General features: G+C 56.1%; 44 protein-coding genes and 1 pseudogene (2 of these 45 cut by a window edge). 19 read left to right on the top strand and 26 right to left on the bottom strand.

Annotated features, from left to right (window positions below):
* Together NI000_RS27050 and NI000_RS27045 are read right to left on the bottom strand one after the other, a co-directional pair.
* Nucleotides 1–2,403, bottom strand: partial view of a polysaccharide lyase family 8 super-sandwich domain-containing protein gene (locus tag NI000_RS27050; protein WP_253414472.1) — the 5' portion only. 2,709 nt of this gene lie to the left of the window's left edge; only the first 2,403 of its 5,112 coding nucleotides appear in the window; the start codon lies at nucleotides 2,401–2,403; the stop codon falls past the left edge of the window.
* Nucleotides 2,404–2,661: 258 nt separating this feature from the next.
* Nucleotides 2,662–3,117, bottom strand: a complete 456-nt coding sequence (locus tag NI000_RS27045; protein WP_253414471.1) for a GNAT family N-acetyltransferase — start codon at nucleotides 3,115–3,117, stop codon at nucleotides 2,662–2,664.
* Nucleotides 3,118–3,303: 186 nt separating this feature from the next.
* Between NI000_RS27045 and NI000_RS36815 the strand changes: the two genes are divergently transcribed.
* The 9 genes from NI000_RS36815 (at nucleotide 3,304) to NI000_RS27005 (ending at nucleotide 10,750) form a co-directional block, all read left to right on the top strand.
* A complete protein-coding gene (locus NI000_RS36815) occupies nucleotides 3,304–3,426 on the top strand; it encodes a hypothetical protein (RefSeq protein ID WP_301292716.1) in 123 nt (40 codons plus the stop codon).
* A 126-nt stretch (nucleotides 3,427–3,552) separates the two neighbouring features.
* A complete protein-coding gene (gene pqqB / locus NI000_RS27040; RefSeq protein WP_253414470.1) occupies nucleotides 3,553–4,473 on the top strand; it encodes a pyrroloquinoline quinone biosynthesis protein PqqB in 921 nt (306 codons plus the stop codon).
* A gap of 2 nt (nucleotides 4,474–4,475) precedes the next feature.
* Complete coding sequence (gene pqqC, locus NI000_RS27035) at nucleotides 4,476–5,183, top strand: pyrroloquinoline-quinone synthase PqqC (protein WP_253414469.1); 708 nt, start codon at nucleotides 4,476–4,478, stop codon at nucleotides 5,181–5,183.
* Nucleotides 5,180–5,455 (top strand): pyrroloquinoline quinone biosynthesis peptide chaperone PqqD, encoded by a 276-nt coding sequence (gene pqqD / locus NI000_RS27030; RefSeq protein WP_253414468.1) that lies wholly within the window; start codon nucleotides 5,180–5,182, stop codon nucleotides 5,453–5,455. Before pqqC ends, pqqD begins: the two co-directional genes overlap by 4 nt.
* Nucleotides 5,446–6,594, top strand: coding sequence for a pyrroloquinoline quinone biosynthesis protein PqqE (pqqE, locus tag NI000_RS27025; protein WP_253414467.1), 1,149 nt, complete (start codon nucleotides 5,446–5,448; stop codon nucleotides 6,592–6,594). Before pqqD ends, pqqE begins: the two co-directional genes overlap by 10 nt.
* Nucleotides 6,595–6,693: 99 nt before the next feature.
* Nucleotides 6,694–8,286 (top strand): spore germination protein, encoded by a 1,593-nt coding sequence (locus NI000_RS27020; RefSeq protein ID WP_253414466.1) that lies wholly within the window; start codon nucleotides 6,694–6,696, stop codon nucleotides 8,284–8,286.
* Nucleotides 8,255–9,364 (top strand): GerAB/ArcD/ProY family transporter, encoded by a 1,110-nt coding sequence (locus NI000_RS27015; RefSeq protein ID WP_253414465.1) that lies wholly within the window; start codon nucleotides 8,255–8,257, stop codon nucleotides 9,362–9,364. The genes NI000_RS27020 and NI000_RS27015 overlap by 32 nt, the downstream gene beginning before the upstream one ends.
* On the top strand, nucleotides 9,361–10,518 hold the full coding sequence (locus NI000_RS27010; protein ID WP_253414464.1) for a Ger(x)C family spore germination protein: 1,158 nt from the start codon (nucleotides 9,361–9,363) through the stop codon (nucleotides 10,516–10,518). The genes NI000_RS27015 and NI000_RS27010 overlap by 4 nt, the downstream gene beginning before the upstream one ends.
* Before the next feature lie 4 nt (nucleotides 10,519–10,522).
* Nucleotides 10,523–10,750, top strand: a complete 228-nt coding sequence (locus NI000_RS27005) for a hypothetical protein (protein ID WP_253414463.1) — start codon at nucleotides 10,523–10,525, stop codon at nucleotides 10,748–10,750.
* Nucleotides 10,751–10,835: 85 nt separating this feature from the next.
* Here the strand turns inward: NI000_RS27005 and NI000_RS27000 are convergent, their stop codons facing one another.
* From NI000_RS27000 to NI000_RS26960, 9 genes are all read right to left on the bottom strand, one after another.
* Nucleotides 10,836–11,357, bottom strand: coding sequence for an RNA polymerase sigma factor (locus NI000_RS27000; RefSeq protein WP_253414462.1), 522 nt, complete (start codon nucleotides 11,355–11,357; stop codon nucleotides 10,836–10,838).
* A 141-nt stretch (nucleotides 11,358–11,498) separates the two neighbouring features.
* Nucleotides 11,499–14,234, bottom strand: coding sequence for an alpha-mannosidase (locus NI000_RS26995; RefSeq protein WP_253414461.1), 2,736 nt, complete (start codon nucleotides 14,232–14,234; stop codon nucleotides 11,499–11,501).
* 24 nt (nucleotides 14,235–14,258) lie between these two features.
* Nucleotides 14,259–17,372: an alpha-amylase family protein gene (locus tag NI000_RS26990; RefSeq protein WP_253414460.1), complete on the bottom strand. Its 3,114-nt coding sequence runs from the start codon at nucleotides 17,370–17,372 to the stop codon at nucleotides 14,259–14,261.
* A complete protein-coding gene (locus NI000_RS26985) occupies nucleotides 17,369–18,688 on the bottom strand; it encodes a glycoside hydrolase family 125 protein (RefSeq protein ID WP_253414459.1) in 1,320 nt (439 codons plus the stop codon). The genes NI000_RS26990 and NI000_RS26985 overlap by 4 nt, the downstream gene beginning before the upstream one ends.
* A 245-nt stretch (nucleotides 18,689–18,933) precedes the next feature.
* Entirely contained in the window at nucleotides 18,934–19,860 is a 927-nt protein-coding gene (locus tag NI000_RS26980; RefSeq protein ID WP_174806914.1) for a carbohydrate ABC transporter permease, read from the bottom strand.
* Nucleotides 19,861–19,881: 21 nt separating this feature from the next.
* A complete protein-coding gene (locus NI000_RS26975; RefSeq protein WP_253414523.1) occupies nucleotides 19,882–20,817 on the bottom strand; it encodes an ABC transporter permease in 936 nt (311 codons plus the stop codon).
* Between the two features lie 126 nt (nucleotides 20,818–20,943).
* On the bottom strand, nucleotides 20,944–22,419 hold the full coding sequence (locus tag NI000_RS26970; protein WP_253414458.1) for an ABC transporter substrate-binding protein: 1,476 nt from the start codon (nucleotides 22,417–22,419) through the stop codon (nucleotides 20,944–20,946).
* A 149-nt stretch (nucleotides 22,420–22,568) separates the two neighbouring features.
* Nucleotides 22,569–24,092, bottom strand: coding sequence for a response regulator transcription factor (locus NI000_RS26965; protein WP_253414457.1), 1,524 nt, complete (start codon nucleotides 24,090–24,092; stop codon nucleotides 22,569–22,571).
* Nucleotides 24,085–25,893 (bottom strand): sensor histidine kinase, encoded by a 1,809-nt coding sequence (locus NI000_RS26960; protein ID WP_253414456.1) that lies wholly within the window; start codon nucleotides 25,891–25,893, stop codon nucleotides 24,085–24,087. Before NI000_RS26960 ends, NI000_RS26965 begins: the two co-directional genes overlap by 8 nt.
* A 254-nt stretch (nucleotides 25,894–26,147) precedes the next feature.
* Here NI000_RS26960 and NI000_RS26955 point away from each other — a divergent pair, with 254 nt between their 5' ends.
* From NI000_RS26955 to cydC, 4 genes are read left to right on the top strand one after another with little or no spacing between them, the layout of a single operon-like run.
* The gene (locus tag NI000_RS26955; protein WP_253414455.1) at nucleotides 26,148–27,557 is read left to right on the top strand and encodes a cytochrome ubiquinol oxidase subunit I; all 1,410 of its coding nucleotides are present in this window, start codon (nucleotides 26,148–26,150) and stop codon (nucleotides 27,555–27,557) included.
* On the top strand, nucleotides 27,541–28,557 hold the full coding sequence (cydB, locus tag NI000_RS26950) for a cytochrome d ubiquinol oxidase subunit II (protein ID WP_253414454.1): 1,017 nt from the start codon (nucleotides 27,541–27,543) through the stop codon (nucleotides 28,555–28,557). The genes NI000_RS26955 and cydB overlap by 17 nt, the downstream gene beginning before the upstream one ends.
* A gap of 1 nt (nucleotide 28,558) precedes the next feature.
* Nucleotides 28,559–30,286, top strand: coding sequence for a thiol reductant ABC exporter subunit CydD (gene cydD / locus NI000_RS26945; RefSeq protein WP_253414453.1), 1,728 nt, complete (start codon nucleotides 28,559–28,561; stop codon nucleotides 30,284–30,286).
* Nucleotides 30,283–32,031, top strand: coding sequence for a thiol reductant ABC exporter subunit CydC (cydC, locus tag NI000_RS26940; protein ID WP_253414452.1), 1,749 nt, complete (start codon nucleotides 30,283–30,285; stop codon nucleotides 32,029–32,031). The genes cydD and cydC overlap by 4 nt, the downstream gene beginning before the upstream one ends.
* A 500-nt stretch (nucleotides 32,032–32,531) precedes the next feature.
* Here cydC and NI000_RS26935 read toward each other — a convergent pair whose 3' ends face one another.
* Both NI000_RS26935 and NI000_RS26930 read right to left on the bottom strand, forming a co-directional pair.
* On the bottom strand, nucleotides 32,532–32,762 hold the full coding sequence (locus tag NI000_RS26935; protein ID WP_090670294.1) for a cold-shock protein: 231 nt from the start codon (nucleotides 32,760–32,762) through the stop codon (nucleotides 32,532–32,534).
* An 86-nt stretch (nucleotides 32,763–32,848) separates the two neighbouring features.
* A complete protein-coding gene (locus NI000_RS26930) occupies nucleotides 32,849–33,049 on the bottom strand; it encodes a cold-shock protein (RefSeq protein WP_036686470.1) in 201 nt (66 codons plus the stop codon).
* A 336-nt stretch (nucleotides 33,050–33,385) separates the two neighbouring features.
* Here NI000_RS26930 and NI000_RS26925 point away from each other — a divergent pair, with 336 nt between their 5' ends.
* Together NI000_RS26925 and NI000_RS26920 are read left to right on the top strand one after the other, a co-directional pair.
* Nucleotides 33,386–34,336: a sugar-binding transcriptional regulator gene (locus NI000_RS26925; protein WP_253414451.1), complete on the top strand. Its 951-nt coding sequence runs from the start codon at nucleotides 33,386–33,388 to the stop codon at nucleotides 34,334–34,336.
* 43 nt (nucleotides 34,337–34,379) lie between these two features.
* Nucleotides 34,380–34,718, top strand: a complete 339-nt coding sequence (locus NI000_RS26920; protein WP_054974376.1) for a hypothetical protein — start codon at nucleotides 34,380–34,382, stop codon at nucleotides 34,716–34,718.
* 93 nt (nucleotides 34,719–34,811) lie between these two features.
* Here NI000_RS26920 and NI000_RS26915 read toward each other — a convergent pair whose 3' ends face one another.
* The 7 genes from NI000_RS26915 to NI000_RS26885 form a co-directional block, all read right to left on the bottom strand.
* Complete coding sequence (locus NI000_RS26915; RefSeq protein ID WP_253414522.1) at nucleotides 34,812–35,573, bottom strand: Cof-type HAD-IIB family hydrolase; 762 nt, start codon at nucleotides 35,571–35,573, stop codon at nucleotides 34,812–34,814.
* A gap of 43 nt (nucleotides 35,574–35,616) precedes the next feature.
* Nucleotides 35,617–36,663, bottom strand: a complete 1,047-nt coding sequence (locus NI000_RS26910; protein ID WP_253414450.1) for an ABC transporter ATP-binding protein — start codon at nucleotides 36,661–36,663, stop codon at nucleotides 35,617–35,619.
* On the bottom strand, nucleotides 36,660–38,417 hold the full coding sequence (locus NI000_RS26905) for an ABC transporter permease (RefSeq protein ID WP_253414449.1): 1,758 nt from the start codon (nucleotides 38,415–38,417) through the stop codon (nucleotides 36,660–36,662). The genes NI000_RS26910 and NI000_RS26905 overlap by 4 nt, the downstream gene beginning before the upstream one ends.
* 19 nt (nucleotides 38,418–38,436) lie before the next feature.
* The gene (locus NI000_RS26900) at nucleotides 38,437–39,501 is read right to left on the bottom strand and encodes an ABC transporter substrate-binding protein (protein WP_253414448.1); all 1,065 of its coding nucleotides are present in this window, start codon (nucleotides 39,499–39,501) and stop codon (nucleotides 38,437–38,439) included.
* A 117-nt stretch (nucleotides 39,502–39,618) separates the two neighbouring features.
* Entirely contained in the window at nucleotides 39,619–40,476 is an 858-nt protein-coding gene (locus NI000_RS26895; RefSeq protein ID WP_253414447.1) for a Cof-type HAD-IIB family hydrolase, read from the bottom strand.
* Nucleotides 40,477–40,502: 26 nt separating this feature from the next.
* Complete coding sequence (locus NI000_RS26890) at nucleotides 40,503–41,246, bottom strand: MBL fold metallo-hydrolase (protein ID WP_253414446.1); 744 nt, start codon at nucleotides 41,244–41,246, stop codon at nucleotides 40,503–40,505.
* A gap of 210 nt (nucleotides 41,247–41,456) precedes the next feature.
* Nucleotides 41,457–41,936 carry an NUDIX domain-containing protein gene (locus NI000_RS26885; protein WP_253414445.1) on the bottom strand — a complete coding sequence of 160 codons (480 nt, stop codon included), beginning with the start codon at nucleotides 41,934–41,936 and terminating at the stop codon, nucleotides 41,457–41,459.
* Nucleotides 41,937–42,051: 115 nt separating this feature from the next.
* Between NI000_RS26885 and NI000_RS26880 the strand changes: the two are divergent.
* The 4 genes and pseudogenes from NI000_RS26880 to NI000_RS26865 all read left to right on the top strand — a co-directional run.
* Nucleotides 42,052–42,497: pseudogene (locus NI000_RS26880) on the top strand (Rpn family recombination-promoting nuclease/putative transposase); the annotation flags it as partial.
* Nucleotides 42,498–42,661: 164 nt separating this feature from the next.
* Nucleotides 42,662–45,250: a YhgE/Pip domain-containing protein gene (locus NI000_RS26875; protein ID WP_301292715.1), complete on the top strand. Its 2,589-nt coding sequence runs from the start codon at nucleotides 42,662–42,664 to the stop codon at nucleotides 45,248–45,250.
* Nucleotides 45,251–45,459: 209 nt separating this feature from the next.
* A complete protein-coding gene (locus NI000_RS26870) occupies nucleotides 45,460–46,446 on the top strand; it encodes an alpha/beta fold hydrolase (protein WP_253414443.1) in 987 nt (328 codons plus the stop codon).
* 53 nt (nucleotides 46,447–46,499) lie between these two features.
* Entirely contained in the window at nucleotides 46,500–48,029 is a 1,530-nt protein-coding gene (locus NI000_RS26865) for a hypothetical protein (RefSeq protein ID WP_301292714.1), read from the top strand.
* A 78-nt stretch (nucleotides 48,030–48,107) separates the two neighbouring features.
* Here NI000_RS26865 and NI000_RS26860 read toward each other — a convergent pair whose 3' ends face one another.
* From NI000_RS26860 to icmF, 6 genes are all read right to left on the bottom strand, one after another.
* A complete protein-coding gene (locus NI000_RS26860; RefSeq protein ID WP_253414442.1) occupies nucleotides 48,108–50,018 on the bottom strand; it encodes a beta-N-acetylhexosaminidase in 1,911 nt (636 codons plus the stop codon).
* Between the two features lie 74 nt (nucleotides 50,019–50,092).
* Nucleotides 50,093–50,953, bottom strand: coding sequence for a 3-hydroxybutyryl-CoA dehydrogenase (locus NI000_RS26855; RefSeq protein ID WP_253414441.1), 861 nt, complete (start codon nucleotides 50,951–50,953; stop codon nucleotides 50,093–50,095).
* A gap of 65 nt (nucleotides 50,954–51,018) precedes the next feature.
* On the bottom strand, nucleotides 51,019–52,365 hold the full coding sequence (locus NI000_RS26850) for a dihydrolipoamide acetyltransferase family protein (protein ID WP_253414440.1): 1,347 nt from the start codon (nucleotides 52,363–52,365) through the stop codon (nucleotides 51,019–51,021).
* A 114-nt stretch (nucleotides 52,366–52,479) separates the two neighbouring features.
* A complete protein-coding gene (locus NI000_RS26845; protein ID WP_253414439.1) occupies nucleotides 52,480–53,460 on the bottom strand; it encodes an alpha-ketoacid dehydrogenase subunit beta in 981 nt (326 codons plus the stop codon).
* Between the two features lie 8 nt (nucleotides 53,461–53,468).
* Nucleotides 53,469–54,479, bottom strand: a complete 1,011-nt coding sequence (locus NI000_RS26840; RefSeq protein ID WP_253414520.1) for a thiamine pyrophosphate-dependent dehydrogenase E1 component subunit alpha — start codon at nucleotides 54,477–54,479, stop codon at nucleotides 53,469–53,471.
* A gap of 76 nt (nucleotides 54,480–54,555) precedes the next feature.
* Nucleotides 54,556–57,671, bottom strand: the 3' portion of a protein-coding gene (gene icmF / locus NI000_RS26835; RefSeq protein ID WP_253414438.1) for a fused isobutyryl-CoA mutase/GTPase IcmF. 142 nt of this gene lie beyond the right edge of the window; only the last 3,116 of its 3,258 coding nucleotides appear in the window; the start codon falls outside the window, past its right edge; the stop codon is at nucleotides 54,556–54,558.

The following is a 57,671-nucleotide window of genomic DNA, read 5'->3' as shown; positions in this document are numbered from 1 at the left end:
TTCATCGTCGAGCAAGAACCAAGATTTTTTACCCTGCAGGTCGCTGCCCGTGAGCTTCTTGAGCGTAAAGTCCATGCCGACCGCGCTGTACAGACCGTCCAGCGTAGAGCCGCCCACCCACGTTTGGGTGTTGGGATAGCTCGCCCAATCGGTCGCCGTCAGCGTTTTGCCGGAGCCGTCCGTCGTCGTGCCCGGCAGCCGGAACGAGTCCACCGTCGGCCAAAAATCGTTGCGGTACTGCGTCTGATCGTCATTGTACAAATACGTCATGCCTACGCCCGTAAACCAGCCCTTCAAGTTCTCGCCGTTGCCCTTCTCGAACGAGGAGATCCGGTCGGAGAAGAGGCTGACGCCGAACAGGTAACCGGGACGGAAATGAAACACTTTGTCCATACCCGCCATGATCTGGCTCTTCACCAGCTCGCCGCGCGGCTGTACACTGGGATCGTTCAACAATCCTTTCAGCAGCTTGATTTCATAAATCGACGAGGACGCCTGATAATAATTCGTCGTGATTCGATCCTTCGTAATCCATTCCTTGACCATGCTGCGGTAAGCGGCCGCTTTATCCGCCGGTGCGCCGTCGGACATGCGCAGGATGGTCATCATCAGCCCCCGTGCGGAACCCGCGGTTTGCCGGGAAATGCCCCGCCCGTTCGTCATATCGAGCGCAAGCCCGTTATAGATGATCGGCTCGAAGCTTTGACTCACCCAATCGTACACAGTGTTCGTCCGCGGGTCCGTAATCGGCCAAGGCGAGCCGTTCAGCATGTAGCCCATATCCGCAGCGCCCTTCAGCCACACCCCGCCGTACCCTGCGGTATAAGCGATGTTCGTGTGCTGCACCAGCGAGCCGTCGCGGTACACCCCGTCGCCGCTCGTCGTATAGACAAACTCGCTGCCGATTGCATCGCGGCCCTGTACGATTTTCGCGCCGTTCTTGCCGATCACGCCGCGAAGCGTAACGACCAGCGCTTTGTCCAACAGGTTCGCGCCGTTCTGCTTCTTCCCTTTCACTCCGAGAACGGAGGAATAGACCGGGTCCGGGCAAAATTTGTCGATCGCCCTGATGTACTGCTCCACCTGCGCCGGGCTCAGATCGTCATACAGCAGCACAAGAATATCGTTAATGGTTTGAGCCGCCCCGATCTCCCAGTCCCACCAGTTGTCATACGGCGCTTTGTTCTCGTTGTACCGGTTCGCGTACATCCAGTCCATGGCCTCGACAAGATCCTTCTTCAGCGCCGGATTGTTGTACAAAGCCGAGTAAGGCGTCTTATAAGCGACCGCCATCGTTCTTAAGCGGGAGAAATTCGATGTCATCTGCGCGGAGACCGTCGTGCTAGCCAGATCGCTCCACAGATACGTGCGTCCCGCCGCCGTGTTCAGCTTGTTCCAAAATCCGGTTTGCTCCGCATTGCTGACAGAGGAAGCCAGATTGTCCAGAAAATAAGCGTAGTCGGCATCCGCAGGGTCATAGCCGGTACCGCCCGTCAGCTTGTCCAGCCACTTCAGCCGGATCGTATCGTAAGCCTGCATCATTTGGGCGCTTTCCACGCTGACGATCGATTGCGCCGACAAACGGCCGTCATCGGTCCGCGCGGTAATGGTGGCGGAACCGACCTGGTTGCCCGTTACCAAGCCCGCGGCCGATACGGAAGCGACCGAAGCGTCGGACGACGACCAGAGCACCGTTACGCCGGATGCCGCGCTGCTCGGCGTAATGACCGGAGTCAGCTGCGCGGTTTTCCCCACTTCGACGGATACTGCGGTTGGCTCCAAAGCAATACCGGTCGCCCCGGTCCACTCCGTGAGCGTCACATCGTCCACCCAAGCGGTGCCGGAAGCAAAATCGAAGATCGGCTCCACCACGACTTTGTTCACGTTCGACGGAATCGTCAGATATAGATCGTACGGCTGCCAATCGCTGGTTCCTTTTAGTTTCGGCGTTAACGGGCCGTCGCTGATTTTCGTGTTCGTAGAGCCGTTATAATAAAGATACTGCGTCCGGACATACATGCCGCCGCTTCCGGCGTTCACGTTGTCCGTCTTCATCCACAAAGACAGCTTATAGCTTTTATTCGGTGTGACGAGCGGCGATTGCGTGACGGAAGCCCGGTCCGACGTCGCGCTTCCGGACAGCTTCAGGGACTTCGTCCCGCCGTGCACTTGTGTCGAGTCCACAGCGAAGGTGCCACCGCCGACCTTGAATCCGCCTGTCCAGTTGGACGGCGCTTTCCCTCCCGTCCACTTTCCGGAGCTGTCCGTGACAACGGTTTCAAAATCGCCGTTCAACACCAAACTACCCGTAGCGGCCATCCCGATTCCTCCTCCTATCGGGACAAACCAGCCGGGCATCACTAATGCCAGGATCGTCAAAATTTTCACCATGTTCATTTTCATTCCGGTCCCTCCCAGCGGCTTTCGGCCAAACGTCCCCCCAGTTCAAGCAGTACGCGCGGGACTCCGGCCGCTATTGCATCTCTATACTTACAGAAACGCCGTCCGCTCGGCAAGGCTCAATTCTTGTAAATCCGTCCGGGCAAAAAATGTTCCCGGCTTTTCCCCGCCGTAGACAGCCATTTTCAAACGAAAAAACCCGTCTTATGAAGCCCATAAGGACGGGTTAAGCATCATCATAATTTCCGGCCGCAAGCCGGATTAATTAACTTCTTTTTCCAATATGGTAATGAACACTTGGGGCGCGACTTCCACGTCTTTGGACTCCGCAAATCCGAATTGCTTGTATAACGAAATTGCGGAACCATTTTTGGCCCCTGTGCTCACTGCAAATTTGCGGATGCCCGGTTCGGATTCAAGCGCGTACTGAACCAAGCTTCTCCCGATGCCTCTGCGGAAATAATCCGGATGCACAACCAACCGGGTAATGTGCAGCACGTCCTCCTGCTTTTCGACCGCCACGACCCCCGCCAACGTCCCGTCCGCAGTATAGCCGTAAAACGTCTCCTCCGCTTGCATTATCGTCTGGACCGTATCCCGGAGCTGAGGGATGCCGTCGAAGCCGATCAGCTCCGCTTCGACACGGTAGGCCGGAAGCTGCACCCGAAGCACTTGCTCGGCCACGGCAGGCTGCGTCATGTCCAACTTATGTATCATCTCAACCATATCTCCTTCTCGTCTATGTTTGGTATCCCTTTATTGTAACGAAGAAGCGCGGGACCGACCAAGCTAAAAAACAGGTTTAGTCAAACAATCCAAGAGGATACTTTTGAACAAAACCCGAGTCGTTTTTCCATAAAAATACATATCACCACTGACGTTCGAATAGGATACATTGTGGACATGGCCCCCGGTCCGATGCGCCCGTTTTTCTGCCGTCCGCAGCAGCTTGCGGCCGGATTGAACTTTACCGGGAATTCGAGTGAGGAAGGAGGGAACGACGATGTGGGTCAAGCCAAAAGCTAAAATCATCGACGTCTGTGCCGAAGTGACCGGTTATGCCTGCCAGAAATAAACGGTTCTTTGAGCCGCAGCACACAACAATCGGGTTGCCGGAGAAATCCGGCATCCCTTCTATAAGGGGGACGACCGATGCTTCTCAAAATTATCGGGACGGCGGCCGGAGGAGGCTTTCCGCAGTGGAACTGCGCTTGCCCCAACTGCCGCTTGGCACGCGCCCGCGACGGACAGGCGCTTACCCGGATGCAAAGCAGCGTGGCCGTCAGCAGCGACGGAGCCGCGTGGTACTTGATCAACGCTACGCCGGATATCCGCCAGCAGATCGAATCGCAGCCCTCCCTTCGCCCCGGACCGGGACTCCGCAGCACGCCGATCGCGGGGGTCCTGCTGACCGATGCGGAGCTCGATCATACGATCGGGCTGCTTAGTTTAAGGGAGGGCGGGCAGTTGGACATTTTTGCGACCGGTCCGGTCATGCAAGCGCTGGCCGGGCCTTTTCCCGTCCGCCATATGCTGGAGCCGTACGCGGGCGCGCGCTGGCGGGAAATGACGCCCGGCGATCCTATTGCCCTGTTCGCCGGAAGGCTGGAGGTTACCCCATTCAGCCTCGGGTCCAAGGCGCCCCGCTACGCTTACGGATGCTTGGATGGGGACGAAGGGAACACAGCCCCTGCTTGGGTCGTCGGCTACCGGATAGAGGACCGGCTGACCGGCGGCAAAGCCGTCTACGCCCCGGGCGTGGAGGCCTGGTCGGACGAGCTGGAGCGGATGCTGACGGATGCGGACTGCATTTTGCTGGACGGCACCTTCTGGCAGGCCGATGAGCTGAAGGGGCTGGGCGTCTCGGAGCTGGCCGCTTGGGACATGGGACACGTCCCGATCGACGGAACGGACGGGAGCCTGCACCGGCTTGCCCGCCTGACCGCGGCACGTAAAATTTACGTGCACATCAACAACACCAATCCAATACTGAATCCCGCGTCGTCCGAATGCCATACGCTGCTTGCACTCGGCATCGAAATCGGATACGACGGCATGGAGCTGGAGGTATGACGATGAGCGAGTCATGGTCGAACGACGAATTTTTGATACGGCTGCGCCGGATCGGCGAGCAGCGGTATCACGACAAGCATCCTTATCACATCCGCATGCACGAGGGAAAGCTCAGCCCGGAGCAGCTTCGGGCCTGGGTCGCCAACCGGTTTTATTATCAAAAAAACATCCCGGTCAAAGACGCGCTCATCCTGGCCAAGCTGCCTACCCGGGAGGACCGGCGCCGCTGGCTCCAGCGCATCGTCGACCACGACGGCCGCGAGGGGGACGAAGGCGGCATCGAAGCGTGGATTCGCCTTGGGGAAGCCGTCCATATTTCCCGCGAGGACCTGCTCAGCGAGCGGCTCGTGCTGCCCGCCGTCCGCTTCGCGGTCGACGCGTACGTGAACTTCTGCCGGCTGCAGCCGTGGCCCGAGGCCGTCGCTTCCTCCCTGACGGAGCTGTTCGCGCCGACGCTCGTCTCCCGGCGCATCGTCGTCTTCGAGGATTTGTATCCGTGGATACGCCCGCAGGGGCTTGATTATTTCCGCACCCGGCTCCATCAGGCGCCGCGCGACGCCGATCACGGACTGGAGCTCGTGCTGCGCGAATGCCGCACCCGCCGCGAGCAGGAACGGGCGGTTGCCGCACTCTCGTTCAAGTGCGACGTGCTGTGGTCGCTCCTTGATGCGCTGCAGCTCGCTTACCCGGACGGGGAGAGCCGCGTATGAGCTGGGGGCTGCAGGAACGGCCGGCCATTCGTCCCCCCGCCCGCATGAAATACGACGCGCTGCGCAAGCAGGAGCTGCTGCTGCTCCCGGAGCGTGTCGTTCAATTGAATGAGACCGCCGGAGCGATTCTGCGGCTGTGCGACGGGCAGCGAACCGTCGGGGAACTGACGCGCGAGCTGGAGGAGAAGTACGGACAAACCGGCCTGCAGGACGACATTGCCGAGTTTTTAACGCAGGCCGCGGAGGAAGGCTGGGTGGAACGATGGATCTAAGCTTGCCGTACGCGCTGACCGCCGAGCTGACTCACCGCTGTCCCCTCCGCTGCCCGTATTGCTCCAATCCGCAGGAGCTGGAGCAGCGGGACAACGAGCTGCCCACTGACGTATGGCTGCGCGTCCTGGAGGAAGCCGCCGGGCTGGGCGTCGTCCAGCTGCACCTGACAGGCGGGGAGCCGCTGCTGCGGGCCGACGCCGAACTGCTTATTGAACGGGCGCGTTCGCTCGGCCTATTCGTGAATCTGATCACAAGCGGCGTCGGGCTGACCGAAGCGCGCCTCCGCCGGTTGGCGGAAGCCGGAGTCGACAGCCTGCAGCTCAGCCTTCAAGCGGCGACCCCAAGCCTATCCGACCATATTGCCGGCTTCCAGGCGTTCGACAGGAAGCGGCAAGCCGCCGCGCTCATCCAGGCCGCAGGCCTTCCTTTGAATATGAACGTCGTTCTGCACCGGCACAATATCGGGGAGCTGGAGGCAATCGTCGAGCTTTGCCTCTCCTGGGGTGCGTCGCGGCTGGAGCTGGCCAACACCCAGTATTACGGCTGGGCGCTCGTCAACCGAGAGACGCTCATGCCGACGAAGGAGCAGCTGAAGACGGCCGAAGCCTCGTTTGACGAGCTCAAGAAGCGGATCGGCAAGCAAATGGAGCTGATCTGGGTCGTCCCCGATTATTACGCCGAGCTCCCGAAGCCTTGTATGGGAGGCTGGGGCCGGATCTCGCTTACCGTGTCCCCGAGCGGCAAAGTGCTGCCTTGCCCTGCCGCTTCGAGCATCGAGGCGCTCACGTTCGATTCGGTCGTGGACCGGAGCCTCGCTTCGATCTGGTACGAATCCGCCGCGCTGAACGCCTTTCGCGGCACGGATTGGATGCCGGAGCCGTGCCGCAGCTGCGACCGCCGCTTCGAAGACTTCGGCGGCTGCCGCTGCCAAGCTTATCTGCTCACCGGCGATGCACGCCAGACGGACCCGGTATGCCGTCAGTCGCCTCACCGCAGCTTGATCTCGGACGCCGTTGCCGGGGCAAACGAAGCCCGACCAACAGCTTCGGGCTCCGCCGAAGCGCTGCCTTCCTACGTTTATCGGGGCTCTGCGGCAGACCGTCCCGTTCGACGGCAGCCGGGAGGAGCGGCGGTATGAACATGTTCGATGCCTATTGTCCTTTTTATCATTATGCATAAATTATCCTCTTTTGGATGAATACTAGCACCAGTTCGCGCATGAGGGGGGGCCGGCGGCTTGACATTTCGTTTTTTCAATAAACATCGGTCGTTCTCGAGACCAGCCGCGCCTGCTCAGCAACCGGTCGACTCCCGGGAAATTCCCTCTTCCATTGAAGAAGCGATTGGTGTAGTAAAAAGCACATTAGGCGAAAGCCCGGATGTGATTTTCCGATCCTTATCGATTGGGGATAGCGGAATTCGCGGTTCGATCGTATACATCGAAGGCCTTACAGAGAACTCCGTCATCAACCGTCAGCTCATGGAATCCATTCTTAGCACCCGTGTGGGAAAAGCCGAATCCGCCCCCTCGAACCTGCTGGATCTTCTCGCGGCTAACGTGATTCCAATCAGTCCGATCCTGCGAATCGGATCATTGTCGGCCCTGACCGATGCCCTGCTTCGCGGACACGCCGTTCTGCTGGTCGATGGCTATAGCGAAGCGCTTGGCATGAATGCAGCCGGTTGGCCTATGAGGGACGTCAAGGAGCCGACGAATGAGAATGAGATCAGGGGGCCGCGGGAATCGTTTATCGAGGATTTGAGCACCAATATAGCCCTCATCCGCCGAAAAATAAATGACGTACAGCTGCGTTTCGATCGTATGGAATTGGGCAAAGAAACGAAGACCCAACTATGTCTTGCCTATATGAAGGGAGTTGCGCCGGATTCGCTTATCGAGGAAGTCAAAAGCAGAATCGGCCAAATCCGCACCCGGGGCATTCTGGAAAGCAACTATATCGAAGAATGGATTCAGGATCATCCGAAGTCGTTATTCCCGCAGATCGACATAACGGAAAAACCGGACCGTGCGGCCGCCATGCTGCTTGAGGGGCGGGTTGCCATCCTCACGGACGGCACCCCATTCGTCCTCATGGCTCCGACGGTATTTTTGCAGTTGTTTACGACCTCGGGAGACTACTATTTAAACTTTTGGTTCGCGTCCTTTTTACGTCTGCTTCGTCTGACTGGATTTTTGGTATCTCTGGTAACGCCGGCGCTCTACATCGCGGTCACGACCATGCATCAAGAAATGTTCCCGACTCCTTTGGCCTTGCGGATTGCAGGTGCCCGTGCGGATGTGCCGTTTCCGGCGATCGTAGAAGCCTTGATTTTGGAAACGGCGTTCGAGCTATTAAGGGAAGCCGGAATCCGGCTTCCCAAGGTCGCGGGACAAGCTGTCAGCATCGTGGGGGCGCTGATCATCGGACAAGCGGCAGTTGAAGCCGGGATCGTCTCACCGATTATGGTTATCGTTGTAGCCATTACCGGCATATCATCGTTCTCGCTGCCAAGCTACGGTTTGGCTTCGGCCGTTCGGTTGATCCGTTTTCCGCTCATGATCTTGGCTTCCATCCTGGGAATTCCGGGGATCACGGTTGCTTTACTGGCTCTCTTGACGTATTTGGCATCGATGAAATCGTTTGGCGTCCCGTTCTTATCCCCATTATCGAATACGATGTATTCGGATTGGAAAGATACGCTCATTCGGCTGCCCCTGCCCGTCATAGGAAGAGGAAATCACCGCTTCGGAAAACCAAAGCATGGCTTTAGCGAGTTCGATCCGGAGGAATCGCCGCATGTCCAAGAGCATCAGCAAACCGGTCATTAGCGCTTCTCAAGTCGGCCTTCTCATTGCTGCCAATCGAATTGCAATGATGGTCGTCTTTTTACCTGTTGTTACCCAAATCTCCGGTGGAGCAAAAGATGCCTGGATAGCTTCGGCCATCTCCGGCTTGTGCAGCTTTTTTATTGTCTGGCTTAACGTGTATTTAGCTCAAAGACATCCTGGCCTAACGTTGGTGGGAATTTGCCGAAAATTGCTGGGACCTTGGGCGGGAAGCGGTCTTGCGCTTATTTTCCTGTGGTTTTTTTTCCACATCTCCATCCTATTGATGAGAGACTTCGCCGAAGTGCTGAGCAATGCGCTCATGCCGGAAACACCGCTTCCGGTTTTCATCTTTTATGTGACGTTGGCGGCCATTTTTTGCGTGCATCGCGGACTTGAAGGAATCGTCAGGGCCAATAACATTACGATGCCTATTTCCGTCATCACGCTTGTATTCATTCTTTTGCTCGTATCCAAAGAGATTCATCTGGATGGGCTGCTTCCCTTATTGGACGATGGATGGCTGCCGGTGTTAAAAAGAACGGTAATTCCAATCGCATGGTCAGGGGAAGCCGTTCTCGTCTCGATGCTGTATCCCTATGTGCATGACAAGGACAAGGTTATGCGATACGCGATGCTTGCCAACTTGGGGGCCATGGTATTACTCATCCTGTTATCCGCTGCAGTTATTGGAGTTTTCGGCGCGAATGAAGCTCCGAACTTATCGTTGGCCGTTTTTTCGTTAACACGCATGATTTCAATCGCCCGGTTTCTGGAGAGAATCGAGGCCGTCATGGTGGCAGCCTGGATCAGCCTGCTGCTTACCAAAATATCGATCTATTTGTACGCTGGAGTGACAGGAGTTGGCGAATGGATGAAACTTAAAACGTACCGATTTCTGATTACTCCCATGGCGGCGTTAGCCATGATTTTAGCCGTGGCTTCCTTCGACAGCCTCGCAGATGTGCTGTACAGTACTTCTCCCCACAACTTCGGCATATATGCCATTACGATCGAGGCAGCTCTACCCGCGCTGCTTGTGGCGCTTTCCATCCTGCGCCAAAGGAAACATCCGCTATGAGCAGGACCCTGTCCTCTCGGATTTGTCTTGCGCTGACACTCCTTGTGGGGCTTACGGGCTGCTGGAACCGCAAAGAGATCGAATCGCTCGGTTTCGTGATCGCTGCAGGGATCGATCCGGCCCGGCAGGGCTACTTATTCAGCACGCAGGTTGTCAATACGGACGCCATGTCCAAAAACAAGTCGGAGAAAACTCCGCCCTATTTCGTTTACACCTCCACAGGCGAAACGATATTCGATGCGGTTCGGAAAGCGACCCATACTTCGCCAAACAAGCTTTTTTGGTCTCATACCAAAATGCTTATCCTTAGCGAGAAAACGGCCAAGCAAGGAATAAAACATGTACTTGAGTTTTTCAGCCGGGATGCGGAAGAACGAAGACATTTTTTGCTGGCCGTTACCCCCGGACTGGCGGAGGACGTACTGAAAGCCGACGTGAAAACGAAAAAAATACCGACGCTTGCGCTTCTGGAATTAATGGAGCTTTACCGGGCTTCCTCCACAGCGCCGCGCACCACCTTAAACGATTTTTTGCGAATGTACCAAAGCAGTACAGGTATCTTACTCCCTGTCGTAAAGATCATCCGAGATCAAGCGGGCAAGCAAAGCTACTACCTTGCCGGCTCGGCTGCTTTTCGAAAGGATACGCTCGCAACTTACTTGACCCCGATTCAGACCCGCGGAGTACTGTGGGTTTTGGGGAAAGTAAAGAGCGGCATTATCGTCGCCAAGTGCCCGGGAACAAGCGGGGATGCTCCGGAGAACCGCGTTTCTTTTGAAGTATTCAAGGCCAAATCGGACATCAAAGCCGAGAAGCGGGAGGGGCGTTTTCTATTAAAAGTGACTATCGAGGAAAGCGGGAATTTAGCAGAGGCTTCGTGCAGTCACAATGAGATTGACCCGAAACCGATGCATACCTGGGAAGCCATAAAAAAAGAAAAAATTGAAGCCGAAATTAAAGAGGCGATCGCAAAAGCGAAAGAAGCGAAGACAGACGTATTCGGGTTCGGCGAAGTCATTCATCGGGCTTACCCACAGGACTGGAAAAAAATAAGCAAACAATGGGACGACATGTTTCCCACGCTGAATGTCCAGGTGTCCGTGGAAACGAAAGTAACAAGCAGCGCTCTATTGCAGCGAGTGGGAGGCAAGTGACCCGATGATCATTTTTGCGGCTGTAATCGCCATGGTATGCTTAAGTCTTAAGGATTTGCCCCGATTACTGAGCTCCGGTCTAAAAAAAGAAATCGCGATGTACTCGTTGTTGACCGTGTCTATTCTTGTATTGGGTACCCTGGTCCTGTTGGAAGTCAAATTCATGACGCCGCAAAAGATCATTAACGAAGCAATGGAAAACATCGTGAAACTCGTTGCCGCAGTGTTCTGATGGCAAAACCGAAGATAGCAACAGGCTTCGAGAAAAAAATAAATCCAAGACCTGTACGGAAGATTCACTGTCCCAAGGTCTTGGATTAATGCATAATTATCCCGAAGCTCAAAGGGGAGCGGGGCTCCTCCATCCATTCGCTTAACCGTTCCCTGCTGCGCCACACGCCTTTTTTTACACGCTCCGGGGACATCTCCAGAATTTCCCCTATCTCTTCGTAGGATAGCTGACATTCGTACTTCAGCGATACGATCAGCTTCACCTCATCCGGCAGCGCATCGACGGCTTCAAGGATCGTACGGGGTCCGAGCTTGCCCGGCTTCAGCCTGCGATTGGTCGAAGCTTTGGCCATTTTGCACCGGTGAATAAGCACCCGGTAGGCAGCCGTCCTCATGGAACTGTTCGTTGGCTCAAACCCTTCCTCCGCATGTCTGCGATACAGCTCGACAAACGTACGCTCCACTTCCCGCGCCGCAAGCTCGCGGTCTTGGAGCAGCCGGTGCGCAAGCCGGTAAACCGGATCTTGCAGCGATTCGATGAAGCTGCGAAATTGTTGAAGCTGTTTTTGGCCGTCTGCAGAAGCCGGCTGGTATTGCTGTGGATTCATGCTTTTTGCCTCCGTTCTCATCATCTCTTCCATTATAAGAACGCGATGTGTACTTCAAGTGTCTTTTTTGGAAAAGCAAACACAAAAAAAAACAGCCTAAACCCCGATTCTCGAGGTTTAGACTGCTTGGCAGCATAGATCTTATTTACGCTTAACGCCCAGCGTGACAATCTCGTAAGGACCGACCGGTAAAGACAGGCTCGGCTCCTCCGAAACGAGCGCTCCCGCTTCCTCCAAGACGTTGCTTTTGTAGACCGATTCCGCGCCGCGGGCCGAATGCAGCCCCAGCTCCGTTCCGGCCGCTTCCATGTTGAACCATCTCAGCATGAGATCGCCGGAAGCCTCGCTCACTTTCATGGACGAGAACGCAAGCGCGCCGCCTTCCCAGCGGTACGGGGCATAGCCCGAAGCGATGGAACCGCCGTGCACGCCGGTTTGGCAAACCGTCCACGGAATCTGGAATAGGTACGCCTCGGCAAAAGCGCCCGAAGCCGAACCGTCGCCGCTGTGCGGAATAATCTCCATCCGCACCGTGTGCTCGCCGAGACATTGTGCCTCCGGCGTCGGGAACAAGCCCCAATCGCCCAGCTCGCTGACGGATCGAAGCAGCGTGACGGCAATCGTATTGCGTCCGTCCCGCAACACTTCGTACTCTTGAAGCCCGAGGTTGGCGATCGTGAGGCCCGCCCCTGCTCCGCTTACGTCGACAAACGCTTGCTGATGCTGCGCATTGCTCGGATTTTCCCACTCGGCCGCCGGTTCGTTGTCCCGCGTTGCAATCTCGAAGATCGAATCGGCGCGGTGTACCGCCGTCTCCACGTCGGTCGGGAAGAGCGCGCGCAGCCGGTGATCCTTCGCCTGGTTGTTGAAGGACGCCTGCAGCTCGAGACCTCGGCCGCTGCGGCTCAGACTGACCTGTGTGCGGATCGTGAGCGGCACCATCTCCTTGACGCGCTGCCCTTGGCGGTGCGGGAAATAGACCAACTCCCGCTTCTCCTGCTCGAACACGGCATCGCCGGATGCCGGAACCGACCATTCGTGCACGATTTCCACCGTCGCACGGTACGGCGTATCCTCGACGATGCGGATATCCGCCTTCAGCCCTTTCGTCGTCAACGCCGTCTCGCCGTTCGGCTGCTTATACATATATTCGTTCCCAATATCGCCGGTATTCTCGTACACGCCCAAATCGCGGAACGTGCGGCCCGTTTGCTTGTCCGTCACAGCGAGGGAACCATCCTCCGCGATCTCGACGCGAAGCAGGGCGTTCTCCATCACCCGGTCGCCGTTCAGCAGCGAAGCGGCATCGGCAGCCGGAGACGAAGCCGGATCGGCTGGCTTGAGCCACGCGTACGCGGCAACGCCAAGCGCAGGCACGTTCTGCGCCTCGAAGGTGAGGCTCACCCTGCGGCACATATACGGCTGGCGGAACTTGTCGTCCGGCAGGTCGTAGCCGAACTGCAGGCCCAGATCCTGCATCGTGAACGGCACGACGCGGCCTTCCGCATCGACCAGCGTGCGGCCGGAGACGTCGAGCGCCTGCATGCGGCGGCTCATCTCGTCCAGCGGGAAGCCGTCGCGGAAGTACAAGCGCTCCGCGTCCAGCTCCACGGTGACGACTCCGGTTCTATCCCAGCCCGTCGTATTGAAGACGACGAGCGGACGCGCCTCCGCACCCATGCGGGCGAAGACGGACGTATCGACCGCTTCCGCAATGACGCGCTTGCTGTCGTCGACGATCGTCTCCGCCACATGGCGGCTTTTGTCGAAGCGGGTCACCATCTCGCGGTGCACCTCGTCCACGCTGCAGCCGCAGATGCTGTCGTGCGGGTGGTTTTGCATCAGCGTTTTCCAAGCGTACGTGAACAAGTGGTGCGGATACTCCTTGCCCAGCAAGTGCGCGAAGGACGCGAGCGGCTCGGCCACTTTCTCCAGCAGCGCTTGCCCCCGCTGGTTCATCTGCTTCAAGTAAATGCGGGCGGACGCGGTATTGACCAGCGTCGACCAACCGTCCGTACGCTGGCTGCGCAGCTCGCCCTTCACCACGGACAGCTCCCGGTCCAAGGACCGGTTCACGGCCTGCAAATAATCCGCCACGTTCGAGTGGACGAAATCGGTGTCCGGGAACAGCTTCCGCGCCGTGTGGATCGCCTCGGACAAGTCCTGCTGGATTGGCTGGTGGTCACATCCGTTCATGAACAGCAGCTCCCCGGTGGAAGCGTATTTCTCGGCATCCGCCAGCTTCCGCTCCCAGTACTCCTTCGCTTCCTTCTCGTCCGTCGGAACCTCCATCCCGTTGCAGTACCAGTTCGCGAACAAAATGCCAAGTACCCGCGAGCCGTCCGGGCCTTCCCAGAGCAGCTCGGAGAACGACGATTCGTAGTCCGAATCGGACACGGTATTGTTGAAGCCCGTCGGCTTAACGCCGCGGCCGAACATCGCGTTGTCGATACCGGCCTGGCGCAAAATTTGCGGCGCCTGCCCCATGTTGCCGAACGTGTCGGGGAAATAGCCGACCTTGGCGATCGTCCCATACCGCGCAGCGTCTTGATGCCCGATCTGCAGGTTGCGCAGGTTCGCTTCGCTGCTCGTCAGGAATGCATCCTGCAAAATGTACCAAGGCCCGATATGAATGCGTCCTTCCCGGATGTACGCTTCAAGCTGCTCCTTTTTTTCCGGCCGGACCTGAAGATAATCTTCCAAAATAATCGTCTGGCCGTCCAAATAAAAGCTCTTGAACTCCGGATCGCGCTCGAGCGTATGAAGCAGCGTGTCCATCAGTTGGATCAGCAGCATATGATGCTTTTCATAAGGCAGATACCATTCCCGGTCCCAGTGCGTATGGGAAATGATATGCGCGGTTCTTTTTTTGCTCATGGCTTGTGACGCCTCCTCCCCGGACTACTCTCCGGTCACTTGGATATGAACTTCCTTCGGCCGGTACACGGACTTCAAGCGGCCTTCCCGGTCGACCGCGAACAGCACCGAACGCTCTTTCTCCAGCACAAACGAATACCGGCGTCCCGTAGCCGGGTCCTTCACTTCCACATCGGTATCGAAGGCGAATTCGGACACGAAGACGAACAGTGCGCCGTCTTGGAAAGCGAGCTTCCGTCCGTACACGCCCGGGAATCCGCCCCCGCGAAGCCATTCCAGCTCCGCGCGGAAGCCCGCCGCCGTCAGCGCGTGTTGGTACAGCATCGCAAGCGGCTCGGCGCGCTCGTTCAATTCGACCGGCAGCGGGCACCAAAGGAGCCGCCCCGAACCGAGCGGAACGTCGATCAGCTTGTCGGCTTTCGCCTCTGCAGCCTCGTCCGTCCGAACTTCCTTCGCCACCTCGGCGATCCGGCGCTGTCCGAACGAAACAGGCAGCAAGCGGCCGTCGAGCTCCAGCATTTCTTCGCGCCGCACGTTGGCCGGACGGTAAGAGCCGACCGTATCCTTAAGACGCTCTTCCGGCTGCCAGTAGGCATCCAGCCCGAGAGGACCGGTGACGAGCAGCGTCGCTCCGGTAGCCCGTACAATGGCGATCAATTTCGCAAACGCTTCGCTATCTATATTATGTGCGCTCGGCAGGATGATCAGCTTCGCCGGCACTTCTGCAAGTGAATCCAGATGGTATTCTCCGACTCCGCGGAAAGGAACTTTCAGCTCGTAGGACAGCATCCGCGTCAGACGGGTCGTCGCATCGAACGCCAATTTCCTGTTGGAAAAGTCGTTGGAATACGGGAAGACGACGGCGACCTCCTCCAGCTTGCGGCCTTGGAACAAGTCCCGGATGTCGTCCATAAAGCGGCCGAAGTCATAGGAAACGTCCGCCTCCGGCTTCTCCGTTCCGTCCGCCCGCAGCGCCCCGATGTGCGATTCGTTGGCATTGTCCATATAGAAATTGGTGTTCCAAATCCAATGAACCGCCCCCGCGCCGCCCGTCGAGAAAGCATAGGCATATTTGCGCTCCAGGATGCTGCGCAGCTCCATCTCCGATCGCTTCGCCCGTCCGTCCGGCGTCTCGACGTACATGATGCCGGTCTCCTGCACGAGATTCGGCTTATCCGGCGTCTTCGCAAAGATGCCGTCCCATACAAGATGATCGTTCAGCCACCACGAGTGAACGGTCGTGTAATCCGACGCCTCCGCGTAGAAGAACGGCGACGGCCGCTGCGCACCCAAGGCTTCGTCCTGCCCGACGACGACCATATGGTCGGGGCAGACGTCCTTGATCGCGTCGTAGAGCTGCTTCGCCCACCGGTTGTGCATCTCCATCGAGAACAGCGCGTAGTCGAGCCAGCGGGTGCCTTTTTTCCCTTGGTGCATATCCTGCACGTTGAAGTTGATCTCTTCCGGCTCCGGCGGTACAGCCGATTCAAAATTCGGAAGCTGCTCCGGCGACATGTTCCAGCGCTCCTGCAGCCGCGCAATCGAGCCGTGACGCTGTTTTAGCCATTCGCGGTAAGCCGCCAGCTCGAACGGATCGCGGCACGACCGCGGGCCGTCGGAGAAAATTTGCGGCGGATCGAACATCGACGGCTCGTTGATCAAATCCCAGTCGACATGCTTCGTGTCCCGATGTCGCGAGACGATCGAACGCACGAACCGTTTCTGCGCTTCCACACTGCGCGGATCGAGGTAAGGGTTGAGGCCTTCCCAAGGCTCCGGCGTAAACGAGAAGAACGTAAACGTGACCTGCAAATCATGCTTCTTCGCCGTAAGCAGGAAGGCGTCGATCGAGCGCAGCACCTCTTCGGAAGCGTGCCCGTCGACCTGCATGATGTTGCGGTACGCCGTCCAGATGCCGGTCCGAATCCAGTTGATCCCGGCTTTCCTCATCTGCGCCATGTCACGGTCCCATACGGCCGCATTCGGCAGGAATAAAAACTTGCGCGCCACGTCCGATGTCATGTATGTCATCCCGACGACCGGTAGCGGACGTCCGTCCTTGACGAAATAGTCCCGGCCGCAGCTGACCGGCGTGCCTGTGGCCAGCAGCTTGGCGTCCATGCCCCAGAAGCCCTGCCGCAGGATGCGCGTCTCCCCGTCCGGCGCTTGCACCTGACAGACGATATGGTAAAAGCCGCTCTGAATGTCAAGCGGGACGGAAATGCGGTGAATATTCAGCTCCTCCGTGACGTCCGCCTCAAAGCGGTGCTTCCAGGAGGCTTGCCCTGCCTCGTGCTCCAGGGAAACCGAGAATTTCCAAGCCCCGTCGCCCGCCCCGGTCCCGCGCCCGATCCGCTGCGTTTGCAGCGTAAGCATCGCCCGTTCGCCCGGTTCGTACGAAGCGTAGTTCGGCTTGATCCACAGCTCGGTCACGCCTTTGGCGCAAAACGCGGCCCATTCCTTCAGCGCTTTGGCCCCGCCCTCGTTCCAGAATGCTGCGGTCAGCGGCAAATGAACGAACAGCCAGCGGCTTCCGACGAAGGGGCCCTTCGTTTGCTCCCAGAGCACGACCGGCGCAGCCACCTCCCGACCTTCGGCCGAGATGCCTTTCAACAGCGGATAAATATGCGTGTCCATCGGTCCGGCGGAGCCCATCTGATGCGGCAAATCGCTGCTCTTCGTGACATGCGGCACCAGATTCCACGTGTCCGCTATCGTAAGCAGCGCTTCCTTGCCGGCCAGCAGCGGAATGTCGGTTGTGGCGGCCAGCTTCTCTACCGACGCCGCATCGACCCGGAGCGCTTCATGAATATGAAGCTGCTGATGGTAAGCGGTTTGCTCGGCTTCCACATGCCAGCCTCCGTTCTCCTCCCGGACCGGGTGCTTGAACGGCGCGCCTCCGGCGCTAATGAGCCCGCCGCCCTGCCGGAGAAAGCCGAGAATCGCGGGCCAAGCGGCTTTCGGAAAATACGGCGCATGCAGGTTGACGAAGCAGCCGCCCTCGGCGGAGCTCAGCGCCTCCGCCAAGCGGTCCGCCGGGACAACCTGCCCCACACCCTGCAATAGTCCAGCATCGACCTGCATCCCTTCGCCGAGCGGAAAGCCCGGATCGTAGAAAATGACGATCGGCCGTGTCATACAATCCCATCCTTCATCGCTTCGTATACAAGCAGCGAGAACAAGCTGTTGGACCATGCAAACCAGCTGCGCGTGAAGATGGTCGGGTCGTCCGCATGGAAGCCTTCATGCATGAAGCCGGTATCCGCGTCCGTCGCTTCCAGCATCGCCAGCATTTCAAGCTTTTCTTCTTTGGTGACCGCCGTCAGCCCCTGCATCGACAACGCCATATGCCAAATATAATCCGGCGGCGTATGCGGGCTGCCGATGCCTTTGGCTACTTTGCCCTCGTAATAGAACGGATTCTGCTTGCTTAGGGCAAACCGTCTCGTATTTTGATAAATCGGGTCGTCCGGCGTCGTGTAGCCGATATACGGAATCGACATGAGTCCCGGCGTTCCGGCGTCGTCCATCAGGCAGTAGTTGCCGAAGCCGTCCGTCTCGTAAGCGTAAATCGGACCAAACTCCGGATGGCGGTAGATGCCGTACAGCTGAATGCCGTGATCGACATCCGCTTCCAGCTTCTTCAATTCGTCGACGAACGCCAGATCGCGAAACACCCATTCGGCCATCTCGCGCATCTGCCGCAGCGTCACGACCGCGAACATGTTGGACGGAATGTTGTAGTGGAAATCGCAGGCGTCGTCGCTTGGACGGAAGCCGGACCAGATCATTCCCGTGTAATTCACCGGCATGCCCAGGCCGTTGTTGCGCAGCGAATCCGTCGGCACGTCGTTATTGCGCATGAAGCGGTACGGCGACAGCTCGAAGTGGCGCTGCTCCGTTTTCCACAGGTCGACCGTTTTGCGCATCGCGGACTTGAAGTTCATGTCGAAAATGTCCGTCCGCTCCGTTTCCTTCCAGTACTTGTAAGCCAAGCGCATCGAAAAGCAGATCGAATCGAGCTCGAATTTGCGTTCCCACACCCACGGGGACATTTCGGTCTCGTCCGTCGTATTCCAGTGCCAGTCGTTCGCCGATTCGTTGAAGGCGTTGGCATACGGATCGATATGGATATATTGAATATGCCGTTTAATCAGCCCGGCGATCAGTTGCTGCAGGTCCGGGTCGTTCTTCGCCAGCGGCACGTAATGAATCACTTGCTCTACGGAATCGCGCAGCCACATCGCCGGAATGTCGCCGGTAATAATGAACGTCGTTCCGTCTTCCATCCGTTTCGTCGTCGTCGCCAGCGTGTTCGGGAAGCAATTTTTAAACAATTGCAGCAGCTTGGGACGGTGAGCCAGCTTGACCTCCGCTTCCGCCAGCACGTCCTGCACCGCCCGCGGCAGCTCCATCGCAGGAATCGGAATTTTAGGTAATCTGAATTGTTCCATCTCGTCCGTCAACCTCCATTTTTTCTACTACTCACCGAAGGAGGAAGGAATGTTTTTGGGGTCGGGTACTCACACGGCTGTAGTAGCACGCGGTGGGGTATCCACTGGAGGAGCGATAGCGTTCGCCTTTGTCCGCGGGAAATATCCGCCGCCAAGCGGCTTAAATTAAAGATTTCCTGCGGACAAGAGCGACCGGAAGTGGATACCCCACCGCCCGCCGCCGCCTCTTACCCGAAAAAACTTCCTTACTCCTTCACCGCACCAACCGTCAACCCTTGAATAAAATACCGTTGGAAGAACGGGTACGCGAACACAATCGGCCCCGTCGCCAGGACGACCATCGCCATCCGCGACGTATCCTGCGGCAGCGATTGCAGTACGGCTACGCCCATTGACGGGTTGCTCGTATTTTGCAAAATAAACTGCATGCTCGTCTCGATCCGCATCAGCATGGATTGCAGCGGCACCAAGCTCGGCTTGTCAATATAGAGCAGCGCGTTGAACCAGTCGTTCCAGTACCCGAGGGTGCTGAACAGGCCGATCGTCGCGAGCCCCGGAAGCGATAAGGGCAGAACCAGGCGGAAGAAAATCCCGAATTCGCCCGCACCGTCGATTTTTCCCGATTCGATAATGGCATCCGGTACGCTCGTAGAGAAGAACGTCCGCATAATCATGATGTAGAAGGCGTTCACGGCCAGCGGCAGGATGAGTCCCCAGATGGAGTCCTTCAGCCCAAGCAGCTGCGTGACGACGATATAGGTCGGGACGAGCCCGCCGTTGAACAGCATCGTGAAGAAAGCGAAAAACGAAAAGAAATTGCGGTATTTGAAGCTTTTGCGCGAGATCGCGTAGGCGAACAGCGCAATCATAATCATGCTGAGCAACGTACCGATCACGGTAACGGCAATAGTGACACCGTAGGACCGCAGCAGCTGATCCCCGGCTTTAAATACATAGCGGTAAGCTTCCAGACTCCATTTTTCCGGAATGATCCGGTAGCCGTTGCGCGCCAGCGTCCCTTCGTCCGTAAACGAAATGATCGTAACGAACACGAAAGGAAACACGCACGCAATCGCCAAAAAGCCGGCAATCAGGTTAAAAATCACGTTCCAAGCCGGAGACAAATGATGAAAATCCCGGCTTCGTTTCATCGTTCGCGCAGACACGGTCATCTCCTCCTTTTTCCATATGGATTAATACAATGCGTTGTCTTTATTGAATCTGCGAACAATGGCATTGGAGGTAATGACGAGCACGAAACCGACGAACGACTGATACAAACCGGCCGCGCTGGTCATGCCGATTTCTCCGGTAAATTTCAAGCCGCGGTATACGTACGTATCGATGACGTTGGTAACCGAGAACAGCGTACCCGAATTGCGCGGTACTTGATAGAACAGCCCGAAATCCGCGTAAAAAATACGTCCGATCGCAAGCAGCGTCAGAATGGTAATAAGAGGCGTCAGCATCGGCACCGTAATGTGGCGGATTTGCTGCCATTTGTTCGCTCCGTCGATCATCGCCGCCTCGTACAGCGATTTGTCGATCCCCATAATAGCCGCCAAATACACGACGCTGTTGTAGCCGATCGATTTCCACAGAAAGACGAGCGTCAGAATAAGCGGCCAATACGTCGGATCGTTATACCACTGCGTGGCGGTGAGCCCGAACGCTTTGGCGATTTGGTTGACCATGCCTTTGTCGAAGCTGAGGAAGCTGAATACGAAATACCCGACAATAACCCAAGACAAGAAGTAAGGCAGGAACATCCCGGTCTGATACAGCTTGGCCAGCTTCTTATTGGCGATCTCCGCCAAAATAATAGCCAGCCCGACGGCCAAGACGAGGCCGATTACGATGAACACGGTATTATACAGCAGTGTGTTCCGTGTAATGAGAAAAGCGTCCTTCGTGCTGAACAGAAATTCGAAGTTTTTGAGCCCGACCCACTTGCTGTTCACAATGCTGGCCAGAAACCCGTCGCGGTGGTACCGGTATTCCTTGAAAGCGATAACCGTCCCGGCCATCGGCAGGTAAGAGAAGAAAAGAAACCAGATCGTGGCGGGAAGCACCATGAGAAGCAAGGCTTTGTTCCGACTGAGATCCTTGAGCACACCCTTCACATTCATCACCCCTCGCGTTCAAAGAGACGGGGCGAATGAATGCCATTCGCCCTGAGTCCCGTTCTTATCGTTCACCTACAAAGCTTCGGTCAAAGCTTCGGTCAAGAAGCTCTGTTGCCTTTTGAAGCTTGATTATTTTTTGGTTGCTTTCCATGCGTCGATTTGACGCTGTGCTTCTTCCATGATTTTGTCGAGTCCGGCAGCTTTAAGCTTTTGGTTGGCCTGCGGAATAATTTGATCCGGATCGACCGTACCGGTCATCAGCGGCGCCCAGAATTCTTCTTTGACGTTCTGTACCGCTGCGATTTCGCTCGTCACTTTGGACGGGTCGAAGTTGAAGCCCAGCAGCGCAGCAGGCTTACCGGTAGCGTTGAATTTCTTGAAGCCATCCCATTTGTCCTTCGGATCGGTCGGGTTCAGGTACGTGAGCATCAGGTTACCCAGCGAGAACGTCGGCATATCGTAGTTTTTCGATTCCGGCAGGTTCTCCATCACGTTGTCGCCGACTTTTTTGTAGTGCACGCCTTCGATCCCGGAGTCGACCATGTTGCGCAGCACCGGATCGGTATTCAGCAGGTTCAGGAACTCCATTGCCTTCTCCGGATTTTTGGAGTTCGCCGAAATCGCTTGCATCGAGCCCATAACGGACCAGTTGTAAATGTAAGCCGGGCTGGCTGGCGTGGAGACGACCGGATATCCGTAGCTTGCCGTCCACAGGTTGTCCGCGAATGGCTGCGTCGTTGCTTTGTCTGCAAACCATTTGCCGGTTTTTTGAACGTCCGTCGAGGAAACCATCGTTGCCGCTTCCGTAGGAATGTAGCCGGCTTTGTAATATTTGTGCATCGTTTGGAGCGTTTGCTTCATTTCCGGCGTGTCCAGGATGTTGAGAACTTTGTAGTCTTGATTGTCGACTCTGACCGCCATCGGCATTTTCTCGATCACGTAGTCGTACGGTACGAATACGCCGTAGTTTTTGTCGACGGAGAACGGAATAACGCCCGGATCTTTTTCTTTAATCGTTTTCAAGAGCGGCTCCAGGCTTTCCAGCGAGTTGACGTTCTTGATATCGAGGTTGTACTTGTCGAGCAGTTGCTTGTTGAAGCGCCATACCTCTTGCGCCGGCAGTTCTTTGTTGGCCGGAATGCCGTAGTTGTGGCCGTCGACTTTGGAACCGCTTAAGAAGGCGGGATCAAGCATGTCCTTGATGCCTTTGCCTTGTTTCTCAAGCAGATCGTCGATCTTCATGAACGCGCCTTTTCTTGCGTTCTGAACGTAGTCGAACGCCCAGGAAGACGTGAACATAATATCCATCGGCGTACCGGAAGCGGTCATGACCTGCATTTTTTGCGAGTAATCGCCAAAGTCGATCATGTTCATTTTGACGGTAACTCCGATTTTTTCTTTCGTATATTTGCTGACCTCTTCCATGACCCGGTCAACGTCCTTTTGAGGCGTGCCGATCGTATACCAAATCAGCTCAACAGGTTTGCCCGCGGCGCCCCCTGCGTCCTGCGCGCTGTCCTTGCTGCCTCCGCATGCGGTCAAGACGACCGAAGCAGACAGCATGAGCGCGAGTCCGGCAAACAGGCTTCTTTTTTTCATTTTCATGTTCGCAGATACCTCCCTTTTTCTTTCAAGCAGCCGTTGAATCGTTTCAATGGCTACCTTTACATTAACTCAAGAAAGCATTTACAAATAGGCAAGAAACTAAAGGTATGCTGTACAAAATAAAGAAAGGGTCTGCCGTTTTTTACCCTTCACAGCAGCCCTTTGTAATCCGTCGGAGAAATCCCGACATATTTTTTGAATTGTTTGTAAAAATAACTGGTTTCCCAATACCCGACGGTTTTGGCGATTTCCTGAACTTTCAGATGCGTCTCTTTCAATAACGTCTTCGCCTTCTCGATGCGGTACTTGTTGATATACTCCGTGAAGTTCTCGCCCGTTTCCTTATGGAACAGGTGGCCGAGATACACCGGATGAATATTGAACTGCCCGCTGAGCGTCTTGAGCGACAGCTCTTCGGCATAGCTGTCGTGAATCAGCTTCAGCACCTGCTGAATGACGGGGCTGCGGACGTCCTGGATCAACGAATCGACGGTTAAGCCCGCCACCGTCTTCACGGCGTCGGCCATCCGGTCCACCGTTCCGGCATGCAGCACACGGTCGAAGGCTTCCTGGTACAGCTCGGACGAATCCGTATGCTTAATCGCTTTCAGCTCCATCTTGAAGCGGATCATCAGCTCGATAGAGATTTGCTGGAGTCGGGCGGGCGTCATGCCCTCCTGCGCCAAGAGCCGTTCGTAATCCTGATCGATGCGGGCGAGCAAGCTATCTTTATCTTTGGCTAAAATAAGCTTGGAATATTCCGCCCACTCCAGCGGAAAATCGAGTCCGGCCGTCTCGCCGGAAACGGCGACCTCCTCGTAGTCCAGAATGTCGCGGCCCTGATAAAGCAGGAAAAACTCCTGCGCCTTCTTCGCATGCGCGTAGCTTTGCGCCGCCTCGTAAGGCAGCCGCTCCACACTGCCGAGCGAAATGCGGCAAGAGCGGGAAGCCTCGGCGTGATCCGCCTTCATTCGGGCCAGCATCTCCAGCGCGGCGCGCTTGCCCTCCGCCGGCTCGTCCAGCGTAAAGACGACGACCAGTTCTCCGTCCATATTGTGAAACGGGATGACCGACAAGCCCGGCAGCTTCTGTTCCGCGGCGAAGTCGGCGTCTCCCGTGTCTCCCTCTGGAAAACGGACGAGCGCCACAAGCACATAGGGACGGTTCAGCTGCAATTGCAGCAGCTCGGCACGCTCGTCGAATTCGTTCGGCGCAATCTGGCCGGTCAGCCACCGGTGCATAATATGCTCCTTCAGAATGCGCATGTCCTGTTCGCCCAAGACGCGCTCGGCTTGCGCAGCGTTCAGCTTGTCCGTCGTCGTGGTCAGCGTGGAGCGAAGCTCCTGCACGTCAATCGGCTTGAGCAAATAATTTTCGATCCCGAGCCGCATGCCTTCCTTCAAATAATCGAACTCGTTGAAGCCGCTCAGGATGATGACCTTGAGGCCTGGATTCCATTCGCGGACGGCGCGGACAAGCTCCAGCCCTGTCATAACCGGCATCGAGATATCCGTGATCAGAATGTCGGCGGGAGTATGCTTCAAGGCGTCCAGCGCCTTCTGCCCGTTCCCCGCGTGACCGACGATTTCGAGCCCCAACGCGGCCCAGTCGATAATATCGTACAGCCCTTCAATAATGAAAGGCTCGTCATCCACCAAAAACACTCTATACATCGGATTCTCCTGCTCCTTCCTTTTCCGGGAACCACACGGTCACGGTCGTACCGGCCCCGGGCTTGCTCTTCAGCTCCATCCCGGCCCTATTTCCATGCAGCAGCTTGAGCCGCTCGTAGACGACCCGCAGTCCGAACGAGCCGCCGACCTCTTCGGGCGCTCCGAGCGCTTGCTTGATCTCCTCGAGCCGCTGCGGCTCGATCCCTCTGCCGTTATCCTCCACCCGGACGCGAATTGTCCCGTTCTCCCGGGAGAACCGGATGACGGCGCGGTTATCGTCCCGGTCCGCCTCGATGCCGTGAACAATGTAGTTTTCGATGATCGGCTGGAGGAACATTTTGACGACGGGAATCCCATACAGCTCCCGGTCGCATTCGATGGCGTAAGTAAATCGATCTTTATACCGGATACGGAACAGCTCCAAATACAGACGGCACGCCTCCAACTCGTCCTTGAGCGTATAGACGGCTTTCTGCTGCACCACGTTGCGGAACAGCGCCGACAGGCTGAAGATCATCTCGCCTACGTCATGCGCGCCTTGGGAGATAGCCCGCATCCGGATCACTTCGAGTGTATTGTACAGAAAATGCGGATTGACCCTCGCCTGAAGCGCCGCGAATTCCGTATGCTTTTGCCGGATTTCCGCTTTATACACCCGCTCAATATAGCGGTTCAGCTCGTCCAGCATATCGTTGAAGCTGCGGGAAATTTGGCCCAGCTCGTCTTCCTTCGGCTCGATGATGCGCGAGGTCAAGTCTCCGGTCTCTACCTTTTTCATGAACCGGATAATTTTGTTCGTCCGCTTGGCGAAATTGATCACCACGAGCGACGGAAACAGAATGGCAATCAGAATGCCCAGCACGCTGGCGATGAGGATCGTCCGTTTCCAGCCTTGGGAAGCGGCTGCGATCTCCTGCTTCGGAATCGCGCCGACTACGACATAGCCCGCCTGGTTTTGCGCCAGCGTCGTAATATACGATTCCTGCTCCAGCATGCCCGTCTCCTGTTGAATTTGGTTCATATAAGGATAAGACTTGCCGTAATACGTGCCGGAAGAATCGAAAATTACATTCCCGTCCGGGGTCAGCACGAGAATGGTCCCCTTGAGCGTCTCTTTGTAGCTGGCCAGCGACTTCCAAATGCCGTCGGAGTCGAAATAAATCAAAAGCTGCCCGATATATTTCAGTGAATTTTTGTCGTTCATGACAGCCCGGACGGCAAACAGCCGGGGGTCCCATTGATCGATTTCCTTGCGGATCCACGGATTCGGCACCGAAACGTTCTTGTTGTCCAACGCCATCGCGTCCGGGACATAGGAATGGACGGCATTTGTAATATGAAGCTTCGCCGATTTTTGCCGGTTGTACACATACAAGGACTGCTTCTCTGCGCTGTACAGCATCAGATTCCGGATATCCGTATCGTCCTCAATCCGGTTGGCGAAATAGGACAAGCCGTATGGAGCGACGTCTTCTTCATAATATCGGTTCAATCCGTGCTCGATATAATCCCGAAAATCATGCTGCAGGAAATACGAGATGTCGGCAGCTAGCCTCGGATCGCGGTATACACCAAGCACCATCGATTGCACCGACTCGTATTTTTCGCTCAAAAACGCGTTTACACTTTCCATCGCCTTCTTCTGGTTGTCCATCTCCCGCTGTACGACAGATTGCGACATCACGTGATACATCATGTACGAGAGCGTGATGATGGTCAGAATCGTAATGAGGGCAAACGAAAGCAGCAGCTTCATGAACAAGTTGTTTTTAATGTATCTCCGGTATACGCTTCCAATCATCGTCCCACCCCCTGCTGCCGTTCCTATGCTTCGATCCCTAAATTATAGCATGTCTGAAAATGAATCGGGACATGTTCCAAAATAGTTCAAAAGTTCGATTTTTCACAAACGAATTCCCGGGATCACTGTGATCTAGATCATATTTTCCGGGACAAGCTTTCCTCACAATAGAGATAGACCATGACAATCCTCACAACAATCCGTGACGGTTTGCCAAAACAACAGGTTCAGGAGAAAGGTGGAATAGGAATCCCATGGATGTAGTGATGCTCTCGCGCATACAGTTTTCCGCAACGACGATTTTTCACTTTATTTTCGTGCCCATCTCGATCGGATTAGCGCTGATGATTGCGATTATGGAGACGATGTACGTAGTCAAAGGCCAGGAAGAATATAAACGGATGGCCAAGTTCTGGGGCAAATTGTTTCTGATCAATTTCGCCGTCGGCGTGGTCACCGGGATTTTGCAGGAATTTCAGTTCGGTATGAACTGGTCGAATTATTCGCGGTTTGTCGGAGACGTCTTCGGCGCTCCGCTGGCCATCGAGGCTTTGCTGGCGTTCTTCATGGAATCGACGTTTATCGGCTTATGGATCTTCGGATGGGAACGGCTGTCGAAGAAGGTCCACCTGGCCTGCATCTGGCTGGTGTCCATCGGCACGACGCTGTCGGCGTTCTGGATTCTCGCGGCCAACTCCTTTATGCAGCGTCCGGTAGGCTTCGCGGTCAATAACGGGCGAGCGGAAATGAACGACTTCCTCGCTCTGATCACGAACGGCCAGCTGTGGTGGGAATTCCCGCATACGGTGTTCGGCGCTTTTCTGACCGGCTCCTTCTTGGTGGCCGGGATCAGCGCCTGGAAGCTGCTGAAGCGCCAAGACGTATCTTTCTTCAAAAAGTCGTTTCAACTCGCGATCGTGATCGCCTTGATCTCCTCCGTCGCCGTAGCGCTGTTCGGCCACCAGCAGGCGCAATACCTGGTTGCCACCCAGCCGATGAAAATGGCGGCCAGCGAAGGCCTGTGGGAAACGAGCAGCGATCCTGCGCCTTGGACGGTCACGGCGTTCATCGATCCGGTGAAGCAGCAGAATACGATGGAAATCAAAGTGCCGTATCTGCTCAGCTATTTGTCGTACAGCAAGTTTTCCGGCAGCGTGCCGGGGATGAAAGACCTTCAAGCGGAATACGAGCAAAAGTATGGTCCGGGCAACTACATTCCGCCGGTGCGCACGACGTTCTGGAGCTTCCGCATTATGGTAGCAGCCGGCTCGATTATGATTTTGCTGGGTCTGTACGGATGCCATCTCGCGGCCCGCAACAAGCTGGAGCAAGCGGGCAAGTGGTTCCTGCACGCGATGGTGTGGGGGATCTCCATGCCGTTCATCGCCAACACCTCGGGCTGGATTATGACCGAGATCGGCCGTCAGCCGTGGGCCGTATTCGGGCTTATGCGCACCGAGGACGGGGTGTCCCCGAGCGTCAGCGCCGGGCAGGTGCTGTTCTCGCTGATCTCGTTCACCGGCGCCTATACGGTGCTCGCTATCGTCATGGCCTACTTATTCATCCGAGTGATCAAAAAAGGGCCGAATGCCGTCGATCATGCCGAATTCGCGCATACGGACGATCCATTCGACAGGGAGGGACAACATGCTTTCTCTAAATGAGCTTTGGTTTATTCTTGTAGCGGTTTTGTTCGTCGGCTTCTTCTTTCTGGAGGGCTTCGATTTCGGCGTGGGCATGTCTGCGTCGCTGCTGGGCAAAACCGACGGACAGCGCCGCGTATTAATTAATTCGATCGGCCCGTTCTGGGACGCGAACGAAGTCTGGCTGCTGACGGCGGGCGGCGCGATGTTCGCGGCTTTCCCGAACTGGTACGCCACGCTGTTCAGCGGCTTCAACACGCCGCTTGTCGTTCTTCTGCTGGCCTTGATCGGCCGGGGCGTCGCCTTCGAGTTTCGCGGCAAGGTCGACAATCAGCGCTGGAAGAAGACCTGGGACGGCGTCATCTTCATGGGCAGTCTGCTGCCTCCGTTCCTGCTCGGCGTCGTCTTCGCCTGCCTGCTGAAAGGCCTGCCGATCGACGGGCAGATGGAAATGCGCGCCGGATTGTTCGATATCGTGAACGTCTACAGCGTCATCGGCGGAGTGACGGTCACGGTGCTGTGCCTCGTGCACGGCCTGATGTTTACGACACTGCGGACGACCGGAGACTTGCAGGATCGGGCGCGTGCGCTGGGCGGCCGGCTGCTGATTCCACTTGCGGGGCTGCTGGCGGTATTCGGGGCGATGACTTACGCGATGACGGACGTATTCCAGGTCCGCGGCGGCATTTTGTCAGTCATGGCCGTTGCCGGGGTCGCCGCGTTCGTATTGGCCGGCGCCTTTAACGCCAAGAAGAAGGACGGCTGGGCATTCGGCATGACGGGAGCCGTGATCGCTCTGGCGATCGTTGCCGTGTTCATCGGATTGTTCCCGAGGGTGATGATCAGCTCCATCGACAGCGCGTTTAACCTGACGATCCACAATGCCGCTTCCGGTCCGTATTCGCTAACCGTGATGACGTACGTCGCTTTAGGCCTGCTTCCTTTCGTGCTCGGCTATCAAATCTGGAGCTACTTCGTCTTCCACAAACGCGTGCACGAAAAGCAGCACCTGGAGTACTAACATGGGAAAGGCGCTGCTCGGTTATCAAGGAATCAAGCCGGTTCTCGTCATCATGACCTTGCTGACTTTGGTGCAGAGCGCCGCCATCCTAGGTCAGGCGGCATGGCTGGCGGAGGTCGTCTCCGCCCTGTTTGCCGGCAAGCCGCTGCAGGAGCTGACAGGGACCACGCTGCTGTTTCTGCTCGCATTTCTGCTTCGCCAGGCGACGGGACTCGTCCAGCAAAGGATCGCGTATCGCTATGCCGAAAAGACGGGCGCGAGCTTGCGCAAGCAACTGATGGAGAAGCTGTTCGAGCTCGGGCCAAGGTTCGCCAAAACGGAGGGCACAGGCAACCTGGTTACGCTGGTGCTGGACGGAATCTCGCGGTTCCGCACCTTTCTGGAGCTGGTGATTCCCCGCATGCCTTCCGCGGGGGTTACCCCTGCGGTCGTGCTGGCATACGTGTTCTGGCTCGATGCCGTATCGGGCGTCATTTTGCTCGTGACAATGCCGATTCTCATCGCGTTCATGATCTTGATCGGACTCGCCGCGCGCAAGCAAATGCAGCAGCAGTGGCAGTCTTACCGCGTCTTGTCGAATCATTTTGTCGATTCGCTCCGCGGGCTGGAGACGCTGAAGGTGCTCGGCCGCAGCCGCTCGCACAGCGAAACGATCGGGCGGGTGAGCGATAAATACCGCTCGGCGACGATGCGCACCCTGCGCGTGGCGTTCTTGTCGTCGTTTGCGCTCGATTTCTTCACCATGCTGTCCGTCGCCTCGGTAGCCGTCAGTTTAGGGCTGCGGCTGGTGAACGGCGACCTCATGTTAGTAACGGGGCTCATGGTGCTTATTTTGGCGCCGGAGTATTTCCTCCCCGTCCGCTTGGCGGGGGCCGATTACCATGCCACCTTGAATGGCAAAGAAGCCGGCGAGGCGATTCGGGCGATTCTGGATCGGCCGTCCGGGGCAAAAGCCGCGCCCGAGCTTCCGGCCTCGTTCGTCTGGAACAGCGACAGCGAGCTGACGCTTTCCCGGATACAGGTGCAGCATGAGCCGGAAGGACCACCATCGCTGCAGAACGTGTCCGTGCGAATCCGGGGCTTGCGGAAAATCGGCATCGTCGGCGAGAGCGGCGCAGGGAAATCGACGCTGATCGACGTGCTGGGCGGGTTTCTGCATCCGACGGAAGGAAATATTGAACTTGACGGCTGCAAGGTTCGTTCCATGCACGCAGAGGCTTGGCTTAACCAAACGACGTACATTCCGCAGCATCCGTATTTGTTCCACGGCTCTTTGGCGGACAATATTCGCTTCTACACCCCGGACGCGCCGCAGGAAGAAGTCGACCGGGCGATCGCCGCGGCCGGACTTGCCGAGCTCGTTGCCGGTTTGCCGGGCGGCAGCGGGGAAATCGTGGGCAATGGCGGGCGGCCGCTGAGCGGCGGGCAAGAGCAGCGTGTCGCCCTGGCCCGCGCTTTTCTAAGCCGGCGGCCGGTGATGCTGCTCGATGAGCCGACCGCCCATCTGGACATCGAGACGGAGTACGAGCTTAAAGACACGATGCTTTCTTTGTTCGAGAATAAGCTGGTGTTTCTGGCGACCCACCGCTTGCACTGGATGCCGGATATGGACTGGATCATCGTCCTGCATCAGGGGCGAGTCGCCGAAACAGGCACGCACGAGGAATTATTGGCGAACAAAGGGATTTATTATGAATTGATCACATCGCAGCGGGAGGGGATATCATGAAGCGGGAAGCTTGGCTGCGCCCGGAGTCGCGGGCCTTTTACTGGCGGTTCGCGGCGATTGTGGCATTAGGGGCGTTAACGGCCGGGTGCGCCGCTTCCCTGATGTTCACTTCCGGCTATCTCATCTCCAAGTCGGCACTGCGGCCGGAAAATATCTTGATGGTCTACGTCCCCATCGTCTTGGTCCGAACCTTCGGGACGAGCCGGGCGGTCGTGCACTATGTCGAACGCCTCGTCGGACACGATACGATCCTGCGCATGATCTCGCACCTGCGCGTCCGGTTGTATCGGCTCCTCGAACCGCAGGCGCTGTTCATCCGCTCCCGCTTCCGCACGGGCGACATGCTTGGCGTGCTGGCTGACGATATCGAGCATCTGCAAAACGTTTATCTCCGCATCGTGTTTCCGGGAGCGGCCGCTTTCATCGTGTTCGTATTGTCGGTTGCGGCGCTGGGCTGCTTCGACGGTAGGTTTGCGCTGTTGACGGCCATTTATTTGTTGATTCTCGGCCTTTTGCTGCCTGTCGCTTCCTTAGCCGTAACGCGGAGGAACCATACGCTGATCAAGCGACAGCGTGGCGGCCTATATCGGAAGCTGACTGACGCGGTGCTCGGGATGAACGACTGGGTCGTCAGCGGAAGAGCGGCGAGCTTTATTGAAAGCTACGAAGCCGACGAAGCGGAAATGGCGAGACTGGAACGGCGAACGAGCGATTGGACGCGGCGAAGAAATGCGATCGCCCAGGGGGTGGTCGGCCTCATGGTCGTCTCCATGATCTATTGGGCGGGCCAGCAAGCGGCCGACCAGCGAATCGCCGCGACCTTGATTGCCGCCTTCGTGCTCGTCGTGTTCCCGGTGGCGGATGTGTTCCTGCCTCTTTCGGAGGCCGTGGAGAAGCTGCCGCAGTACCGGGAGTCGCTGAACCGGCTGTCGGGGATTGGCGGGCAGGCGGGCAGCTCCCCTGCCCCAGTGCAGGACAACCCGGAGGCCGCGGCGCTCTGGAAAACGGCGCATATTCAGGTCGATAGCGCCAGCTATCAATATGAAGCAGGAAGCCGACGGGAAATCGACCACGTATCCCTGGATCTTCCGCAGGGGAAGAAAATCGCGATCATCGGCCGCAGCGGCGCAGGCAAATCGACCTTGCTGAAGCTCATTCAGGGGGCGCTCTTCCCTACGGAAGGCCAAGTTACTGTGAACGGCAGGCCGGCGCATTCGCTTGGCGACGGCATCTCCGGCGTCGTCTCGGTCTTGAACCAGAGTCCGCACCTGTTCGATACTTCGGTGGCGAACAATATCCGGCTCGGGAAGCCCGAAGCCTCGGACGAAGACATTCGCCTGGCAGCCAAGCTCGTCAAGCTGGATGCCCTGATCGAATCGCTGCCCGCAGGCTATCGGACGCCCATGCACGAAACGGGGCAGCGCTTTTCGGGCGGCGAACGTCAGCGGATCGCGCTTGCGCGCATCCTGCTGCAGAACACCCCGGTCGTGCTGCTGGACGAGCCGACGGTCGGCCTCGACCCCCGGACCGAACGGGATCTGCTGGCTACGATTTTCGATACGCTGCGGGACAAATCCTTGATCTGGGTTACGCACCATCTCGTCGGGGCCGAGCAGATGGACGAAATTATATTTATGGAAAACGGCCGCATCGAAATGAGAGGCACGCACGCCGAACTCATGGAGCGCTATCCGCGCTATCGCAATTTATACCGTCTGGACCGGCCGGGCGAGCCGGTTCTATAATTCCAACCCTCCTTAAAGGGCGGTAAGCTACTGCTGCTGACAGCCATTGTCGGTAGCTTTTTTGCATGCTTTCAACTTTCGGTTAAATTTAGTTACTAGCCATTGGGTACAAGCTTCAACCGCTAAAACGATAAGCACAAAGGAAACAAGGACCACCTAAAAAGGTCGTCCTTGTTCAGAATGTTGAGAAACCCTATCGGTAGAAAATCTCAGAGAAATAGAGGTGGGGTATATCCCGTAAGAGTTTTACGTCCGCCTTTGAAACCCGTGAAAATACCGCTAATTGTAATCAAGTTCACGGGTTTCAAGAGCGGCTGGAGGGATATACCCCACCGGCGTATGCCGAGAATTTTATACGCGAAGCGGGTTTCTCAACAAGCTCGACAAGGACCACCTAAAAAAGGTCGTCCTTGTTCTTAAAACGCTGGGAAAGGGAGCCGTGACCGTTCGGATCTTCAGCTCTTGAGGAACGCTTGCATGTATGGACATGCGATCGTGGGCTACGAGATTTGTATGCCTTTCTTGAGCGACTTCAGGTCGCCATTCGGATTGACCAGCAAGGGCAGCATCTTCACACTACGAACCATCGGGGAGTGGCACTGCCGGCATACCGGCACATCCTCGAACGCAAAGTTGTCCCGCATCCAGCCCTTACATCCTTCCTTGCTGCAAGACCAGATCGTCGTGTTTTCCTCAGGGATATCCTCTAACGATTTCTTTTGAAAGTTCACAGTTAACCCCTCCCTTGATTTAAAAACCCTTGATCCTAAAAAAACTGCCCTCAACACAAGTTAAGGGCAGTTTGCTTGGGCTTACATTACAGCTTTACAACATTTTCGGCTTGCGGTCCGCGGTTGCCTTGCACCACATTGAATGTGACACGCTGGCCTTCATCCAACGATTTGAAGCCGTCACCTGTGATCGCGCTGAAATGCACGAATACGTCGCCGCCGCCTTCCATTTCGATAAAGCCAAAACCCTTGTCGGCATTAAACCATTTTACTGTACCTGTTTGCATCGTATGACCTCCAAAATTTGTTTTAACATGTCTTTTTTATCCTTCAAAGAAATAAAAAATTCACATATTGAAAAAGGTTCCATCACACAAATGATAACCCTTTACAATATGTGAATTCACAGGTCAAATTTATGATTAACCTAAGCTTACCATAATTAGATCCAAAAGACAAGTTTGTTACCGGAAGTAAAGTCAGAAAAATAGTAAATGCCCGTTAAGCTCGGGGCAGCCGAGTTGAAGGACGAGTTTTACGGATTCTTAACTTGACCCTTCGCCTGATTAACCTTATAGTTACTACAAATGTATGAGGTGAGAACAAATGTTAGGCGGTCGTTCATGTTAAATTCCGAGGAAAAAAAGCTAATCGTGAAAATCGCGAAGCTGTATTATTTTGAAGCTTGGACCCAGGAAAAAATTGCGGTGAAATTCGGCATTTCACGGCCCGCCGTCTCCAAGCTGCTCCAGAAGGGACGCGACGAAGGCGTCGTGGAAATTCTCATTCATGACGATACGCTGGAAACCGGCGATCTGGAGAAGGAAATCGAAGCAGCCTTCGACCTCAAGCAAGCGATCGTTGTGCCTACCCGCGACTTGAAGCAGGAGCTGGTTTACAGCACGGTCGGCAAAGCGGCGGCCGGTTTTGTGCTCAAGGCGATGAAGCAGGCCGAGCGCATCGGCGTATCGTGGGGAACGACGCTGTTCCACGTCGTGAAAGAGTTTCCTTTTGAAAAGAAAGAGAACCTCAAGATCGTCCCGCTTGTCGGTGGGATGGGCAATGACAAGACCGAAATCCATGCCAACCAGATCGCGTACGAGCTGTCCAAAAAACTGGGCGTAAAATGCGAATCGCTGTATGCTCCTGCGGTGGTGGAAACCGAAGAGCTGCGGGATAAAATCGTCGAGCTTCCGAACATTTCTTCCGTTCTGGAGGAAGGCAAGCAAATCGATCTGGCACTGGTCGGCATCGGGAATCCGTTTGCCATGTCGACCATGGAAGAAATCGGCTATTTGAACCAAGAGGTGCTGCAGCAATTGAAAGCCTTGAACGCGGTGGCCGATATCAATTCCCGCTTTATCGATCAAGACGGGGCCCTTTGCAGCCACTCTATCAATAATAAAGTGATCGGCATCGAGCTGGAGCATCTGAAAGCCGTAAAGCTGGTTATCGCCATCGCGGTCGGACTGCACAAGGTGGACAGCATCCTTGCTGCGCTGAAAGGCAAGTACGTGCATGTGCTGATCACCGACGAGCCGACCGCATCCAGCCTCGCCGCGAAGTTAAAATAGAACCTTGATCGCAGCCGAACGAACCGCCAACGGAGGGAGCCTCATGAAAGAAACCCGGCTTGAAACTTTTCTGTACTGCAACGATTGCAAGCAAGAGCAGGATCATGTGATCAGTTACCTGAATAAACGGATCTCCGAGATTGAGTGTCAGGCGTGCCATCGGCGGCTTTCCATGCAGATCGATCTTTCGCATGAGCTGTACGATGAGCTGTTTACCAGAATCCGTACCAAGCCCGCCAGAATGACCGAAGAGTACAGGCGACATGTCAGCCAGTTTCTGCTCACACTTCCGGCCAGGGTCGCCAGCAAGCCTTACCGGGTGTACCGGGAATGGAAGGAAATTCGCGGCTTTTTCCATAAGTACCGGGTAAGGAAAGGCTGAGCGCGGCAACCAAAGCGCTTTTTCCCAAATCCGTACAAAGAAAGAACCTTCAACCCACGAAAGCGGATTGAAGGTTTCTTCTATATATACTGCCTACAACAAGCCCACAAGTTCAAGCCCATACGCAATACCGTCATGACTGACATCCTTTGTAATGTAACGCGCTACTTTTTTCACGGATTCCGGCGAGTTCCCCATCGCCACGCTGTGGCCGACATATTGGAGCATCTCCAGATCGTTCAGGTTGTCGCCGAAGGCGTACACCTGCTCTCGCCGGAAGCCGAGCTTATCGATGAACCGCTCGATGCCCTGCGCTTTTGAGCCGCCGAAGGGAAGCACGTCCATGGACAGCCGATGCCAACGGACAAAGTCCAGCTTCCGGAACCGCTCGATGTAGCCGGATTCGTCCTGTTCGGTGCAGAACAGCATCGTTTGGTAAATATCCCGGTCTGCGTAAAAATGCGGATCGTATTCGGGATGCGGATATTGCAGCGTCCCGATGCTTTCCTCGACGTACGGATGACGCCTGCTGCTGCTTCTCATGCCTTCCTCGTCCAAATAAACGAGCGGATGACCTTGCTGCAGCGCGTATTCGGATAACGAACGAATGACCTCCGTCGGAATCGGGTTGGTATAAATCAGCTTGCCGTGCAGCATCACATATTGGCCGTTGAAGCCGACGAAGGAATCGATGCCGAGCTCGCGGCGCAAAGGCTCAAGCATGAACGGAGAGCGGCCTGTCGCAAAAGCGACCTCATGCCCCGCCTCCTTCAGCGTAAGGATGGCTTCCTTCGCGGAAGCAGGCAGCCGCTTGTCATGATCCAGCAAGGTCCCGTCGATATCAAAAAAAATCATGCTTCGCGTTCGGGTCACATCAACACCTCGGTGCAGTAAAATTCTATAGCTGTTCTTCCGCCGGCAAGTGGAGAGAGACCTTATCGTGCAGTTGAAATTGCAGCGGCGAGCTGATCTCCCATTGACCGTCCTCGGACCGGACATGGTAATGGAATTCTTTTCCCTGAAACTGCACGTTCGTCACTTCCCCCGTAATCCCGGCTTGCGCCGAAGAACCGAGCTTGAACTGGTCGGGCCGGACCGGGTACATGCCGCACGACTTGAAATGATCGGCGACGCGGCCGCCCTGCCACTGAACGGTACCGTCCGAGCCTACCGGCACAAAGCTGTCGCGGTTCCAGCGTCCGCGGATCAGGTTGGCCTTCGACACGAACTTCGCGACAAATTCGGTTTCCGGGCGCAGGTAAATGTCCTGCGGCGTCCCGATCTGCTCGATGCATCCGTCCTTCATCACGACGATTCGGTCCGCCATGGCGAGCGCTTCGCCCTGATCATGCGTCACGTACACGATGGCCGTTCCGGTCTGCCGGTGAATCGCTTGAATCTCGCGGCGCATATCCATGCGCAGCATCGCATCCAAGCTGCTGAGCGGCTCGTCCATCAGCAGCAGCGACGGCTCCGCCGCAATCGCGCGGGCAATCGCCACCCGCTGCTTCTGTCCGCCAGACAGCTCGTGCGGCATGCGGTCGCCGTGCTGCGCCAATCCGACCATCTGGAGCACGCTCGCAATGCGTTCCTGCTCCCGCTCGCGAATATAAGACGGAGTTTCCTTATGATGACGGATCGGAAACCGGATGTGCTCCGTCACATTCATATGGGGCCACAGGGCAAAAGCCTGAAACACCATGCCGATTCTCCGCTTCTCCGGCGGCAGGCTGAAACCCGGCTTCGCTACCGTCGTCCGGTTCATGCGGATCTCGCCGGCGGTCGGCTGCTCGAAGCCTGCGAGCATGCGCAGCAGCGTCGTTTTGCCGCAGCCGGAAGGACCGAGAATGGCGACAAACTCGCCTTTTTCTATCGTTAAATTCAAAGGCTTCAGCGCCTGAAAAGCTCCGAACGTTTTGCTGACTTCCACTAATTGAATGCTCATGAAGACTGGACTCCTTTTTGGGCTGAGAACTTCCGAACCAGATGCAGAAGCCCCATCCCCACCATAATCAAGAGGACGATCAGGCTGGACAACGCGGTAGAGTACAGCGTATTGCCGGCTTGCTCGAAGCCGAATATCGTCACGCCGATCGTTTGCGAGCCGGTTGACCATAGGAGCGCGGATACCGTAAGCTCCGTGAACGCCGTCAGGAAGACGAGGAATGCGCCGCTCAGCAGCCCCGGCAGCAGCAATGGAAGCAGGACGAAGGCCCACTTTTTCCAGAATCCCGCGCCGAAAATATGCGCCGCCTCCTCCATCGAAGGATCGATTTGCGTGAAAGCGGTAATGCCCGCCCGCACCTGCAAAATCATGAACCGGCATACATACGCGATAAACAAAATGCGGATCGAGCCGTAAATGCCGGGATTCCAGCCGGGAATGGGCTGCATCCACGCGAAGATCATCGCTAGGCCGAACACGATCCCCGGCAGCGTATAAGGCAGGGCCACGGCAAGCTCCGCCGATTTGGTCAGCCACGAAGGCTTGCGCACCCGCACATAAGCGAGCAGGGAGCCAAATACGAGACAAATGACCAGCGTCGTCGCCGATAGTGTCAGACTGTTTTGGATCGACTGCCATACTTTTTCATTTTCCAGCAAAATGTATTTATAGTTCGAAAGCGTCAAATTCGCCGGTTGAAAAGGAAGCCCGTACGCCTTTTTCAAAGAAAGAGCGATCATGGACACCAGCGGCACGACCGTGATGACCGCTAGAAATGCCCATACGGCTGCGGTAACCCAAGTCCGGTGCTTCCCCAGCGTAAAGCGCGGGCTATTATCGACGACGACCGTATCGGCCGCCTTGATTTTGCGGACCGCGAGCCATTGCAGAAGCGTGCCGATGATGGCGATCACGCCCAGCATGACGGATAAAGCGGCGCCACGGGAGAAGGCGGACGGGCCGAAGCCGATAATCTCTTCGTAAATGAGTGTGCTAAGCACGGAAATCTGCTTCGGAATGCCCAGGAACGCAGGGATGCCGAAGTTGTCGAGCGAGGCCAGAAACGCCAGCAGCCCGCCGGCCGTCAAGCCGGGCAAAGCCAATGGAAGGGTGACCAAACGGAACGTTTTCCATCTTCCGGCCCCGCTGGCTCTTGTCGCCCACTCCAGATCGCGCGGGATTTTTTTCAGCACATCCACGGTCAGCAAATACACCAGCGGAAAATGATGAATCCCCATGACGAAAATAATGCCGCCGTAGCTGTACATGCTCCACGGCTTGGCATCCGGGTTCACCAGATGCAGCAGGCTGGCCGCAATCCCTTGGCTGCCCATGAAGGAAGACCAGGACAGTGTCAGGACATAAGATGGCAGTATAAAAGAAAGCAGCATCGCCATATGCAGCGTTTTCTTGTGCTTGATGTCGCTGTAGGCCATCAGCCAAGCCGCCAGCACGCCGAGCGCAATCGAGACGAGAGAGGAGCCGGCCACGATCACGAACGTATCGTTTAACGTCTTCCACAGGCGGCTCTGCTGCAGCATTTCCGAGTAATGTGCAAGCGTCGGACCGGCGGTGCCCTGCATGCTTAAAACGATCAGCTTGCCGATCGGTAGGACGAAAAAGACGAGCAGAAGTATAAAGGCAACGCCTACAAGCACTCGTTTCGATAGAAAGGAAGGAAAGGACAAGGGGACGGGCTTGTCCCCTTTCTCCTCATGGGTCCGTTCAAGCCGTATCTGTTTGGAATCGATCATAGACTATGCGCTCCGCTTCTTATTGCCCGAAGACGGAGGTGAACTGCTTCTTGTCCGCTTCGCGGGCTTCCGCCAATTTGGAAATCTCCGAAGAAATGACTTTAAATTGGTTGATGCTTTTCAGTCCTTTCGGGGCTTCTACGCCTTCGCGGATCGGCGTATACCCGATGCTGGAAGCGAGCTTTTGGCCGTCTTCCGACAGGACGAAGTCCACGAACGCTTGGGCCGCTTTTTCGTTGGCCGCGTTTTTCAAAATGCCGATCGGCTCGGTAATGACCGGAACGCCCTCCGAAGGATACACCAACTCAACCGGGGAGCCCTTCGCCTTCTCGCGGGCGACGAGGTAATCGACGACCATGCCGTACGATTTCTCCCCGCCGGCTACGGCGTTCAGCACCGCCCCGTTTCCTTTGACGACCGCGACGTTGTTGGCCTTCAAGCTCTTGAAGAAATCCCAGCCGAAGCCGTCCGTACGGGACAGAACGCCGACGTTATACGCTGCTGCGCCGGAGTACAGCGGGCTCGGCATGATGGCGGCATCCTTGCTCTCGGCCGCGGCGAGCGCCTTCCAGGACGTCGGCGGCGTTTTTACCTTTTGGGTGTTGACCGCGAGCACGGTAGCCATCACTTTCGTACCGGAATAAGCGCCGTCCGGATCGACGAGATCTTTCGGGACTTTCGCCAGCTCGGGCGATTTATAGGAAGCGAGCAGATTTTGCTTTTTCAAGCCTTCGAACGTCACGGCGTCGGCCAGCAGGAGAACGTCGGCCTGCACTTTGCCGGCTTGATTCTCCGCTTGCAGCTTCGCGGTGACTTCTTCGGTGCCGGAACGGAAGCTTTCCACCTTCACATCCGGGTATTTTTTATTGAAAGCCGAGACGAGCTTCGAGACATCGTCTTCCGGCTGGGACGTATAGAACGTAAGCTTGCCCGAGGGCCCGTTCGCACCTTGCTTGGCAGGCTCCTGCTTCGAACCGGGCTGCGCTCCTTGGTTAGCCGCCGGTTGTCCGCTTGTGCCGCAACCGCTGAATACGAGTAATGCCGTCAAGCTCATCAGTAAAGAACCTTTTTTCAACAACCTCATTCTCTCCCTACGCGATGTATTTGGTATGTGTATATATGTAGTATAAAGAGCATTTGTCAAACGGCTGTTAATTTGAATGGCAACCTTTATAAACACCGCATGAACCGATCCGGTAACTCAGGATAAAAGGTAACGCCGAACCGCTTCAGCCACGCCGTCTTCCTCGTTGCTTGCCGTCACCGCGTCCGCAGCCTGCTTCACACGGTCGCTGCTGTTCGCCATCGCAATGCCGAGCCCCGCCCACCCAAGCATGTCCACATCGTTGTCGTAATCGCCGATCGCCGCGACTTCGGCTGCATGCATCCCGTACATCCGGCACAGCGCTTCGAGCGCCGTTCGCTTGCTGACGCCGGCCGCATGGATATCGAAGCGCCGCTGTCCGGTTTTCGTCAAAGCCAATTCGTTCCACGACCGCAGCTCGTCGTATAGCCTGACCAGCAATTCGGGGTCTTCGCTAATGATCGTCGCTTTGTACAGCGGTTCGGATACCGACTCGGCGAAGGCGGCCAGACGGCCAACCTGCTTCACCCTGATAAGGTCGGCTTGCTCCCCATAGTTCTCATAGGTCAACGGCTTGTCCGGATCGATGACGACGTTAGCCAGCGGCCAACTCGCGTTCATCTCGTTCATATGCTCTACAAAAAGCGTCCGGTAGCCGTAAAAATGTACATATGCGCCTGCTTCAGCCGCCAACTCCGCGATACGTCTTGCCGCATCGGGCGGGATCGGAAAGCCTTGCACCCGTTCGCCGGTTTCCGCATCCAGAATGACGGCGCCGTTGAAAGCAATCAAGCAGCCGTTCATCCCTACATGCCGGGCGTGGAGCCAGACCGATGCGGGGAAGCGCCCCGAAGCGATGGTGACGTTCACCCCCTCTCGAATCGCGGCTTGCAAAGTGTCGCGAACGGCGGGCGTGATGATTTTGCTGCGGTTCAGCAGCGTGCCGTCCATATCCAAGGCGAGTAGTCGATACATGGCTTCGCTCCGTTTCAATGTGTAGGTTAGACCGTGTACATGCTGGCCGAGTCGGGCAGAAACACCGGGCCGCCGAAGACGGCGCTTGCCGTTTGTTTCATCAGCTCGAAATTCCCGTCACTGGGCAAATGCACGAGCACCAGCTTCTTCACGCGTGCTTTCTCGGCAATCGCGGCCGCTTGACCGGCGTCCATATGTCCTTGCCCCGTCGTGTGGTAGCTGCCTTCGCAGATCGTCGCTTCACATAGAAAAATATCCGCGTCCCTGGCCAGCTCAATCAACGATTCGCAATAAGAGGTATCGCCCGAATAGACGAGGACCTTGCCTTTGTACGTGATTTTGACCGCAAAACAGGAAATCGTATGCTCGACAGGGACGAATTCGATGTCCGCGCCCGCGAGCCGGACTTTCAAATCCGGGCGGATCGGCGTGATGTCCGAATGCGGACCTTGCAGCTTGACGAGCATATCCGACGGCTCTTCCGGCGCGAAGAGCTTGAGCTTCTCGCTCATCCGGTTCGTGCGGAGAGCTCCGACGGCGGCGTATTGCAATATCCCGATATCCGCCATATGATCGTGATGCAAGTGGGACAGAATGACGCCGGACAACCGCTCGACACTCGTATGGTAAGGAAGCCGGCTCATCACCCCGCTTCCGCAATCCAGCAAAATCTGCCCCTCGTCCGTTGTGACCAAGTATCCCGCAGTTGCTCCGCCGGCAGAGGGATACCCTCCCCAGTAGCCTAAAATCGTTACCTGCAATGCCCTCACCTCAAGTTGTCGTTTTCCATCGCTTTTTACATTTGTTCTTGTCGTGTACATTTGTCATAAATATAGGTCTAAAGGGGTGGAGGGTCAAGTTAAGATACTGTAAATGACCCGGACAAGCCCTGCGCAGGCAGGAGCATTGGAGGAAGCACATCTAAGGTTTAAAGCATGAAAAAGAGCTCCTTCATGAGGCCATGGCGGAGCTCCTTTTCGCTAAGCATCCGATTCGTTCAATCGATAAACGGCCCTATTGGCCGTGTTCGGCTCCGGCTTGGCTTGCTGTTTCCGCAAGAGGACATCCCCTTGATTGCGAGCGGCATCTCTTATCCTTTGCACGGTAAACTTGGAGATGGGCGCAGGGAGCTTATCCACCAAGAAAAATCCGACTTCGGCGATTTCTTTACCGTCCGGCACGGGCGTCCCCTCCCATTCCGTTACTTTAAAGTCAAAAACGTAGGCGTTGCGTCCGGATAAATAATAGATGCCCGACAGCGTAAAATCGGCGGGGTGCATCGCCACCTGGATTTCTTCCTGGCACTCGCGGATGGCGGTTTCCCATGCCGCCTCTCCCTCTCTTTGCCGGCCTCCCGGCAGCCCCCATTTCCTTTTTCCGTCCGCATGACGAACCAGAAGAACCCTGCCGGCATCGTCGAAAATGACAAAGCCTGCCCGAATGCTTGTTTTGGACGGCATATCCGCTCCACCTCCTATGGGAGTAGTGTATGCTGCCAAGGTCCAAAAAGAGCGAGGCCGATTTTTCCGTCCACCTAAATCCTGTGTCTAACGAAATCGCAGCGTGGTATAATGTTTCCTGCCCCACGACCGCTACCACAGCGTCTTTCACCTGCGAGAGGATCATACGCTGATTCCCCTGATCGACGACCTCGAGGTGCACTTTATCGAGCTGCCGAAGCTTGACGATCGCGCCGTTCCGATGGAAGGCGGCCTGGTCAACTGGCTGTTGTTCCTGAAAGGCGCGGATAAATCCAACTGGGAGGTGCTGGCCATGAACGAACCGACATTGAAGAAGGCGATGACGACGCTCGAATTCCTGAGTCAGGATGCCGAAGCCCGCAGGCTGTACGAGGCGAGCAAAAATATTTGCACGATGAAGCTTCGATGATTGAAGGAGCGAAGACGGAAGGAAAAATTGAGGTCGCCAAAAATATGCTGTCGATGGGCCTCGATATTCCATTGATCGTTAAAGCAACCGGATTAACGGAAGAAGAGATTCACGCCTTGAAACCGATGTGAGCCATCTTCGGATAGGAACGCCAGCCTTTCGAGGTTGGCGTTTTTGCTTCTTCCTAAATTATATCGCTTCAAATGCACCGGGAATGTTGTATAATACTATACTATACTATACGTAAAAATATAGGGAGCTTGTTCTCCTGGCACAATGAAAGGTACAGATAACAATGCGAAAAGTTTCTCTACGGACGGTTTTGCGCATATATACTCACGATATCCGGCGTATTGTTACGAATTGGGTCACCCTGACGGTGGTTTGCGGGCTAGTTCTTTTGCCATCGCTATACGCTTGGATTAATATTTATGCTTCCTGGGACCCCTACTCCAATACGAAGGGCATCAAGGTCGGGGTCGTCAACAACGACAAGGGCGGTACGCTCAAAGGGGTTACCTTTAACATCGGGGACGAAATCATTCACTCGCTGCAGTCGAACGAGAAGCTCGGCTGGACCTTCTATAATACGAAGGACGAGGGCATAGCCAAGGCGGAAAATGGCGAAGTGTACGCCACCATTGTGATTCCCGACGATTTTTCGCTGAAAATGAGCACGATGCTCAGCGATCAGCCGGTTAAGCCCGAACTGGAATATTACGTTAACGAAAAAGAAAATGCCATTGCCTCGAAAATGACGGATGCGGGCGCCTCGACGATCCAACGGGAGATCAGCACCTCCTTTATCGAAACGGTGACGGGAAAAGTGTTCGAAACGCTGAATAAAGCCGGCGCCGAGCTGGATCAGCAGTACCCGCAAATCGAAAAATACAAAAATTTGCTTTACACCCTAAATGAAAATATGCCGAAGCTGAATCAAAATCTGGACGAGATGCTGAACCGGGCAGAGAACGGTTTTACCCAGATGGATAAGACGGCAAATCATGTCCCTGCGGTTCAGGATACGCTCGGCAAACTCATCGAGCTGAACGACGGATTAAGCAAGGATATGTACAAAGCCAGCGACGATTTAAAAGAAATCGCGCCGGATGTGAAAGAGGACCTGTATCGGCTACAGACGATTTTCAACCGATTAACCGAGACGACCGAGGATGTAAACAACCAGCTGACGGTGTATAAGCCGGAGGTGCTCACCCAGCTCGACAACGCGGTCACGGATCTCGACCAGCTGCAGGAGCGGGTGAAGGATACTTCGGAGCAATTGGAAAAAGCGGGCGTAACGGTGCCCGAAGAGACCCTCGCGATGGCGAGCGACATTGCAATCGAACTGAACCAATTCCGGGTGCTTCTGTTAGATTTAAAAGCCAAGATCAAGGATGTTAATGCGGCAGAAAATATTTTAAATAAGCTGCAGCCGATCAACGACCGGCTTCTGGATAAAATCACCAAATTCCAGACTGCCGTCAATGCACTGCTGGCTCCGCTCGATGAAGCCTTGAACATCCGGACGTTTGCCCGTCTCCGCGACAATCTGGAAAAAATACGGCAGCTGTCTGCCGAGATCAGCTCGTTTACCAGAAATTTAAGCACGACGCTGGCCTATAAAAAATCAGACTTGGACGGCAAGCTGTCCCAAAACATCGAGATCATTAGCGACATGATCAACAGAATTCTTAAAAATGCCAACTCGTTGGCCAAATCCTCCGCTAAAGGATCGTTCCAGCTTAGCAAGGACTTGAAACACCTGGCTCAAAGGCTCGAGGAGTGGAAGGGCAAGACGGCCGATCTCCGGAAGAACATCGCGAACAACCATAACCTGGAAAAATTACTGCCGGATTTGACCCGAATGAACTTCTCGATTGCGGGAGATATCGGCAAACTGTCACTTGCGCTCGACCAGACCCTGTTTCCGAAAACGGAATCCTATCTGCAAAAAGGCTCGCTCCTTCTCGCCGATGTAAACGTGATTCTTGGCAACACGCAGGAGGATTTGGCCGCCGCGAAGGATTTGATGACGAGCATGTCATCCGGAGGCAAAGTGGCGGTGGACGATATCCGGAATTTCAAGGAGCGCGTGCCGGACCTTCAGCAGCGCCTGAGCGACCTGACGGAGGTCTTCCAAAAAATCGACAGCACGGTCGATGTCAAGGACATGATCAAGCTGCTGCAAAACAGGGGCATCGCAGACAGTAACTTCCTTGCACTTCCGGTAACGATGAGCACGCACCCGTTATTCCCGATCGCCAACTACGGAGCGGGCATGACGCCTTTCTATACGACGCTGTGCTTGTGGGTCGGTTCGCTGCTGCTCACGTCTCTGCTCACCGTCAAGTTCCAACCGGCGGATTTCAGCTTTACCTCGCACGAAGAGTATCTGGGCAAATACCTATTGTTTGCCACCTTATCCGTGCTGCAGGGACTCATCGTAGCGCTTGGGGATATTTTCTTGCTGAAAATCCACATTCAAGAGCCCGGGTTGTTCATCGGACTTACGCTGTTTTATTGTGTTGTCTTTTCTATGATCGTGTACACGCTGGTCACGCTCTTTAACAATATCGGCAAATCGATCGGCGTTGTCCTGCTGGTGCTCCAGCTCGCCGGTTCGGGAGGCACGTTCCCGATTCAGGTGACACCGGCTTTCTTTCAAACAATTCATTCCATGCTGCCATTTACCTATGCGATCAGCGGGCTGCGGGAAGCGCTCGCCGGGGTAAGCTACCCGACGCTGATGAGGGATGTCTGGACGTTGGTCGGCTTTTTTATCGCCTTTTTGGGCATAGGTTATATATTCAAACCGACGCTCACGTCCTTCTTGGGCAAGTACTCCAAGCAGCTGCATCATTCAGGTGTTATTGGACACTGATTTTCCGGAAAATTCAATGGATACGCCAGCCTCAGAAGGCTGGCGTTTTTTTCTTGTGCGCCTGAATGACCGCATGTATACTATCGATAAATAAGGTTAGAGAAGTGATTTCCATCCTGCAAGTTATTGGCAAACGTAGGAAGCTTCTACTGGGACTAGGCCTTCTCGCTCTGCTCGGGATCGCGTCCCTAGTGCCGGCACGGACTCCCTTGATCCGTGACCCGCAAGGCGGCGTTGTCCCAGACAGCGTAGCCAGCCTTGAACAAGTAACGCTGGGGGGCACGGAGCAATCCATCCTTGTTCGCAGCCGCGATAAGCGGAATCCGATTCTGCTGTTCTTGCACGGCGGCCCGGGCTATCCGCAAATTGCATATGTGCGGAAATATCAGCAGGAGCTCGAAAATCATTTTACGGTAGTCAACTGGGATCAACGCGGCTCGGGGAAATCGTATCGGTGGGGAATGACCGAGGGCGATTTGCAGGTCGATAAGCTCGTTCAAGACACTCACGAATTAACCAACTATTTGCGTAAAACATTCAACCAGCCGAAAATTTTCCTTGCCGGACATTCGTGGGGGAGCCTGCTCGGGATATGGACGGCTCAAAAATACCCGGACGATTATTATGCATACATCGGGATCGGGCAAGTGGCCAATTCCCCGGAAGGTGAGAGGCTTTCTTATGAATTCGCCCTTCGCGAGGCAGAGGCCCGCAGCAACGAAGAAGCGGTCCAAGCCCTGCGATCGATCGGCTCCCCTCCCTATGCGAATCCCCGCAAAGATACGACGTTGGAGCGGAAGTGGGTGACCGCCTTCGGCGGCTCCGAGCGACAAATCGACTCGAATGCCGATCTGATCAAAGGCATCTTGTTCTCGCCGGAATATACCCTCTTGGACGGAATTCGGTTGGCCCGGGGAAACGCGTTGTCGCTTCGCGCCATCCGGCCTCAAACGGAAAATACGAATTTATTCGAAACGGTCCCGGAACTAAAGGTGCCGGTCTATCTGGCTATGGGGAGATACGACTATATGACGCCCTCGGAGGTGGCTTACCGGTATTACGAAAAGCTCCTTGCTCCGAAAAAGCAGTTCGTCTGGTTCGAGGAGTCCGCACATTTCCCTCACTTTGAAGAAGCCGATAAATTTTCCAGAATGATGGCCGATATAAAAGAAGAAACCCGTAGGACCTCTCCCTAATGATACATTTCTCGTCTAAACTTATAGTTTACCAAATGGAAAGGATGATTGGATTGAAGCCGAACGTTGGAGATATATATTGCGTATACGTCGAGCAGCTGCAGCGCTATGCTGCGTGTCAGGTTACCCGAATCGAGGAAAAGGCTAAGCCGCTGGCCGCCGTGCTGGAGCTTGACTGGACCGGGGACAAGCTGCCCACGGAAGAAGAGCTCGACAAGATGAAGCCGCTGTACTGCGATTATTACTTTTGGAACAACACGCTTGATCATTCATATGTCACAGCGCAGGTCCCCAAACATTACATTTTGGCGGGAAACCGGCCTCCGCTCGTCACCGAAGAAACAAACAGCTACAGCGGCGGTTGGCATACAGGCAAAAGTATGATCAATCAATTGAAGTGGCGGAGCATTCCCGAAAATCGGCGCCGTTCGTTCAAGGAAGCGGCAAAGGACAATACGCCGGTTGTCGTGGGCGGCGTCCAGTTGGCCCGCTCGGCCAGCGCAGTCAATCCCGTCGCGCTCCGGGAGTTCTCCGACTTGTCCACGCTGGAACAGCTGCCCTGCCTGACGCGCATCGCCGCCGACCGTCCCTACGACTCACTGCTGCCGTATGTTAACGGCAATCCGTTTATTTACGAACTGCAGCTGGAAAACCACGGCTATACGTCAATTGACCTCCGAAGCAGCAACCTAGAGCGCCTGATCCTTCAGGCGGATGGATTGGAGGAGCTGTTTTTAAATAAAGGGTTGACCTTTCTATCGTTAACGGGAACTCCTTCGCCCAAGCTGAAAATCCATGCCGAAGACGGCGGACAATGGCTAACGGCCGCCTTTACGGATAACGTGCCGCCGGTATGCGGTCTCGAACGTTTGGCCGGACTGCACGTGACACAGGCGAAGGATCTGGATCTTGGACCGATCGTCCAAAGCTACCCGCATTTGAAGGAGCTGCGTCTATGGGGCAAGCCCGGCAACGTCGTTAATCTTCAACAACTCGAACAATTAACGAGCCTTAGAATATTCAGCACCTACGATATGTTTGGCTTCTCCGGCGAAGCATTTCCCGGTCCGGACCGGCTGCCGAACCTTACGTGGCTGTGGATGACCAGCCTGCCCGCCGACGCCGCCAAAGCGATTAAGGACAAATATAAGAAAGAAGCTCCCAAAGGTCTGGATCTGTCGATCACCAAGCCGCGCAAGCCCGAATGGCTGGCCGAAAATCTTAATAATCCTTTCCGCGACTGGGACGGACGGGAGCACATCACGGCAACCCAAGCCAAGAAAGCGATGAATCTGTACAAAAAGACACTGGCGGCCATGTCGACGTTACCAGAGCAAATCCGGGGCGGCGGCATGACGGCAGTCGAGGCGGAATCCGCGCTGGACAAGCTAGTGTCCGACTACACCAAAGCGTTCAACCAAATGGACCGCAGCAGCGGCTTTATCGAAACGGTGGAGCGCGAGGAAATTTATACGGTGCTGGAGGACCTGCTCTGCGGGGCACGGCAGCAGTTGTCTGCCGCAGGCGTCGAAGTGGACGTGGATAAGCTGTTCGACACGTTCGATAAGCTGCGCGACTTTTAACGCCGGTAACCTTTAACACAGTAAGCCAAAAAGGGAAGCCCCGCTATAGCAGCGAGCGCTTCCCTTGCTTCATTCCGTTTAAAAAGGATTCATCACGTGGAAAAAGACATTCGGCGACGCCATCCGGTAATAATAGCTGCACCAGCCGACGCCGCGGTTGTTGAACCGGTTGGACGAGCTGTATACGAGCCGCTCCTGCTCCAGCTCTTCGATCTGCCCGATCCGACCCTCCACATAATCGAGCAGCCTAAACGAAGCCGTGTCCAGCCGGTTGACGACCCCGCCGTAGCGGATATCGATGACTTCCCAGCCGAACGGCTTGAACATCCGCAGCCACTGGGCGCGATGAGCGGCCCGCAGCTCCCGTACCGCTTCCGCAATCCCCGGCAGCACTTCCGTCGCGATGCGTCGCAGCGTCCCCGTATCCTTGGCATCGTACGCCTGCTTAAGCTCAATGCCGATCTCGCTCTTCCGCTTCAGCACGCCGCACAGCTTCTCCGGCACCTCGAACAAGTAATCCAGCTCGGCCTCCTTGACGCGCCGGCTGCGGATGTCCTGCTCCACCTTCGTATAATGCGCGGACAGGTCCAGTCCTTCGATCTGCTTGTCGAACAGCCCGAGCAGCACGTCCTGGTACAGCAAAAACTTCGAAGGATTGCTCTGCATCCGGTTGTTCGGCTCGGAGCCGGGCACCTCGTCCAAATCCTTGAACGTCAGGAAGGCGTCGGCCTCGATGCCGGTGCAGAACTTGACCCGCTCCGCCAGCTTCGCCTGATCCGGCTTCGTTTCCGAATACGCATGCTCCGCATAGAGCTGCAGGCCGAGCAACGCCGCAAAAGGATTGCTCTCCATGCCGTCGTCGCCCCACATAGTCGCATAGACCTCGCGGATGCCTTCTCTTTTGCACACCTGCAGAGCCGCGTCGGAGGCATTCAACGACAAGCCGTAATTGACCCCGAACGTGTTAAACACCCAGACGGCGCCGGCAAATACCAGGTTGCAGCCGAGCGGACGGTGCTTGCCTATGAGGTTCTCGTAGTCCTCCTGCTCCATGTGGTTATAATCCCAGTACACCATGTCCACATCTTTCGGAATGCGGCGCGCCATCTCCTCCGGAATTTGCGTATCCTTGTCATAGTAATCGCTGCCGTTCTGGGAAGCCAGCTTCAGGAACATGTCGCTCCACATCATCGCTTTCAAACCGCGGCGGCGCGTCATGTCCAGCACTTTGTCCAGATGCGCAATCATAATCTCGAACCGGCTCGTATAGCCGTTGCGGTCCATATATCTTCCGCGGCCGAGCTCTTCCGCCTCGTCCATGCCGATGTGGATTTTGCGGCTGCGGAACGGAGCGCTGGCGGCCTCGATCATGTTTTCGACCAACTTGTCCGTCCGCTCATCCCCGACCAGAAGCGCGCCTTTCGTATCCTTGTAATGCTTCACAGGCTCCCACTTCAGGAACTCTTCCAGATGCGCCAAGGTCTGGATGCTCGGGAACGCCTCGATACCGAATTGGTCGGCGTAATCGTCAATCTCTTTTAGCTCCGCCTGCGTGTAGCGGCCGCGCATATAACCGAAATAAGGCTCTTCGCCAATTTCGTACGTATCTTCCAAATACAGCATGACGCTGTTTAATCCCATTAAAGCCATCTTGCGAAGCATGAATTTGAAGCTGTCGAGCGTCAATACCGCATTGCGGGATAAATCGAACATTGGCCCGATCGTGTCGAACTGCTGCTTCTCCCGAAGATGAAACGGCTCTCCATGCAGACCGTGCTGCACGAGAAGCCCAAGCCCGCGAAAGAACTGATGCTTTTGACCGTAGCGAATGTAGGCCTTCCCCTGCTCCATGCCGACTTCCAGCTCGCCGGACGACGGCTCGACCCGGACGACGATACCGTCTTCCGCCTCGGTAATCCGAAGCTCCTGCGACAATTCGCGAATTCCCGGCAATAAAACGTTTAAATCCCCTTCAAACCGCAGCTTCATCTCCTGCTTCCTCTCCTTGGTCAAGTATCCTATCTGCTTCTATTATAAGAGAAAGCTGCGGTTTAGGGAATGCGTTACAAGGATGAATCGTAGGTATAAAAGCCTTTGCCCGTTTTGCGGCCGAGCCGGCCGGCTTTGACGTATTTGCGCAGCAAGGGGCATGGACGGTATTTGCCGTCTCCGAAGCCTTGGTGAAGGACCTCCATAATGGACAGGCACGTGTCCAGCCCGATGAAATCGGCCAGCTCCAACGGCCCCATCGGATGGTTCATTCCCAGCTTCATCACCTTGTCCACCGCCTCCGGAGCCGCAACGCCTTCATAGACGGTATATATCGCCTCGTTGATCATCGGCATCAGGATGCGATTCGATACGAAGCCGGGAAAATCGTTCACCTCAACGGGCGTCTTCCCCATGCGCTCGGCCAAATCTCGGATTTGCCCGAATACCTCGTCGGAGGTCTCCAGGCCCCGGATGATTTCGACCAGCGGCATCACCGGGACCGGATTCATGAAATGCATGCCGATCACCTGCGAAGGCCGTCCGGTCACGGCGGCGATCTCCGTGATCGGGAGCGAGGACGTATTGGTAGCGAGAATCGTATGCGGCCGGCAAAGGTCATCCAATCGTTTAAACAGCGTCGTTTTATGCTCCATGCTTTCAATAATCGCTTCAATGACCAGGTCGGCCTGAGCCGCCTGATCCAGCTGGGCGCAGGGGAGAATCCGCGCCAGAATGCTTGATTTCTCTTCCTTGACAAGCTTTCCTTTCTCCACGCTTCGGGCGAGACTTTTCGTCAGCCGGGCCATGCCCTGATGAAGGGACGCTTCGGCAATATCGTGCAGCAGAACGTTCAATCCTGCCGCTGCGGCGACCTGTGCAATGCCGCTGCCCATTTGCCCTGCGCCAATGACCATAACCGTCTGCATCGCCATGCTCCCCACCTCCAACTCTTCTTTTCCAGTATCAATATATTTCCATTATATATTATTTATGCCATTCAATACATCGGGCTGTCCAAATCATAGCTTTCCAGATTCTGCTTGACCTGCTGCATAAATTTGCCGCATATCATGCCGTCCAGGATACGATGGTCGAGCGATAAACAGAGGTTTGCCACGGATCTTACCGCGATCATCTCGTCCACGACGACAGGCCGGCGGACAATCGATTCGAACGTCAATAGAGCCGCCTGCGGATAGTTGATGATCGGACACGTCAGAACCGTGCCGAAGGCCCCCGTATTATTGACCGTAAAGGTGCCGCCCTCCACATTGGATAGCGTAAGCCTTCCCTTTCTCGACCGTGTGACCAAATCGTCCAACTCCAGCGCCAAGCCGGCAACGCTTTTGCGGTCCGCGTGCTTGATCACCGGCGTGACGACGGAATCCTCGGAGCCTACGGCGACGGAAAGATGAATATCTTTCTTGACGATGATTTTGTCCTCCGTCCAGACCGAATTCATCATTGGAACTTGTTTTATGGCGGCCACTACCGCCTTCAGGACAAAAGGAAAGTAAGTCAATTTCACGCCCTCTTTGCGCCAAAACTCCTCCTTCCACTTGTGCCTCAAGGAAACAAGACCGCTGACATCCGCTTCGATCATCATCCAGGCATGCGGAATTTCCGACACGCTCTGCTGCATGCGCGCGGCAATCGTACGCCGAATCGGTGTCAAAAGGAGCACTTCGTCGCTCGCAGCGGGCTGCGGCGTCGGCAGGCTGCTCCCGGAAGCAACGGGCTGTACGGACGCATCGGCAACCTCCGGAGGAGAAGCTTTTTCGGCCTCAGCGGGGGTACTTTGCCTTATCTCGCCTTCCTGTCTGCTTTGCCCTTCAGCCTTACGACGCTCTTCCAAATAATTCAACACGTCGATTCTCGTAATTCTGCCGTTCATGCCCGTTCCTTTGACCTGACGCAAATCGATCTGGTGCTCGCCTGCCAAGTGCAGAACGACCGGGGAATATCGCATTTTCTGCTCCACGGGTCCGGGACCGGCTTCCGTCCGAAACGTATCATTGGCGGAGGGTTGCGCGGAAGGCGCGATGGCCTCGGCGGTTGCCGTTCGTTCTTCGTCAACCGCGGGGCAGTTCGGCTCCCGAATGATGCAGATAGGGGCGCCGACATCGGCCTCTTGTCCTTCCTCCACCAGAATGTCGACCAATTCTCCCTCCACCGGGGAAGGCATCTCCACGTTCACCTTATTGGTCATCAGTTCGCACAACAGGTCATATTCATTGACGTAATCTCCCGGGCGTTTCAACCATTTGCCGATCGTCGCCGAAACAAGACTTTCCGCCAAATGAGGAACCGAAATCACGGTTCCTCCCTTCTCCTTGGTCGCCATGGGATCCCTCCTCAAGCTTTTCAAGGGAAAGCGCCGGCCGCATGGATCGCAAAGCCCACCAACCAACCTTCCCCGGCATTTCCGGGCTTCCCCATTTCCTGAAAACGGCAGGTTTTACATTTCCGCCAGCCGGCGCATCCCTTCCTTGACCTTATCCGGATTGAGCAGATAAAACTTTTCCATCGTCGGCGCCATCCCTACGGCAGGAACGTCGGGAGGACACAACCGCATAATGGGGGCATCCAGCCGGTACAGCATCTCTTCGGCGATAATCGCAGATACCTCCGCCCCGACGCCTCCGGTCTTGTTGTCCTCATGCACGATGAGGATCTTGCCTGTCCGGGCTGCCGCTTCCAGAATGGCCGGCTTATCGAGCGGCTGCAGCGTCCGCAGATCGAGAATATGTGTGCTGATGCCTTCCGTTTCTAGCTCGGCTGCGGCTTTGAGCGCATAATGCACCGTGATGCCGTAGGTGATTACCGTAATATGGCTTCCTTCCCGCTTCACGTCGGCTTTCCCGATCGGCACGATATAATCTTCCTCGGGCACCTCGTCGGAAACGGACAGGTAACATTTCTTGTGCTCGAAATAAAGAACCGGATCCTCGTCCCGTACGGCCGCTTTCAGCAAGCCTTTGGCGTCGTAGGCCGTCGAAGGCGCGACCAGCTTGAGCCCGGGTGTGCCGAAGAAGACGGATTCGGGACACTGCGAATGATACAAGCCTCCGCCTCCCGTAGCGCCGTAGGGAGCGCGGATGACGATCGGACAGCTCCAGTCGTTATTCGAGCGGTAACGGATTTTGGCCGCCTCGCTGATGATCTGGTTCGTCGCAGGAAAAATAAAATCGGCGAATTGCATCTCCGCAATCGGCCTCATGCCGGCCATAGCCGAGCCGATGCCGACACCGACAATCGCCGATTCGGCCAAAGGCGTATCGAGCACCCGATGCTCTCCGAACCGGTCGCGAAGGCCCTTGGTTGCGTTCAGGACGCCGCCTTTGCCGACATCTTCCCCGAGCACGTAGACCTGCTCATCCCGCTGCATTTCCTCCGACATCGCCGAGCGGATAGCTTCCAAATAAGTGATCATGGCCATCGATCCAACTATCCTCCTTGTCGTTCCGCATAGACGTGCAGGAGCGTATCTTCCGGCTCAGGGTAAGGCGCTTGCTCCGCATATTTTGCCGCCTCGTTCACTTCCTTCTTGACGGTGTCGTGAATGACGCGGTCTTTCTCCTCGTCCAGCAGGCCGCAGTCGAACAAATAACGGCGAAAACGAAGAATACCGTCCTGCTGCTTATGAAATTCGACCTCTTCCTTCGTCCGGTACAGCATGTCGTCATCGGACGTGGAGTGAGGAGATATACGGTACAGGATCGCTTCGATCAACGTCGGCCCTTCCCCGTGGATGGCGCGTTCCCTTGCTTCTTTGACCACGCGGTACACCTCGAGCGCATCGTTGCCGTCGACGCGGATTCCGGGAAAATCGTAGCCTGCGGCACGGTCGACGATCCGTCCGGCCACCTGCTTGTGAGCCGGGATGGAGATGGCGTATTGATTGTTTTCGCACATGAAAATGACCGGCGCCCGGAACAACCCGGCAAAATTGAATGCTTCGTGCACATCGCCCTGATTGCTTGAGCCTTCGCCGAAGGTCACGAACGCGACGCGGTCCTCCCCCCGCATTTGGGCGGCCATGGCGATGCCGACCGCATGCGGAATCTGGGTGGACACCGGACTCGACATCGTCACGATATGATGCTTTTTGCCCCCGAAATGCCCGTTCATCTGCCGTCCTCCGCCGCCCGGGTCCTCCGCCTTGAGAAGCGCTCCGAGCATGAGCTCCTTCAGAGTCATACCGACCGACAAGACGAAGGCATAGTCCCGGTAATAGGGCAGGAAGTAATCGTGGCGCTTCCTGAGCGCAAAGGCAGCCGCCACCTGCGTCACCTCCTGGCCGATGCCGGAGATGTGAAAGGCAAGCTTGCCCGCGCGCTGCATCAAATAAATGCGTTCGTCCGCCTTCCTCGCCCGCAGCATGTAGACGTACATCTCGAGCACATCCTCATCCGTCAGTCCGAGCCGCCGATGCTGCCCAACCGAATCGATTGTCATAGGTATCGCTCCTTGATTGAACGTATGGCTTCGCTTCGCCTTGCGGGTCACGGTCCCTGCCGCCCCACCGCAGCGATCACATATTTCGGCGGTACTGCCCGCCCACTTGATAAAGCGCATGCGTAATTTGCCCCAAGCTCGCGGCCTTGACGGTTTCCATCAGCTCGGCAAAAATGTTGCCCCCGTCCAAAGCTACCTGCTGAAGCCTCGCCAAGGCGGCCGGAGCCTCGGCTTGATGCTTCGCTTGAAACGCGCGCAGATTGGCGATCTGCTGCTCCTTCTCCTCGGTGGTGGCGCGGGCCATCGGAATCGGCAGATCGTCTACCGGCGGGTTCGGGTTCCGGAAGGTGTTCACGCCGATGATCGGAAGCTCGCCGTTGTGCTTTTTCGTTTCGTACAGGAGCGACTCATCCTGGATTTTCCCGCGCTGGTACTGCGATTCCATCGCCCCGAGCACGCCGCCCCGGTCGCTGATTCGCTCCAGCTCAAGCAAGACGGCTTCCTCCACCAGATCCGTCAGCTCTTCGATCACGAAAGAGCCCTGGAGCATATTTTCGCTTTTGGCGAGTCCGAGTTCTTTCGTGATGATCAATTGAATGGCCATGGCCCGGCGCACCGATTCCTCCGTCGGTGTCGTGATCGCCTCGTCGTAGGAGTTCGTGTGCAGCGAATTGCAGTTGTCCATGATCGCGAGCAGCGCCTGCAAGGTCGTACGGATATCGTTAAAATCGATTTCCTGCGCATGGAGCGACCGGCCCGATGTTTGGACATGGTACTTCAGCTTCTGGCTGCGCTCGTTCGCCTTGTATTTCTCTCGCATCACCGTGGCCCAGATTCGTCGCGCCACCCGGCCGATCACGGTATATTCGGGATCGAGGCCGTTGCTGAAAAAGAACGATAGGTTCGGCGCAAAATCGTCGATGTGCATGCCCCGGGACAAGTAGTATTCGACATACGTAAAGCCGTTCGCCAAGGTGAAGGCGAGCTGTGAGATCGGGTTCGCCCCGGCCTCCGCAATATGGTAGCCGGAGATCGACACGGAGTAGTAGTTCCGCACTTCGTGATCGATAAAATATTGCTGGATATCGCCCATCATCCGCAGCGCGAATTCGGTGGAAAAGATGCACGTATTTTGCCCCTGGTCCTCCTTCAAAATATCCGCCTGCACGGTTCCGCGAACCTGCTTCAGCGCTTCCTTGGCGAGCTGATGCCGCTCCTCTCCGGACGGCTCCCTCCCTTGCTCCTGGCGGAATTGGTCCACCCGGCCGTCGATCGCCGTATTCATGAACATCGCCAGAATGATGGCTGCCGGGCCATTGATTGTCATCGAAACCGAGGTCAGCGGATGACACAAATCGAAGCCGGCGTACAGCTTCCTCATATCGTCCAAGGTGCAGATGCTGACGCCGCTCTCCCCGATCTTGCCATAGATATCCGGCCGGTAGTCCGGGTCCTCGCCGTACAGCGTGACCGAGTCGAAAGCGGTGCTGAGCCGTTTGGCCGGATCGTTCTTCGACAAGTAATGAAAGCGCAGGTTCGTCCGCTCCGGGGTTCCCTCGCCCGCGAATTGACGCTTCGGGTCCTCCTCTGTCCGTTTAAAAGGAAACACGCCCGCCGTGTAAGGGAACGTCCCCGGGACATTCTCGCGGTACAGCCAGCTCACCAGATCGCCCCAGTCGTGAAAGCCGGGCAGGGATACCTTGGGAATTTTCAACCCGGACAAGCTTGTGGTCGCGAGCTCGGTGACGATCTCTTTGTCCCGGACCTTGGTGACCAGTTGCGCGCCCGCATAGCGGCTGCGCAGCTCCGGCCAGCGGGCCAAGAGAGTCCGGGATCCCGGATGCAGGCGCTGCTCGTATTTCTCTTTCAGCTCCTGCAGCATGGTTATGCTGCCCTCCGGCGCGTGCTCCCGCTTCAGCGCTTGCATCGTTCCTTCGATTTGGTAGCAGGCGCGCGCAAATTCCGCTTCCTTGTCGACGAAAGCTCTGTAGTTGCGGACGGCCTGCACAATCTCTCCCAAGTAGCGGATCCGGTCGCCGGGAATGATAACCTGCTTCTTGAAGCTTTTCTCCGTTGAGAAATCCGGAACCGGCCAGTCGCCGCCGCATTTGCGGTTCATCTCGGAGATGAGCGCGGTAAACAGCCTGTTGACTCCGGCATCGTTAAACTGGCTCGCGATCGTCCCGTACACCGGCATCGCTTCGTAAGGCTGCTCGAACCATCCGCGGCTTCGCTGCACCTGCTTTTTCACCTCGCGCAGCGCGTCCTCCGAGCCTCTTCGTTCAAACTTGTTGATCGCGATCAGATCGGCGTAATCGAGCATCTCGATTTTCTCCAGCTGCGAAGGCGCGCCGAACTCGCTGGTCATGACATACAGCGTCATATCGGAGATTTCCGTAATCTGGTGGTCCCCCTGCCCGATCCCGCTCGTTTCCACCAGAATCCAATCGAAGCCCGCCGCCTTGACCACCGCCAACGCTTCGCGGATCGCCTGCGACAGCTCCTTGCCCGAATTGCGCGTCGCCAGACTCCGCATATAGACGCGGTCCGAATGCACCGCATTCATGCGGATGCGGTCTCCCAGCAAAGCGCCGCCCGTCCGCTGCTTGGTCGGATCGATGGACAGGATGGCGACGCTCTTGTCGGGATAATGCCGCAGGAAACGGCGGACCAATTCGTCCGTAAGCGAGCTTTTTCCCGCGCCGCCCGTACCGGTAATGCCGACGACGGGAGCGTCGGACGGCCATTCCTTCATCTGCTCGAACGCAGCATGCAGCTCTGGGCTGGAAGGAACGGAATCGCCGCTCAAGCTCTCGGCGGCCGTGATGCTTTGGGCGATAGCGCGGTGATTCCCCTGCTTCAGACTCTCAAGATCGGGCACGTAGCCCGCAACCGTCGAAAAATCGCATTCCTCCAGCATCACATTGATCATGCCTTGCAGCCCAAGCTTTCTTCCGTCCTCCGGCGAAAAAATACGGGCGACGCCATAGTCGTGCAGCCGCTTCATTTCCGAAGGAATGATGACGCCGCCCCCGCCTCCGTATACGCGGATGTGGCTTGCGCCCCTCTCCTCCAACAGATCGATCACATATTGAAAATATTCGACATGCCCGCCTTGGTAGGAGGAAATGGCAATGCCCTGCACGTCCTCCTGGATCGCCGCTTGCACAACCTCGCCCACGGACCGGTTGT

The organism is Paenibacillus tyrphae, assembly GCF_024158745.1.
Lineage (GTDB): Bacteria > Bacillota > Bacilli > Paenibacillales > NBRC-103111 > Paenibacillus_G > Paenibacillus_G tyrfis_A.
This window is presented reverse-complemented; position numbering and strand designations above follow the sequence as displayed.

Excerpts from the sequence above, each read along its gene's own strand:
- NI000_RS27045 (WP_253414471.1), bottom strand. The coding sequence starts at position 3,117 with ATGATACATAAGTTGGACATGACGCAGCCTGCCGTGGCCGAGCAAGTG.
- NI000_RS36815 (WP_301292716.1), top strand. The coding sequence starts at position 3,304 with ATGGCCCCCGGTCCGATGCGCCCGTTTTTCTGCCGTCCGCAGCAGCTT.
- pqqB (WP_253414470.1), top strand. The coding sequence starts at position 3,553 with ATGCTTCTCAAAATTATCGGGACGGCGGCCGGAGGAGGCTTTCCGCAG.
- pqqC (WP_253414469.1), top strand. The coding sequence starts at position 4,476 with ATGAGCGAGTCATGGTCGAACGACGAATTTTTGATACGGCTGCGCCGG.
- pqqD (WP_253414468.1), top strand. The coding sequence starts at position 5,180 with ATGAGCTGGGGGCTGCAGGAACGGCCGGCCATTCGTCCCCCCGCCCGC.
- pqqE (WP_253414467.1), top strand. The coding sequence starts at position 5,446 with ATGGATCTAAGCTTGCCGTACGCGCTGACCGCCGAGCTGACTCACCGC.
- NI000_RS27015 (WP_253414465.1), top strand. The coding sequence starts at position 8,255 with ATGTCCAAGAGCATCAGCAAACCGGTCATTAGCGCTTCTCAAGTCGGC.
- NI000_RS27010 (WP_253414464.1), top strand. The coding sequence starts at position 9,361 with ATGAGCAGGACCCTGTCCTCTCGGATTTGTCTTGCGCTGACACTCCTT.
- NI000_RS27005 (WP_253414463.1), top strand. The coding sequence starts at position 10,523 with ATGATCATTTTTGCGGCTGTAATCGCCATGGTATGCTTAAGTCTTAAG.
- NI000_RS27000 (WP_253414462.1), bottom strand. The coding sequence starts at position 11,357 with ATGAATCCACAGCAATACCAGCCGGCTTCTGCAGACGGCCAAAAACAG.
- NI000_RS26995 (WP_253414461.1), bottom strand. The coding sequence starts at position 14,234 with ATGAGCAAAAAAAGAACCGCGCATATCATTTCCCATACGCACTGGGAC.
- NI000_RS26990 (WP_253414460.1), bottom strand. The coding sequence starts at position 17,372 with ATGACACGGCCGATCGTCATTTTCTACGATCCGGGCTTTCCGCTCGGC.
- NI000_RS26985 (WP_253414459.1), bottom strand. The coding sequence starts at position 18,688 with ATGGAACAATTCAGATTACCTAAAATTCCGATTCCTGCGATGGAGCTG.
- NI000_RS26980 (WP_174806914.1), bottom strand. The coding sequence starts at position 19,860 with ATGACCGTGTCTGCGCGAACGATGAAACGAAGCCGGGATTTTCATCAT.
- NI000_RS26975 (WP_253414523.1), bottom strand. The coding sequence starts at position 20,817 with ATGAATGTGAAGGGTGTGCTCAAGGATCTCAGTCGGAACAAAGCCTTG.
- NI000_RS26970 (WP_253414458.1), bottom strand. The coding sequence starts at position 22,419 with ATGAAAATGAAAAAAAGAAGCCTGTTTGCCGGACTCGCGCTCATGCTG.
- NI000_RS26965 (WP_253414457.1), bottom strand. The coding sequence starts at position 24,092 with ATGTATAGAGTGTTTTTGGTGGATGACGAGCCTTTCATTATTGAAGGG.
- NI000_RS26960 (WP_253414456.1), bottom strand. The coding sequence starts at position 25,893 with ATGATTGGAAGCGTATACCGGAGATACATTAAAAACAACTTGTTCATG.
- NI000_RS26955 (WP_253414455.1), top strand. The coding sequence starts at position 26,148 with ATGGATGTAGTGATGCTCTCGCGCATACAGTTTTCCGCAACGACGATT.
- cydB (WP_253414454.1), top strand. The coding sequence starts at position 27,541 with ATGCTTTCTCTAAATGAGCTTTGGTTTATTCTTGTAGCGGTTTTGTTC.
- cydD (WP_253414453.1), top strand. The coding sequence starts at position 28,559 with ATGGGAAAGGCGCTGCTCGGTTATCAAGGAATCAAGCCGGTTCTCGTC.
- cydC (WP_253414452.1), top strand. The coding sequence starts at position 30,283 with ATGAAGCGGGAAGCTTGGCTGCGCCCGGAGTCGCGGGCCTTTTACTGG.
- NI000_RS26930 (WP_036686470.1), bottom strand. The coding sequence starts at position 33,049 with ATGCAAACAGGTACAGTAAAATGGTTTAATGCCGACAAGGGTTTTGGC.
- NI000_RS26925 (WP_253414451.1), top strand. The coding sequence starts at position 33,386 with ATGTTAAATTCCGAGGAAAAAAAGCTAATCGTGAAAATCGCGAAGCTG.
- NI000_RS26920 (WP_054974376.1), top strand. The coding sequence starts at position 34,380 with ATGAAAGAAACCCGGCTTGAAACTTTTCTGTACTGCAACGATTGCAAG.
- NI000_RS26915 (WP_253414522.1), bottom strand. The coding sequence starts at position 35,573 with ATGATTTTTTTTGATATCGACGGGACCTTGCTGGATCATGACAAGCGG.
- NI000_RS26910 (WP_253414450.1), bottom strand. The coding sequence starts at position 36,663 with ATGAGCATTCAATTAGTGGAAGTCAGCAAAACGTTCGGAGCTTTTCAG.
- NI000_RS26905 (WP_253414449.1), bottom strand. The coding sequence starts at position 38,417 with ATGATCGATTCCAAACAGATACGGCTTGAACGGACCCATGAGGAGAAA.
- NI000_RS26900 (WP_253414448.1), bottom strand. The coding sequence starts at position 39,501 with ATGAGGTTGTTGAAAAAAGGTTCTTTACTGATGAGCTTGACGGCATTA.
- NI000_RS26895 (WP_253414447.1), bottom strand. The coding sequence starts at position 40,476 with ATGTATCGACTACTCGCCTTGGATATGGACGGCACGCTGCTGAACCGC.
- NI000_RS26885 (WP_253414445.1), bottom strand. The coding sequence starts at position 41,936 with ATGCCGTCCAAAACAAGCATTCGGGCAGGCTTTGTCATTTTCGACGAT.
- NI000_RS26875 (WP_301292715.1), top strand. The coding sequence starts at position 42,662 with ATGCGAAAAGTTTCTCTACGGACGGTTTTGCGCATATATACTCACGAT.
- NI000_RS26860 (WP_253414442.1), bottom strand. The coding sequence starts at position 50,018 with ATGAAGCTGCGGTTTGAAGGGGATTTAAACGTTTTATTGCCGGGAATT.
- NI000_RS26855 (WP_253414441.1), bottom strand. The coding sequence starts at position 50,953 with ATGGCGATGCAGACGGTTATGGTCATTGGCGCAGGGCAAATGGGCAGC.
- NI000_RS26850 (WP_253414440.1), bottom strand. The coding sequence starts at position 52,365 with ATGGCGACCAAGGAGAAGGGAGGAACCGTGATTTCGGTTCCTCATTTG.
- NI000_RS26845 (WP_253414439.1), bottom strand. The coding sequence starts at position 53,460 with ATGGCCATGATCACTTATTTGGAAGCTATCCGCTCGGCGATGTCGGAG.
- NI000_RS26840 (WP_253414520.1), bottom strand. The coding sequence starts at position 54,479 with ATGACAATCGATTCGGTTGGGCAGCATCGGCGGCTCGGACTGACGGAT.